Source organism: uncultured Paraglaciecola sp. (assembly GCF_963977085.1).
GTDB lineage: Bacteria > Pseudomonadota > Gammaproteobacteria > Enterobacterales > Alteromonadaceae > Paraglaciecola.
On the sequence record NZ_CAXBNC010000004.1, the window covers coordinates 288,357 to 346,027 of the forward strand.

At 40.8% G+C, this 57,671-nt stretch carries 50 protein-coding genes and 1 other RNA gene (2 of these 51 cut by a window edge); 21 read left to right on the top strand and 30 right to left on the bottom strand.

Going from position 1 to position 57,671, the window contains the following annotated elements:
* The 6 genes from AAC000_RS07090 to AAC000_RS07115 all read right to left on the bottom strand — a co-directional run.
* Window positions 1-1,200 carry the 5' portion of a TonB-dependent receptor gene (locus AAC000_RS07090; RefSeq protein WP_339721334.1) on the bottom strand. The gene continues 1,773 nt to the left of window position 1, outside the view, so only the first 1,200 of its 2,973 coding nucleotides appear in the window; it begins with the start codon at window positions 1,198-1,200; the stop codon falls past the left edge of the window.
* A gap of 740 nt (window positions 1,201-1,940) precedes the next feature.
* On the bottom strand, window positions 1,941-4,190 hold the full coding sequence (locus tag AAC000_RS07095; protein ID WP_339721335.1) for a heparinase II/III family protein: 2,250 nt from the start codon (window positions 4,188-4,190) through the stop codon (window positions 1,941-1,943).
* 207 nt (window positions 4,191-4,397) lie between these two features.
* Complete coding sequence (locus tag AAC000_RS07100; protein ID WP_339721425.1) at window positions 4,398-4,760, bottom strand: cupin domain-containing protein; 363 nt, start codon at window positions 4,758-4,760, stop codon at window positions 4,398-4,400.
* A 208-nt stretch (window positions 4,761-4,968) separates the two neighbouring features.
* Entirely contained in the window at window positions 4,969-5,841 is an 873-nt protein-coding gene (locus AAC000_RS07105) for an NAD(P)-dependent oxidoreductase (protein WP_339721333.1), read from the bottom strand.
* Window positions 5,842-6,213: 372 nt separating this feature from the next.
* Window positions 6,214-9,282: a TonB-dependent receptor gene (locus AAC000_RS07110; RefSeq protein WP_339721337.1), complete on the bottom strand. Its 3,069-nt coding sequence runs from the start codon at window positions 9,280-9,282 to the stop codon at window positions 6,214-6,216.
* Window positions 9,283-9,806: 524 nt separating this feature from the next.
* A complete protein-coding gene (locus AAC000_RS07115) occupies window positions 9,807-10,805 on the bottom strand; it encodes an NADP-dependent oxidoreductase (protein ID WP_339721339.1) in 999 nt (332 codons plus the stop codon).
* A 151-nt stretch (window positions 10,806-10,956) separates the two neighbouring features.
* On the opposite strand from AAC000_RS07115, the gene AAC000_RS07120 reads away from it, so the two are divergent.
* On the top strand, window positions 10,957-11,856 hold the full coding sequence (locus tag AAC000_RS07120; RefSeq protein ID WP_339721340.1) for a LysR substrate-binding domain-containing protein: 900 nt from the start codon (window positions 10,957-10,959) through the stop codon (window positions 11,854-11,856).
* Window positions 11,857-11,866: 10 nt separating this feature from the next.
* Here AAC000_RS07120 and AAC000_RS07125 read toward each other — a convergent pair whose 3' ends face one another.
* Complete coding sequence (locus AAC000_RS07125; RefSeq protein ID WP_339721341.1) at window positions 11,867-12,664, bottom strand: transporter substrate-binding domain-containing protein; 798 nt, start codon at window positions 12,662-12,664, stop codon at window positions 11,867-11,869.
* 289 nt (window positions 12,665-12,953) lie between these two features.
* Between AAC000_RS07125 and AAC000_RS07130 the strand changes: the two genes are divergently transcribed.
* Window positions 12,954-14,129: a dipeptidase gene (locus AAC000_RS07130; protein ID WP_339721342.1), complete on the top strand. Its 1,176-nt coding sequence runs from the start codon at window positions 12,954-12,956 to the stop codon at window positions 14,127-14,129.
* A gap of 58 nt (window positions 14,130-14,187) precedes the next feature.
* Window positions 14,188-15,432 carry an S-methyl-5-thioribose kinase gene (gene mtnK / locus AAC000_RS07135; RefSeq protein ID WP_339721344.1) on the top strand — a complete coding sequence of 415 codons (1,245 nt, stop codon included), beginning with the start codon at window positions 14,188-14,190 and terminating at the stop codon, window positions 15,430-15,432.
* Between the two features lie 65 nt (window positions 15,433-15,497).
* On the opposite strand, the gene AAC000_RS07140 is transcribed toward mtnK, so the two are convergent.
* The 7 genes from AAC000_RS07140 to ssrS form a co-directional block, all read right to left on the bottom strand.
* A complete protein-coding gene (locus tag AAC000_RS07140; protein ID WP_339721345.1) occupies window positions 15,498-16,385 on the bottom strand; it encodes an SDR family NAD(P)-dependent oxidoreductase in 888 nt (295 codons plus the stop codon).
* A gap of 262 nt (window positions 16,386-16,647) precedes the next feature.
* Window positions 16,648-17,304: a ribose-5-phosphate isomerase RpiA gene (gene rpiA, locus AAC000_RS07145; protein WP_339721347.1), complete on the bottom strand. Its 657-nt coding sequence runs from the start codon at window positions 17,302-17,304 to the stop codon at window positions 16,648-16,650.
* Between the two features lie 65 nt (window positions 17,305-17,369).
* Window positions 17,370-17,969, bottom strand: coding sequence for a 5-formyltetrahydrofolate cyclo-ligase (locus tag AAC000_RS07150; RefSeq protein ID WP_339721349.1), 600 nt, complete (start codon window positions 17,967-17,969; stop codon window positions 17,370-17,372).
* 23 nt (window positions 17,970-17,992) lie between these two features.
* Window positions 17,993-18,934, bottom strand: a complete 942-nt coding sequence (locus tag AAC000_RS07155) for a nucleoside hydrolase (RefSeq protein ID WP_339721350.1) — start codon at window positions 18,932-18,934, stop codon at window positions 17,993-17,995.
* Window positions 18,935-18,952: 18 nt separating this feature from the next.
* Complete coding sequence (locus AAC000_RS07160; protein ID WP_339721352.1) at window positions 18,953-19,843, bottom strand: ribokinase; 891 nt, start codon at window positions 19,841-19,843, stop codon at window positions 18,953-18,955.
* A gap of 155 nt (window positions 19,844-19,998) precedes the next feature.
* The gene (locus AAC000_RS07165; protein ID WP_339721354.1) at window positions 19,999-20,409 is read right to left on the bottom strand and encodes a hypothetical protein; all 411 of its coding nucleotides are present in this window, start codon (window positions 20,407-20,409) and stop codon (window positions 19,999-20,001) included.
* 28 nt (window positions 20,410-20,437) lie between these two features.
* Window positions 20,438-20,619: non-coding RNA, 6S RNA (gene ssrS / locus AAC000_RS07170), on the bottom strand.
* A gap of 164 nt (window positions 20,620-20,783) precedes the next feature.
* On the opposite strand from ssrS, the gene AAC000_RS07175 reads away from it, so the two are divergent.
* From AAC000_RS07175 to AAC000_RS07215, 9 genes are all read left to right on the top strand, one after another.
* The gene (locus tag AAC000_RS07175) at window positions 20,784-21,353 is read left to right on the top strand and encodes a UPF0149 family protein (RefSeq protein ID WP_339721356.1); all 570 of its coding nucleotides are present in this window, start codon (window positions 20,784-20,786) and stop codon (window positions 21,351-21,353) included.
* Window positions 21,354-21,404: 51 nt separating this feature from the next.
* Window positions 21,405-22,724, top strand: a complete 1,320-nt coding sequence (gene pepP / locus AAC000_RS07180; protein WP_339721357.1) for a Xaa-Pro aminopeptidase — start codon at window positions 21,405-21,407, stop codon at window positions 22,722-22,724.
* 4 nt (window positions 22,725-22,728) lie between these two features.
* Complete coding sequence (locus AAC000_RS07185; RefSeq protein WP_339721358.1) at window positions 22,729-23,943, top strand: FAD-dependent oxidoreductase; 1,215 nt, start codon at window positions 22,729-22,731, stop codon at window positions 23,941-23,943.
* A gap of 55 nt (window positions 23,944-23,998) precedes the next feature.
* Window positions 23,999-24,289 (top strand): hypothetical protein, encoded by a 291-nt coding sequence (locus AAC000_RS07190; RefSeq protein WP_339721359.1) that lies wholly within the window; start codon window positions 23,999-24,001, stop codon window positions 24,287-24,289.
* Between the two features lie 9 nt (window positions 24,290-24,298).
* Window positions 24,299-24,766: a Cys-tRNA(Pro) deacylase gene (gene ybaK, locus AAC000_RS07195; protein ID WP_339721361.1), complete on the top strand. Its 468-nt coding sequence runs from the start codon at window positions 24,299-24,301 to the stop codon at window positions 24,764-24,766.
* An 18-nt stretch (window positions 24,767-24,784) separates the two neighbouring features.
* Window positions 24,785-25,267: a GNAT family N-acetyltransferase gene (locus AAC000_RS07200; RefSeq protein WP_339721363.1), complete on the top strand. Its 483-nt coding sequence runs from the start codon at window positions 24,785-24,787 to the stop codon at window positions 25,265-25,267.
* A gap of 2 nt (window positions 25,268-25,269) precedes the next feature.
* Window positions 25,270-26,022, top strand: coding sequence for a sulfite exporter TauE/SafE family protein (locus AAC000_RS07205; RefSeq protein WP_339721365.1), 753 nt, complete (start codon window positions 25,270-25,272; stop codon window positions 26,020-26,022).
* 223 nt (window positions 26,023-26,245) lie between these two features.
* Window positions 26,246-27,778: a methyl-accepting chemotaxis protein gene (locus AAC000_RS07210; RefSeq protein ID WP_339721367.1), complete on the top strand. Its 1,533-nt coding sequence runs from the start codon at window positions 26,246-26,248 to the stop codon at window positions 27,776-27,778.
* Window positions 27,779-28,110: 332 nt separating this feature from the next.
* Entirely contained in the window at window positions 28,111-28,902 is a 792-nt protein-coding gene (locus tag AAC000_RS07215) for an ABC transporter substrate-binding protein (protein ID WP_339721369.1), read from the top strand.
* A gap of 12 nt (window positions 28,903-28,914) precedes the next feature.
* Here AAC000_RS07215 and AAC000_RS07220 read toward each other — a convergent pair whose 3' ends face one another.
* The 4 genes from AAC000_RS07220 to AAC000_RS07235 all read right to left on the bottom strand — a co-directional run bounded on the left by AAC000_RS07220 (window position 28,915) and on the right by AAC000_RS07235 (window position 32,929).
* The gene (locus AAC000_RS07220) at window positions 28,915-29,571 is read right to left on the bottom strand and encodes a GDSL-type esterase/lipase family protein (protein WP_339721371.1); all 657 of its coding nucleotides are present in this window, start codon (window positions 29,569-29,571) and stop codon (window positions 28,915-28,917) included.
* A 5-nt stretch (window positions 29,572-29,576) separates the two neighbouring features.
* Window positions 29,577-31,301 (bottom strand): DUF885 domain-containing protein, encoded by a 1,725-nt coding sequence (locus AAC000_RS07225; protein WP_339721373.1) that lies wholly within the window; start codon window positions 31,299-31,301, stop codon window positions 29,577-29,579.
* A gap of 24 nt (window positions 31,302-31,325) precedes the next feature.
* Entirely contained in the window at window positions 31,326-32,618 is a 1,293-nt protein-coding gene (locus tag AAC000_RS07230; RefSeq protein WP_339721375.1) for a Xaa-Pro peptidase family protein, read from the bottom strand.
* A 167-nt stretch (window positions 32,619-32,785) separates the two neighbouring features.
* On the bottom strand, window positions 32,786-32,929 hold the full coding sequence (locus AAC000_RS07235) for a hypothetical protein (RefSeq protein WP_339721377.1): 144 nt from the start codon (window positions 32,927-32,929) through the stop codon (window positions 32,786-32,788).
* 97 nt (window positions 32,930-33,026) lie between these two features.
* Between AAC000_RS07235 and AAC000_RS07240 the strand changes: the two genes are divergently transcribed.
* Window positions 33,027-33,923, top strand: coding sequence for a LysR substrate-binding domain-containing protein (locus tag AAC000_RS07240; protein WP_339721378.1), 897 nt, complete (start codon window positions 33,027-33,029; stop codon window positions 33,921-33,923).
* A gap of 544 nt (window positions 33,924-34,467) precedes the next feature.
* Complete coding sequence (locus AAC000_RS07245) at window positions 34,468-36,117, top strand: DsbA family protein (RefSeq protein ID WP_339721380.1); 1,650 nt, start codon at window positions 34,468-34,470, stop codon at window positions 36,115-36,117.
* A 204-nt stretch (window positions 36,118-36,321) separates the two neighbouring features.
* On the opposite strand, the gene AAC000_RS07250 is transcribed toward AAC000_RS07245, so the two are convergent.
* Window positions 36,322-36,495 (bottom strand): hypothetical protein, encoded by a 174-nt coding sequence (locus tag AAC000_RS07250; RefSeq protein WP_339721382.1) that lies wholly within the window; start codon window positions 36,493-36,495, stop codon window positions 36,322-36,324.
* 103 nt (window positions 36,496-36,598) lie between these two features.
* Window positions 36,599-37,852 (bottom strand): cytochrome C, encoded by a 1,254-nt coding sequence (locus AAC000_RS07255; protein WP_339721383.1) that lies wholly within the window; start codon window positions 37,850-37,852, stop codon window positions 36,599-36,601.
* 223 nt (window positions 37,853-38,075) lie between these two features.
* Here AAC000_RS07255 and AAC000_RS07260 point away from each other — a divergent pair, with 223 nt between their 5' ends.
* Complete coding sequence (locus AAC000_RS07260; protein ID WP_339721384.1) at window positions 38,076-38,549, top strand: DUF6491 family protein; 474 nt, start codon at window positions 38,076-38,078, stop codon at window positions 38,547-38,549.
* A 91-nt stretch (window positions 38,550-38,640) separates the two neighbouring features.
* On the opposite strand, the gene AAC000_RS07265 is transcribed toward AAC000_RS07260, so the two are convergent.
* From AAC000_RS07265 to lptD, 8 genes are all read right to left on the bottom strand, one after another.
* Complete coding sequence (locus tag AAC000_RS07265; RefSeq protein WP_339721385.1) at window positions 38,641-39,486, bottom strand: glycerol kinase; 846 nt, start codon at window positions 39,484-39,486, stop codon at window positions 38,641-38,643.
* A 169-nt stretch (window positions 39,487-39,655) separates the two neighbouring features.
* Window positions 39,656-41,680, bottom strand: a complete 2,025-nt coding sequence (locus tag AAC000_RS07270) for a methyl-accepting chemotaxis protein (RefSeq protein ID WP_339721387.1) — start codon at window positions 41,678-41,680, stop codon at window positions 39,656-39,658.
* A gap of 178 nt (window positions 41,681-41,858) precedes the next feature.
* Complete coding sequence (locus AAC000_RS07275; RefSeq protein ID WP_339721389.1) at window positions 41,859-42,671, bottom strand: symmetrical bis(5'-nucleosyl)-tetraphosphatase; 813 nt, start codon at window positions 42,669-42,671, stop codon at window positions 41,859-41,861.
* Between the two features lie 5 nt (window positions 42,672-42,676).
* Complete coding sequence (apaG, locus tag AAC000_RS07280) at window positions 42,677-43,051, bottom strand: Co2+/Mg2+ efflux protein ApaG (RefSeq protein ID WP_339721390.1); 375 nt, start codon at window positions 43,049-43,051, stop codon at window positions 42,677-42,679.
* Window positions 43,052-43,083: 32 nt separating this feature from the next.
* On the bottom strand, window positions 43,084-43,884 hold the full coding sequence (gene rsmA / locus AAC000_RS07285; RefSeq protein ID WP_339721391.1) for a 16S rRNA (adenine(1518)-N(6)/adenine(1519)-N(6))-dimethyltransferase RsmA: 801 nt from the start codon (window positions 43,882-43,884) through the stop codon (window positions 43,084-43,086).
* Window positions 43,881-44,864, bottom strand: coding sequence for a 4-hydroxythreonine-4-phosphate dehydrogenase PdxA (gene pdxA, locus AAC000_RS07290; RefSeq protein ID WP_339721393.1), 984 nt, complete (start codon window positions 44,862-44,864; stop codon window positions 43,881-43,883). The genes rsmA and pdxA overlap by 4 nt, the downstream gene beginning before the upstream one ends.
* Window positions 44,865-46,157 carry a peptidylprolyl isomerase SurA gene (surA, locus tag AAC000_RS07295; protein WP_339721395.1) on the bottom strand — a complete coding sequence of 431 codons (1,293 nt, stop codon included), beginning with the start codon at window positions 46,155-46,157 and terminating at the stop codon, window positions 44,865-44,867. It lies immediately after the preceding gene.
* A gap of 216 nt (window positions 46,158-46,373) precedes the next feature.
* The gene (lptD, locus tag AAC000_RS07300; RefSeq protein WP_339721397.1) at window positions 46,374-48,563 is read right to left on the bottom strand and encodes an LPS assembly protein LptD; all 2,190 of its coding nucleotides are present in this window, start codon (window positions 48,561-48,563) and stop codon (window positions 46,374-46,376) included.
* A 156-nt stretch (window positions 48,564-48,719) separates the two neighbouring features.
* On the opposite strand from lptD, the gene AAC000_RS07305 reads away from it, so the two are divergent.
* The 4 genes from AAC000_RS07305 (at window position 48,720) to AAC000_RS07320 (ending at window position 52,085) form a co-directional block, all read left to right on the top strand.
* On the top strand, window positions 48,720-49,745 hold the full coding sequence (locus AAC000_RS07305; RefSeq protein WP_339721399.1) for a phosphotransferase: 1,026 nt from the start codon (window positions 48,720-48,722) through the stop codon (window positions 49,743-49,745).
* Window positions 49,735-50,418 (top strand): N-acetylmuramate alpha-1-phosphate uridylyltransferase MurU, encoded by a 684-nt coding sequence (gene murU, locus AAC000_RS07310; protein ID WP_339721401.1) that lies wholly within the window; start codon window positions 49,735-49,737, stop codon window positions 50,416-50,418. The genes AAC000_RS07305 and murU overlap by 11 nt, the downstream gene beginning before the upstream one ends.
* Window positions 50,419-50,427: 9 nt before the next feature.
* Window positions 50,428-51,258: a co-chaperone DjlA gene (gene djlA / locus AAC000_RS07315; RefSeq protein WP_339721403.1), complete on the top strand. Its 831-nt coding sequence runs from the start codon at window positions 50,428-50,430 to the stop codon at window positions 51,256-51,258.
* An 83-nt stretch (window positions 51,259-51,341) separates the two neighbouring features.
* Window positions 51,342-52,085, top strand: a complete 744-nt coding sequence (locus AAC000_RS07320) for a choice-of-anchor H family protein (protein WP_339721405.1) — start codon at window positions 51,342-51,344, stop codon at window positions 52,083-52,085.
* Between the two features lie 66 nt (window positions 52,086-52,151).
* On the opposite strand, the gene AAC000_RS07325 is transcribed toward AAC000_RS07320, so the two are convergent.
* Window positions 52,152-52,352 carry a hypothetical protein gene (locus tag AAC000_RS07325; protein WP_339721406.1) on the bottom strand — a complete coding sequence of 67 codons (201 nt, stop codon included), beginning with the start codon at window positions 52,350-52,352 and terminating at the stop codon, window positions 52,152-52,154.
* Between the two features lie 20 nt (window positions 52,353-52,372).
* Window positions 52,373-53,230 carry an SPFH domain-containing protein gene (locus AAC000_RS07330; RefSeq protein WP_339721407.1) on the bottom strand — a complete coding sequence of 286 codons (858 nt, stop codon included), beginning with the start codon at window positions 53,228-53,230 and terminating at the stop codon, window positions 52,373-52,375.
* Between the two features lie 422 nt (window positions 53,231-53,652).
* Here AAC000_RS07330 and AAC000_RS07335 point away from each other — a divergent pair, with 422 nt between their 5' ends.
* Both AAC000_RS07335 and AAC000_RS07340 read left to right on the top strand, forming a co-directional pair.
* The gene (locus AAC000_RS07335) at window positions 53,653-57,243 is read left to right on the top strand and encodes an ExeM/NucH family extracellular endonuclease (protein WP_339721409.1); all 3,591 of its coding nucleotides are present in this window, start codon (window positions 53,653-53,655) and stop codon (window positions 57,241-57,243) included.
* Window positions 57,244-57,311: 68 nt separating this feature from the next.
* Window positions 57,312-57,671, top strand: the 5' portion of a protein-coding gene (locus tag AAC000_RS07340) for a hypothetical protein (protein WP_339721411.1). Its footprint extends 141 nt past the window's final position; 360 of the gene's 501 nt are visible here — the first part of the coding sequence; its start codon is at window positions 57,312-57,314; its stop codon lies beyond the right edge, outside the window.

Here is a 57,671-nt window from a genome sequence, read left to right on the forward strand (position 1 = left end):
TGACGATGACGCTTCTACTTTTACTTTAAGGTTATTACCTTGCCACTCGCCACCAATTCTGAATATTTCGCTTTTTGTTAGGCGTGAATTTGTATCACCTGAAAAACGTAGGTTTGGATCGGCATCACCATCTTCAACTGGAATAACCCCCCTTACCGCTGCTTGGATACTGCCGAGATCTTGACCATCTATAGTACCAAAATTAACGGTTTCAAATTCAGTTGGAATCGAAACATTTATCAAATCACTTACGCCCGATGCTTGAATCCTTGAACTTTCTTCTCGGCGTTCCTGATCGTTGATGATGGCATCAAAATAGAACTTAGTATTGTCGTTCGGAGCCCACTCAAATGAAGAGGCTATATTGATGGTTTCAGATTCATAGTTATCGTAATCTTGGACAAAAAATTGTATAGGTAAAAAATGGAATGATTGGGCACTGGCTGCTCCGCTATCTGATGCAACGGAGTTATCTCGATCCGTTCTAGGGCGAAATGCCGTCGCTTCCTGCTCAGCGTAACTGGCACTTATTACTACCCCAAATCTACCTGAATCGGTATCCCAGTTATCGCCATAGGTACCCGATAATCTAGGCTGTAAACCTCCGTCAGTCGAAAGGCTACTATTTTCGCCTTGTACTCTCAGTGTGGCTAAGGTTTCGCCTAGTTGCAGGGGACGAATCGTTCTTAAATTGATGGTTCCACCCACTGAACCTTCAATGGTTTTTGCTTCAGGTGCCTTAATGACTTCTACTGCAGCGATAATACCAGCCGACACATCTTCAAAATTAATTCCGCTGCGACCAGTACCAGAACCTACAGTAGAAACTCCATTAATTTCTGTTCGGTTTGCGTTAGTACCACGGATTTGTACCCCGGTGCCTACACCGGCCGTTCTAGTAATTTGGATCCCAGTTACATTCTCAAGTACTTCAGCTAGGTTTTGGTCTGGTAGCTTACCAATATCTGTAGCTTGTATGACTTCGATAAGGTTAGTTGATTCGCGTTTTTCAAAAAGTGCACTAGAAAGTGCACTACGTATGCCACTTACTTGGATAACCTCGAGCTCTTCATTGGCTGGATTTTCTTGTGCCGAAATTGTTGGGGCTGACAATATCGCAACTATAGCCGCACTGGAAATTGTTGTATTTGATCTACAACTTTTTAATACAGAGCTTATTTTATTCAATTTAGTTTTCATGGGGTCTCCATTTACTTTGTAGTGTTGTGTTTATGTTTTGGCACCTTGTTAAAAAATTGCATCAAGGGGTACGGTAAACAAACCAATTTGTAATATTTATGAGCAACGCTCACTCGGTATTCAGAATTCGACATTGCCAAACTGTTTTGCCTCATATTCGGTTACTAAAGTAATTGAAAAAGCATGAAAACAAAATCGATTTACTAAATCGGTTTATTAAATTAAAATTAACATAATATTACAAAATGTCAACATTCATCTGTTTAGGGATTTTGACGGGATATTACTAAGGTTTTTGGAAGGTTTATTTTCTAGAATAGATCTCAAACTGGCTCAAAGTTGTCTTCTGGAGCAACGCTGCTCTAAGCCCAGTCGTATTGGGCAAACTTACGAAGGCAAAAAATGAAGGTGCAAGCACTATTATTCAAACTCCCCAGCCTATAAAGATATTTACTAAGGTCTATATAGCCAGAAATACTTAGGTAAAACGATTCAATATTTAATCAAGGGGAGGCTAGGTAAAATTTGTTTTAGAAACACTTAGGTTATAGGCTCGAGAGTCGAACAATAATAGTCATAATTGATTTATGGGAAGGGGCTTAAGGGGCATCTTTAAGGGATGTTTACAAACTGTTTAATATCTAGCGCTAGAATAAATTAACAGGCTTTTCACTCTTGATAGCAGGGTACGAGAAGTTGCCACTAAAAGGCAACCTCTCAATAATCAAATAAAGCAGATATTATTTGCTATCAGTATAGTGATAGGGTCCTGTCCAGCTATATAACTTGCCGTTTATTTTAACCTGATGTTGTTGCTTAGCAGATGCATTTACATTGGACAAAATGAACAGGCTGGAGTCACCATTTACATCTGTAATTACAACAGCAGTGTAGTTAGTTTCGTCAAGCACAACCTTCACCTCTGCAATGTTACTGTTAGAATTCACAGACAACTCTGAAACCGGGCTATAACTGCCGTGTGGCTCAATGACAGAGGCAAAAGTGGTGTTGTCGCTGTCTTTTCTGCGGATCATCAAAGCAGCATCTCTACGTAAGTTAAATTCAGGATCATTGGCTCCTAAACGTGTCAGTAACAATTCGTCTGATTTCTCTGTAGCTGACGTCAAAGTGTAGTATTTACCGTTACCCAACCAAGAGAATTGTGTAGAGCCGGTGGAAGGTTTGCCTTTACCTTCTAAGTATAAATGCTGATAGCCGTTCTTTTTACCCAAAGGATGTAAAGAAGTAGGGGAGTCATAGGCAAAATTATTACTCAGTACTTGCCCCATATAATAGAAGGGTAAGTCATACTGATTTTTAGTAGCTGAGTCTATTTTGATAATATCTAGTAGAAAGGGTTTCTCAAAACCAGCGCTTTTTATCACCGCCATAGTTCGGTGCATTTGTGTTCCTGGATAGGCATTGGTTTCTGTTGCACTTACCACTTGTACTTCACTATTGCTGTCATCGTAAAAATACAAATCTGAGTGATGTTGACTGGCAGTTTCGTATTTTCCGTCAAAATGCATGCTTTCGTTCTGCGAGATTGTGTTGTGTGCAATGGTGGTTTTTGCCCAAGTTTTATTCTCTTTTAGATAGTTGCCTCCACCTTTTTGGCCAATGTTTACGAATCGCGCTAGCCCATAATCCTGCAGCACTTCATCGCCTTTTTCATACAGAGAAAAAGAAAGTTTGTCATAGTGACCATGACTTAAACCTTGAGCCGCATATTTAAACACTAATGTTAAGTCTTCATTGCCATAACGAAGTACCCCAACACCACCTTGTTTACCATTAGGGCCATCGGATAAATTAATAGAGTGTTTAACAAAAGGTTGCGTTTTACCATCACGAATGCCAATGGCGACCGCAAGACCTGACTGGTCTAACAGCACCTCATTCTGTTTTTCAGCAATACTTAACAATTGAGGATTTTGAGCGCCGTATTGATAGGCAATATCAACTGCTGTCACTAAGGATGCTGTATAATAGGACATGCCTTTTTGACCATCATTTAAGGGGAAAAACTCACCGTCTGCATCTGATAAATTAAGCAATGCATCCACGCCTTTAAGTAATACATTGTCTTTGTGTTCAAATACTTGCATTTCAGGTTTTGCGTTTTGCATAGCTAATCCAAAAATCAAAAATGGATACATAGCGTAACGTTGGTAATAGGGACCTTCAGTGTAATAACCATCGGGTGAGAAAGGGTCTTCTAAATTGGCCAAGAACCCAGCCTTTTGTCCTGCAACTTTGATAAAGCCACCATCATTGTCCTTTCCGCCAATTTCAAGTCCATCGTCTTCGATACCGTATAGGGCACGTTGCAATAACTCTTCGTCATTCATCACAAGGGCGATCATGCCAACGGCTGCGTTACCCCATGTACTATGATTATGTACGCGGTTATAAAATTGTGGATTGTCGATGGAGATAAAGTCGGCAAAAGGTCGAAACAGGTTATTTTCTAATTTGTCACGCTCTTGTTTACTCAGGGTATCGTAAATTGCGTCATAAGCTTGGCTCATATAAACCAACCAGTTGCTGTCATTTAGGCATTGCCAGAATAATTTACCACGAGCATAAGAGCGCTCTTGGGGGTGAACGGGCAAGTCTTGATACATGGCTTCATACTGAAACAGCATATCTCGTATATATTTTGCATATTTGTCATCTTGCAAAATTTGATATAGCGCGCCAGCTTTTTGCGCGGTAAGGAAATTTATCTTGTGTCTTTGGTGGGTATAACCACCTGAAAAATCTTTTGGAATCGGAGTATCAATTCCAAATGCAATTTCAGCGTCAACTTGCTGCTTTACACTTTGTACTGTGGCATCGAATAAAGGCACTTTGCCTAAGTTTTTCCTAACTTTTTCTATCCCAGCCTTGGTCATAATCAAGTTTGGGTGTGGTTGCGCTTGTAATAATTGCGGAGTGGCAACTGTGACTACAAGCAATAAGAGTGTAGTGATTTTTCTTAGGTGCATTTTAGTGTGTCCTTAATCTAACAATTTCGTAGCTCGGCAGCCTCGAAATTATGATTTTTAGTCAGTGCATGTGCCCGTTGCCACCCATTCAGTATTTGTGTGGTAATAATTATCTTAAGGGCTTAGCCAAATAGAGAATACTTGCATACTCAATCATATGTTTTTGCCGCATATGGTGTTCAAGTATGCAATTATTCGTCACTGTAATTAGGGGGCAGGTGCTGATAACCCTTCAACAAAGTCTTCTCTTGCTGGGCTAAAGGTATCAATTAGAATTCCACCTGTAGGGCAAGTTGCACCATGATCAGCAAATGGCGGCATAAAGCAGCTATCACCGGCTTTTAATATTTTAGTGACACCATCAATATTAAAATGGAATTCTCCTTCTACAACATAAGTGACTTGTGAATGTCTATGCGCATGATTGTAGCCAACCGCACCTTTTTCAAACCAAATTTTCACTGCCATTAATTCTTGGTTATAACCCAACATTTGGCGTTTTAAACCACCGCCAATATCTTCAATTTCAGTCTCGTTACCAAATAAAAAGTGTTCACTTTGGCTCATAATTAACTCCTAGCTTTTAGCAATCAGTGGCCGGTCAATAATGGGATTTAATCTGCCCAATAAAAGTTACACCAGCTTGTAAACAGAACTAAAAAGCCTCTAATTAAGAGGCTTAATAATCGATACAATCATTTATAAATAATGTCTATCTTTGTTACCGGAAAAACCTCAAGTCTTGTGTCTAAGCATCGCAACGGTAACAATTCAAAAATTATAATTTAAGAAAATAATCGTAGATTTCTGGCACATTACCGTTCCCCATGCCTGCATCAACAGCTGCCTGAAGGTGAGCCGAGGTGCCCTCGGCGATTTTAGCTGTAGTGCCTAAATCTTTGACCATCTCAAGGAAATAACCTAAATCTTTGTTGGCATTATTGATAGAGAAGCCCAAGTCACTCACACCATCAACCGCGTAGTTTTTACAGAAACCCATAAATGGTGAATTAGACGGGCCAGTCGACATAATATCGAAAAGTTGTTGGCGATCTACACCAGCGCGTTCTGCAACTGCAAAAGCCTGAGACATAGCAGTCACAGTGGTCATGCCGATGAAGTTGTTGATGAGTTTAGTTGTATGTCCCGCACCTAACGCGCCAAGATAGAAGACATTTTCACCTTGCATATCAAGAATAGGTTTAACTTTATCGAAGGTAGTTTGGTCGCCAGAAGCCATGATGTTAAGAAGACCATCTTTAGCATGAGCTGGGGTGCGTCCAAGGGCAGCATCGATCATACCAGCACCTTTGTTAGCCAAGTCAGCACCAATTTTACGCGTTGACGCTGGTATTGATGTACCAAAATCAATCAATACTGCACCTTCTTTGATGCCGGCTAATATGCCATCGTCAGCATAAACTAACTTTTCAACCACATTAGAAGTTGTTAAGCAAAGCATAACAATGTCACATGCAGCTGCTAGTTCGGCAGGAGAGGTTGCCTCAGTAGCACCGCGAGCAACTACAGCCGCAACTGCATCCTTATTAAGGTCCATTACAATGGGTTCAAAGCCCTTCTTTTGAAGGTTTTCAACCATGTTACTGCCCATAAGGCCAAGGCCAATGAAGCCAATGGTAGGTTTTGTCATAAATAATTCCTATTTATAGTGATTTTAGTTTGCTATGTGCTTTTGGTATATCACATGCTCAACGAGTTAATTTCCAGTCGTATTTAGACTAATGCGTATGCATCTGTTTAATTTACACTATTGGCAACATTATTGGTAATACTATTGGTAATAATATATGTAGTGTTATTGGTAATGTCACTGGTAATAATTTCGGTAAATCTGTAACGTTTTAAAAAATAGTGTGGATTTGTTTAGATTACAATTTGGCTCGAAATCAATTTTGAACCTAACTTCATAGTAGTTATTAGCTACCCCCAGCATAAAGATGGGGGTAGCGTGGCGCCAGGACTGGCGTCTTAGTTTGGAGTTGTCGCTATTGTTATCTAGGTTTTAGAAACGGTAGCTAGCACCAAACGTAATACGACGGTCAGCTAAACCTTGGAAACAAAGGATTGCGCCTTCGTTAACACAAGATTGAGTAACGCCTGATTTATTTAAGTTAATCGCTTCTATACCTAAGTTTAGTTGCTCGTTCACATCATAACTAACACTTGCATTAAGCTGGCCACGGTCATGAGTATAAACTGGGAAACCTAAAGTAGAGTTACGTGATGCACCACCGGCAGTATCGTCGGTACGGAACGCTTCACGCCATGTGTAACGAAGACGTGCTGATAAACCAAACTTTTCATAGTATGCAGTAACGTTATAAGCATTTTCAGAGAAGTCTAGAAGACCTTGTACAGCAGTCACTGTTACAAAATCAGCATCATCATAAATGCCGTTAATGGCATTGAAGATATCAGTACCACGACCCGCAGAAGAGTTGACCACTGATCCACCTTTATATTCTTGGATAGTGTAGTTGGCCATAAAACCAAAACCAGATGCCCAACCTAAATCATCTTCAAAGCTAGATAAATCATACTGAACGGCCATCTCGATACCGGTTTGAGTTGTTTTAGCTGAATCGTTGACTTGCGTCGCTTTATCAACACATGCTCCGACAACGCCTATAGGGGCTAAGAAATCATCGCCTACTGCAATTGGGTTATATATACCACCACCAGAACATGAAGGGTCATTGGTAGCAAAGAAACCATCACCGTCTCTTGATGCAGAATCTAAAGTAGAAACGAATAAGTTACCGATTTCTTTATCAAAGTAACCAATGCTTATAACCGCCGCTTCAGCAAAATACCATTCAGCAGCAATATCTAAAGTAGTGATTTCTTGTGGCTCTAAACCTGGATTACCAATGGACACTGATTGGTTGATATTCGGATCATAAGAAACAGAGGTATTTAAATCTGAGAAATCTGGACGACGAATATCTTGCCCCCAACCTAAACGCAACACAACATCATCATGGGGCGTATAAACAAGGTTGATTTTTGGTAATGTGAAGCTGTAATCACCAGAAATAGTCGTTAACGATGAACCATCAGCTGTGACAGTATTACCTGTTGAATCAACCGTTGTTTTTATGTGTCTTACACCAAAATTACCTACTAGATTTTCAAATTCGAAGTTAGCTTGTGCGTATATCGCCTGTGTTTCCTCTGAAATACTAAAGAAAGCTGAAGATGAAGGCGTTAAATTTGATAAATCAGGTGTTGGATCATGTTCAATCAGTGCTGCTTCTAATGTACTTAATACATAATCTGGGTTGTTAAATGCTAAATCTGGATCGATGATAATAAAGTTACGGACTGCCAACTCACGACCATCAGCGTCACCAAAGTTATCAGGGCCCTGCACTAACAACTCAGAGAATAATGAACCGCTTGGGCTATCAACCATCTTGCTGAAACCACCGATATTATCGCTTATATCGTTAAAAGTACTTTCACGTTTGCTCACACGGAAACCAAAATCAACAGAAGTAATAGGCGAGTCTTCTAAGTAATAAGTGAAATCTGCGCGTACTGCATCTAATGAGTTGTTGGTTTCATTACGACCTATTTGAACTTGGTCTAATACAACGTTTGCAGGATCCAGTAATTCAGCAACAGTTGGAGCGAAGGGTGAATCAAAGTTGATACCAAAGGTTAATGCGCCACCAGTTAGGTCATATATAAATGGGACAGAGTTATCATTACTGGTATCTGAAGTAACATTGCCGTCTTCATCTAAACCATCTAAAGGAGCGTGGGGGTTAATGAAGTTTAAAGTAGAGCTTAGATTTGGGTTAGTTGTATCAGAACTCGCTGATGATATTTCAAAGCTAGCGAACAAGTTATCGCCTTGCCATTCACCACCTAAACGGAAAAGTTGTGTATCAGTTAGGCGGGCTCCGTTATCACTACTAAAACGTAAGTTAGGATCATCGTCATCAACACCAAGCATAGGCTCGATTGTTCCGCGAACGGCTGCTTGGATGCTTCCCAATGACACACCGTCCAAGGATCCATAGTTGACTGTTTCAAATTCTGTCGGTACGGTATAGTCAAGTACTGAGGTTAGACCAGAACCTTGCACACGGGTACTATCTTGACGACGTTCTTGGTCAGTCAAAACAACATCTAAGAAAAACTTCATGTTGTCATTTGGCGCGAATTCAAAAGTCGTTGAAATGTTCGTTGTTTCATATTCGAAGTTTTCGTATTCTTGGTTTAAGAATCCAATACCTAAAAAATCAAAATCTTGACAAGCAGGACGATCAGCTACGTCTTGAGGATCACCACCAGCTCGCACTACAGAGGCATCACAGTTTTCAACTAAACCACCATCACGGTCAACACGTGGACGGAAAGAAGAAGATTCTTGCTTGGTTAAACTGCCACTCATTACAAAACCGAACTTACCGTTATCAGTATCCCAGTTGTCGCCATAAACTGCAGAGAAACGTGGCTGAATACCATCAGTGGTTAAGCTGCTGTCTTCACCTTGCACACGCACATTGATTAATTGTTCACTAAGCTCTAAAGGACGAATAGTTCGCAAGTTAACTGTACCACCTACTGAGCCTTCGATTGTTTTAGCTTCAGACGCTTTAGTCACTTCTACAGCAGCAATGATTGAAGCTGAAATATCTTCAAAGCTAATACCGCCTCGACCTGTACCTGCACCAACAGTTTCAACACCGTTAATTAATACATTGTTTGAGTTTGAACCACGAATTTGCACACCAGTACCCACACCAGCGGTTCTAGTGATTTGTACACCGGTTACGTTTTCTAGTACTTCTGCAAGGTTTTGATCTGGTAACTTACCAATATCTTCAGCCTGAATGACTTCAATTAAGTTAGTTGATTCGCGTTTTTCAAAAAGTGCACTGCTAAGGGCTGAGCGTATTCCGCTAACCTCAATAACTTCTAGATTTTGTTCTTCTGGTTGAGCCTGTTGCGCTGAAACTGTGGGAGCTGCCAACATTGCGACTACAGCGGCGCTGTATATCGCAGAATGTGCTCTGGTACTTTTAAGTACAGAGCTTATTTTATTTAGTTTAGTTTTCATGCGTTCTCCATTCACTATGTAATGAGTTTTAATTGTTCTCTGACATACAACTTGTTTACGTTTTGTTTGGGTTGTAAACAAAATGTTTCAAGCATGTGCCTAAACTAACCAATTAGTGCATGGCATGTCAACGTTTTGTTATGCCAATATAGTCAAAAGTTACATATTTTGTCATACCAATATTTGCTTTGTGTGTTGGTATTGGTAATGTCATCTGGTTGTTTTGAATGCTGGTGTTTTAGTTGTATAAAACTTGGAAGTCTTTGTAAATGCTGCCTAAGCAGCTTTGATAGCCACGTATTGACTATGCTTAGGTGAAAAATTGGTTAGGTAGGATTGGAATAATATAGATAAAAACACTTTATATTATTTGGCCTAGTTTTTTTGGGTGATACTTAGAAAAGTTGCTATTTTGCTAATGCTGTAGCCAGTGTTACATCTAATTAAAAGGCAAAATCATCCCAAAATTAGAATTTTAAGGTGATTTTGCTAAACAATTTAAGTTTGTATTTTGTTAATTGGTTTTACAATTTAACGATTAATTTACCTTTGTTCGCACCTGTTAATAACATATTGAGACCTTCTATCGCTGACTCCAATCCATTTAATACATGAGCGCGGTGTTTTATTTTACCTTGCATGACATAGGGGGTAAGTTTATCAATTAACTCTGGTAATTGACCAAAATGGTCAGGCATAGCAAAACCTTGGATAGTAATACGTTTTTTGATAATGGGGATCCAGTTAGGGCCTGCACTAGGTGTTTCCGCAGTGTAGTCAGATATCATGCCGCACACTACTGCTCTGCCATGTGCATTCATATGCTCAATTACGTGATGTTGAATCGGGCCACCGGTATTTTCAAAGTATATGTCAACTCCCTTAGGTGCTAACTCAGTTAGTTTTGTATCAATATCGTCTGTTTTGTAATTGATTGCGCCGTCAAAACCCAAGTCACTGACTATCCAGTCACACTTTTCGTCGGAGCCGGCGACGCCAATTACGTTTAATCCTTCGGCTTTAGCGAGCTGTCCTACTATTGAGCCAACCGAACCTGCAGCACCACTGACCACTATGGTTTCACCGGCTTTAGGGTGACCAAAGCCAAATAAACCTTGGGTTGCAGTTAAGCCTGGAAGTGCAAAGACCGATAACACCATTTCTGGATCTAATCCAGCTTGGACTTTTCTAAGACCTTCACCAGTGCTAACTAAATACTCTGTCCATCCAGTCATACCCATAACACGCTCACCAACAGCAAAGTCAGGGTGGTTACTTGCTATTACTTCACCTATGCCTGAAGAACGCATGACTTCGCCTAAACCTACAGGTGGAATATAACTTTCTGGATCCGGGCTCATCCAACCCACCATAGCAGGGTCTAGAGACATATGAGTTTGTTTCACCAATATTTGCCCAGGACCAGCACTGGGCATTGGCTTTTGTACAACTTCAAAGAGCTCCGCACCAATAGGGCCAGGGGCAGGGCGGGCAACAAGATTTATAGCGGTAAATGTACTCATATTTAGAACTCCAATGTGTGATTACTAATAGGTAACTCTGTAAGTAAAGCTAGTATTGCTAAATAAAATGGCTAGATATATAGCTGAAAAGCACTATCTTTATTGTTATAAAGACAATAATGAGTCATTAGGTTAAAAATTTGAGAGTGTTATGGATCAATTTCGCGCATTAAGGTATTTCAGTAAAGTTGCTGAAACAGGCAGTTTTACTAAAGCCGCGGCTGTTTTTGGTGTGCCACCTTCTTCCCTATCAAGACGAGTGGCAGATTTAGAAAGCAGTTTAGGTGCAACTCTGTTAAAACGTTCGACTCGTGATGTGAAATTAACTGAAGTTGGCCAGCGTTATAATAGTCAGGTGTTAGATATTCTTAATCAACTTGAACAAAGTAATGAAGCGGTTCGCAGCTACCAAGCAAAACCTATGGGGCATTTACACATTAGTTCGATGGTAGGCTTTGGTGAAAGGATCTTGTTACCACTACTTGATGAATTTAGTCAGCTTTATCCCGAGATAGTATTAGATGTTAGTTTAAGTGATGAGTTATCTGCTTTGAGTCGTGATGATGTGGATGTAGCAATACGCGGTGGGTACGCACCCAATGAAAGAGTATTAGCCATTAAACTTATGGGTAATCAATTTATTCCCGTAGCCGCACCAAGTTATTTAGCTGATATGGGAAACCCGGCACACGCCATTGAACTGAAACAACACAAAGGGCTGTATTTTCGTACGCCTAATGGTCCAACACCTTGGTTAACCTATATCAATAACCAGTGGCACGATGTTTCTGCGCCGCAAGTAGCTGTTTCAAATAGTGGGAAATGGTTAGGTGAATTGGCTGCTCAAGGCAAGGGCATATTGATGGCACCACGCTGGGCAACGGCTCATTACTTAGCAAGTGGTGAGTTGCTAGAGTTAAGGGTAGAGCCACAAGTGCAAATTAACCAAAATAACGATATGGCCGTGTATTTGTTATACCAAAAACAAAGATACTTAGTACCTAAAGTCAAAGCAGTGGTGGATTTTTTGGTGGCAAGGGTGAAGAAATAGTCATTGACAGTTATTTTTTTGCCATATCCTCAAGTCGTTGAATGATTGATTCGGAATATACCGATTGGTAGAGTTGCCGCATGGTGCCATCGAGATAACTTTGTTCTAACGCTTGTTGCCAGCGGGTTGTACGCTTAGTGTCAACATCAAGTGAAAAAGCGAGATAACGTTGGCGTTGGGTTAAAAAAGCAACGGGCACCAATTTGTCTCCCATCTGTTTAGCCTTGGTAATAAAGTCATCTACTCTTAGTTCGCTAACCGGTGTTACATCGGCGCGTCCTAACAATAACATTTGTTGGCAGTCTCCTACTTTATTGGTGAGGATCAAGTTTTTACCTATGTGAAAACCTAATATTTCTATTTCAGCGATAATCGCTGAGTTGCGATAGGCACAGGCGATATATTTTTGGGGAGAGGTCTTAATGTCGGGTTTATTCTGTATCTGCTTTTTTAAACCATACAGTGAAATATGATAACTTTGTAGCGGTCCTACCCATTTAAACCACTTCTCTCGTTCTTCAGTCCGCACTGTTTCAAATAAGGCGAGTCCTGCTTCTTGCCTAGCTATTTTCATTGCTCTTCCCCAAGGCAATATGTTTATCTCACCCGGTTCGTCGAGACGCTGTTGTAATATACGGATCAGCTCGACTGTTACGCCCGAAACCACACCCTCTTCATTTAAATATTCACCTGGTGGGCTATGTTCAGTTAAAAATCTAAGGCTGGACTTGGTTTGAGCAAATGAAACATTTGATGACACTATACTAAGGAGACTCAATAGCCATAACGCGCTAAATGGGTTCTTCATGCCATACCTATTTATCAAACTATGAATTGGGGAAAGTGAATATTAGATACTATTAGGCAGGTTTGATAAACCCTATTATTGATTTTCTTTTTGATAATCAAAAAGTAAGCCTGCTGTTTGTAGTATGGGGGAAGATGAATATCACTATTAAGTGTCGCCATGTTAAATATTTAGGGTGAAGGCTCAACTTTGTCGGAATTCGGAATTCGCAATTCGGAATTTAATTTGACATTTATTCTACGAACGAAGATCGTACATCATCATTTTCTCCACACTTAGCGTACTATTTATGCCCTCAAAAAAAGCTATCTTTAAAATTGTCGCCTTTATAATCATTCTTGTAGTTGTTGGCTTTTTTGTGTTTTTCCCTGCGCAATTAGATAAACAAACCAACCGTTTGCATGATTCGACTTTACCTGTGATATCCGAGCAAGCCAGAACCCTACATGGGCAGTTATTTATAGGTGACTGGCATAGTGATTCTTTAATGTGGAAAAGGGATTTGATCGACAAGCATGATTATGGCCATGTGGATATTCCGAGATTGCAGCAGGGGAATGTGGCATTACAAATGTTTACGACAGTCACTAAGTCACCCGATGGCATCAATTATGAGGAAAATAGCACTGATGCCAGTGACAATATTACCAAACTGGCGTTAGTTAACCTCTGGCCTACAAATACATGGAATAGTCTGGCTGAACGCGCACTGTTTCAGGGGAGTAAAGCTCAAGAGTTAGCTAATGAATTTCCCGAGCAAGTGTCCCTTATTAGGTCAAAATCAGAACTCGCACAATTTTTAGAGCAGCGAGAAGCTCATCCCAAATTATTAGGTATGTTGTTAGGCACCGAAGGTTCCCATGCACTAGATGGGGAGTTAAGCAATATACAGCGCTTATTTGAAAGTGGTTTTCGGATGATGAGTTTACAGCACTTTTTTGATAACAAGTTAGGTGGGTCATTGCACGGGGTAAGTGGAGAGGGATTGACGGAGTTTGGAAAACAAGCACTACAAAAAATGCGGTCTTTAGGGATTATGGTGGATGTTTCCCATTCATCAGAACAAGTGGTCAAAGATGTCTTAGCGTTGAGCGATCAGCCTGTATTAATTAGTCATACGGGGTTTTACGGACATTGCCCATCAGCAAGAAATATCTCTGATGAATTGATGCAACAGATTGCCGCTAACGACGGTCTCATAGCAGTGGGTTATTGGGATGGTGCAGTGTGCGAGTCAAACGTCATTGAGATTGCTAAAGCGATTCAATATGGCATTGAATTAGTCGGTAGTGAGCATATCGCCCTTGGGTCAGATTACGACGGCGCCACTAGTGTGCCTTTTGATACTTCAGAGCTGATTTATTTAACCCAAGCATTGTTAGATTTGGGGCTTAGCGAGAGACAGATTAAGCAAGTAATGGGGGCTAATATGCTTCGCTACTTGCAAGTGCATTTACCGGATTAAACACGCCCACACACTTTATTAACGCAATTACAATGTAATTAAAGGTAAATCTCCCTAAATGGAATACTATCAACTTAACCACAGCAACCTTATTGATTATTTGCAGTCTTTGCCCGAAGTTCTGTTGAGGTTTTCGTCATTCGATGACCTTGAGGTGCAAGAAATAAAAGATGGCAATATGAATTTCGCGTTTGTGGTAACTAACAAGCAAGATTCAAATCAGTCGGTATTTGTTAAACAAGCGCCGCCCTATATTAAAGTGATGGGGGAGCAATGGCCATTGACACGTCAAAGGATGACCGCAGAAATTCATGCCTTAAATTATCAATCTAGTGTATGCCCTGAAATGCTGCCAGAAATTTATTATCAATCTGAAGTTTTGTCTGTGGTCATTATGCAAAACCTCAGTAAACATGGCATTTTACGCAGTGAATTAATACAAGGGCGATATTTACCCAGATTGGCAGAAGACTTATCGACTTTTCTGGCAGAGACCTTGTTTTACTCTTCTAGTTTGGCGTTGTCCTCAATCGATAAAAAAAACATGGTCAGCAACAGTCATAATCATGATATGTGTAATATAACCGAGGATTTTGTGTTTACTTACCCATTTGAACATCATGAAATGAATGCCTACAATCCAGCTCTATCCCAGGCTATTATCGATTCTATTCAAAAAGATCCTGATGTTCGCAAGCATGTTGCAGAAATGAAATATATGTTTATGAATAAGCCAGAAGCACTGTTACACGGTGACTTACACACTGGTTCTGTGATGGTAAACCAGTTAGAAACCTTTGTAATTGATCCCGAGTTTTCATTTGCGGGTCCCATGGGCTTCGATCTTGGCGCCTTAATTGGAAATTTATATTTGAGCTACTTTTCACATGCACATAACACATCGGTAGAGTCGCTGAATTATAGCCAATGGCTATTGCAGACCATTGACGACCTTTGGTACAAATTTGAAGCTAAGTTTTTGTCTTTATGGTCAGAGCATGAGCAGTCGGCACAAAGTACCTTTATGGGCAAAGACCTTACAGGAGATAGCCATCAAATCTTCAGGCAGGCATTTTTGCAACAAGTATTGAAGGATAGCTTAGGTTTTGCAGCCTGTAAGATGATACGCAGAATCTTAGGGGTGGCAAAAGTAGCAGACTTAATGCAATTTGAAGATCTAAAACTTAGAGCTAAGTTAGAAACTCAGGCACTTAAAATGGCAACAAAGATGTTGCTGAACCGCCAGTCTTATAAGAGCATTGCCGATGTAAATAAACTGGCAGAGGATCTTGTTGCAGCATAGCGGGTCATTACCCGGCACATGTAAGCCACCAAGCACTTTTGGCGTTCTTGGTGGATTCGATACTGCTACAACATTTTAATTTCATCATCTTTTAGATGACTAACAATAGGGCTGTTCTCAGCATCAGCAAATGCCGCATCTAAAAGGGCCGATCTATAGGCTATGGGTCCTCGGAAGTTGGGGTGAGTAAAAATGTATGACTGCCCTGATAGCAACGCTTCTACTACACGTTTTGCAAGGACCGAAGTAGGAATGCCAGACTCCACTAGTTCTTTTGCCTTGTTGTTGCCTTTTGCAGCTTGTGTTTTATGGGCGCCCTGATTTTTCACTTCTTTGTATTCAGATTGAAGATTGCGTAATGACTCATGGATACGAGTTTTAACAAAAGCAGGGCACAGCGCCGATACCGCAATATTATGCTTTTTCAATTCACCGGCCCAACTTTCTGACATAGAAACTACCGCGGCTTTTGAAGCAGCATAAGCACCGGAATAAGGCACGCCATTCATACCTGCCATAGAGGCGACGTTAATGATCCAACCACCTTGACCATGGTCTTTCATGCTTGGGGCGACGGCTTGTGTACCGTTCACTACACCCATTACATTTACATCCATAACCCATTTCCAAGTGTCCAGTTTGGTTTCTTCAATTGAGCCTTGCACGCCACCGACACCAGCGTTATTCACCAACATGTGGATATTACCAAATTTAGCGTGTGCAGCGGCAACAGTGTCTTGCCACTGTTGATAATTAGTTACGTCTAGTGGACAAGCTAACACTGGCACATTAGCAGCCTGTAATTTTTGTTGCGCCTCTGCAAGTTGGATTTGGTCTATATCAGCAATGACAATGTTCATACCCAATTGTCCAAATTCTTCAGCAAGAGCAAAACCAATGCCTCCTGCTCCGCCAGATATAATGGCTGTTTTACCTGCAAATTTGTTCGACATAATGATATCCCTCAATAGTTAAGAATGCTGACTTTCTAAGTATTCAGTGGATATTAGGTGCTGGTTTGTTGCAAAAGTACTTTATTTCGCGAATTGGTAAGGCTTCATGGGATGAATATATGGGGAAAAGACAGCTGCAAGTGGCAAGCTTCGAGAGACTAGCTTGAAGCAAAGCACAAAAAAGGGGTATTTGAAAAATAACTCTTGATCTGTTCTCTTGTATCTACAAAATAAGCTGGTATCGCGCGGCGACCGGCTCGAGCTATTCTATCGTTTCAACGCCGCTATCAGTACCAACTAGCACCACATCTGCACCACGATCAGCAAATAAACCATTGGTAACCACGCCCACTATGGCGTTAAGTTGTCTTTCTAATTCAACAGGATTGAGAATTTTTAAATTATGTACGTCCAAAATCACATTACCATTATCGGTGATTACACCTTGGCGATATGCTGGATCACCACCTAGTTTAACTATTTCTCGGGCGACATAAGAACGTGCCATAGGAATGACTTCAACGGGCAAAGGAAACTGCCCTAACAGAGGGACTTGTTTAGTATCATCAATAATACAAACAAACTTATCAGCCACAGCAGCGACAATTTTTTCTCTAGTCAGGGCCGCACCACCACCTTTAATCATGTGTTTGTGTTTGGTGATTTCGTCAGCACCGTCCACATAAATATCAAATTTGTCCACTGAGTTAAGGTCGAACACCTCAATACCCAAAGCTTCTAAACGTTTGGTCGAAGCATCAGAACTCGACACCGCTCCTTGAATATCATGTTTTACAGCGGCCAGTGCATCGATAAAATAATTGACTGTTGAACCTGTGCCCACACCTACAATAGTGTCATTTTTTACATATTTTAACGCTGCTTGGGCTGCGGCTTGCTTTTTTTGATCTTGTGTCATGAGTTTTTAGAGCCTGTTGATCTTAATAAACGCTAGGTTGTTTAAAGTGTAACCTAAGCACAGTGTTAACTTATATCAAAAAATTGATCTGGGGTGGCAATACCATCTAATGGAATATCCCAGCTATCGGTGAGTAAGTTATCAGTTTGTTGGCAAGTATGGGCCAATCCTATGAGTTTGGTGGCGAGGGAGTCACGTCTAATAGGTGCTAAGGTTCGGTCATAATATCCCCCACCCATGCCTAATCTATTGCCTTTAGCATCAAAGGCTACGAGTGGCGTAAAAATTAATTCAATATTCTCTAGGGTGTGAATGTTTGTGCTGGTGACAATAGGCTCATCAATGCCATAGATATTTTTACGGGTAGCCGAACGAGGATGATGCTCCACAAACAGCAGATGCCCTTTACAAAAAGGATGTAGCACTGGCAGTAACACACATTTACCTTGTTGCCAGCAATATTCGATAATCTTTTGAGGGTTAATTTCAGCATCGTTGGCTAGGTAGCAGGCAATGGTTTTCGCTTCAGAGAGAGGCGTCGATTCTAAACAAGTTGAGAGTATTTGGGTTGCAGCCTCTGCTTGGAGCAGAGGCGATAACAATTGACGTTCTGAGCGAAATTTTTGACGGATTTGTTGCCTATCTAGTACATCTGAATGAGACATGCTTAAGGTATCCGTAAGCCAAGTTACAGGCTGTAAGTATCAAGATACAACTGAGTCAAACGTGCATTGTCAACTTTAGTCGCTACATTAATTTGCTGAGCGTTGAGCCAATCTGGGCTCGCAGTAGTATTAGGTAGTGCAACGGACGTTTGACCAATATTTAAAGGATCAGTTGAAACTCTTGCATGGCCAGTTTGTAACTCGAACAAACTAGGGTCAATTAAATGTGCGATGGGCATAGCGTCGTGGAAAAAACACACATCTTCATCTCTGTTTTGTGAGTAAAATTTCACATAAAACTGTGCTGCGTCGTGAACAAAACCTCCTAATTTTGGATTGTTTTGTTTCAGTTGTGTCAAAAAGTCAGGAGTAAAAGGACAAGAGTTAGTGACATCTAGACCAAACATGTTGAGTTCCCATGACGCGCCAAACACAATCTCGGCGGCGAAAGCGTCGTTCCAAATATTGGCTTCTGCTACAGGGGTAACATTGCCTCGCACAAAAGCTGCTCCACCCATAATCGACACTGCTTTTAGCAATTTAGGAAGTTCGGGCTCTAGACGTAATGCCAAGGCTAAATTACCTAATGGGCCAATGGCCACTACTGTGATTTCACCTGGAAATTCACGTGCTTTATCAACAATAAACTGTGCTGAGCTACGTGGGTCTAATTCGCCCTTAGCAGCAGGGAAATTGATATTTCCAAAACCATCATCACCGTGCACAAAATGGGCGTAGCCAGACTCTTTACCGACCCAAGGCATACCTACACCTTTGCATACGGGGATATTTTTATCGGCCAAAGCACACAAGGTAATCGCATTTTTAGCTGCCATCTCTACTGGTACATTACCATAAACGGTAGTCAGCCCTAATACATCGATTTCGGGGTGTTGAAAGGCAAAGAAAATTGCCATTGCATCATCAATACCCGGATCAGTATCTAGTATAATTTTGTGGCTCATTAATTGTCTCCCGTAATATTATTGTTTAGCAAGAAAACGATTTACGTCTTCTTCGTTAGGTATAGATTGAGCAGCACCCACTTGCATAACAGCCAAAGCTGATGCTGCGCAGGCGCGTTTTAACGCAACAGTTGAATCGGTATGGTTACTGTAAGCAGATAAAAAGTAGCCGATAAAAGTATCGCCTGCGGCAGTGGTATCTACCGCTTCTACTTCAAAAGCGGGAACGTTAATTGTTTTGTCTTTCTTTAACATACGTACCCCCGCTTTACCTAAAGTAATCAGGACTTCGGCATGGGGCCAGTCTTGGCGAAAATATTCTTCAATTTTGTCTAAATCTTGACGACCCGAGATTTCTTCAGCCTCTACTTCATTAACAATTAATAAATCAATACATTCATGAGGAAGATGCTTAACTGACTCAGTCATAGGTGCGGGATTAAAGGCTACGCGTAAGCCCTTCTCTTTTGCCTGAAGTAGCACTTGGTCGATGCTGCTGGTTTCATTTTGTGTCAAAACCCAATCGGCAGAGGTAACTGAATCCAACGCATACATAATGTCTTTAGATGTCATTTCTTGATTAGCGCCGCCAAACAACACTATGGCGTTTTCTGCCGAAGGAGTAACTTGTATTATCGCATGTCCAGAGGCTGTTTCAGTGCAAGATACATGTTTACAATCAATACCATCGCGGATCATGGTTTGCTTGAATGAGACATCAGCTTCGTTAATCTTACCCACATGTCGTACTTCTGAACCTGCTCTGGCTAGGGCAATAGACTGATTAGCTCCTTTTCCACCCAATAAACATTGGTAATGACTTGAAGCAATAGTTTCACCAGGTTGAACAAAGTGATCTACCTGGTAGACATGATCGATATTGATTGAACCAAAATTGATAACGGCCATAATGCGTTACTGTGCCTCTTGTTTTAAAGTTCTAGTTTGGAATTTATTCTAGCCGAATAAAAACATAAATTAACCATTAATTAAAAAGTTGACCATTTGGTCTAGGCGTTAGTATATTGATTTTTTCTCTGGCAGCAAATTTATCTAAAGGGTGCCTAGGCAAAAAGGCGTGACAGCTTATGAATGATCCCTGTTTTTGCGACATAAGGGGAAGTGTCGGTTAAAAACAATCTTACTGAAACCGTAGCCCCATGACCCCATGGCCACCAAGCTGCCATCACTTTGGGTTGGCGCTCAATATTGCTACTAAAGAGTTTTTGTTGTTTCACCAGTTTCGAAAATTCACCGGCATAATGTTTCACTTGGTCTGGTGCTTTTTTAATGGTTTTTCTATCCCAACATACAGGTAATGACTGTTGTAAGGTAAATAATACTTGGTCTTGTTTATCTACAGAGAACTCTGCGAGCATCACTTTGTGAAAATCATCATATTTCCACTTCACTATAGAAGACAAGGCTTCTAACACGTCTTTTCCGTAAGTTTGAATTTTTTCTTCTTGATTCATGATCTCAATCCGTTATAGATAGTTTTGGACGCCTCCCAAAATGCCGCTGTTCGGTGTAAGCCCGTGAACCGAAAGTTCAGGGCGGAAAAGTCATCGCTACCTTAGGCTTCTCGATACGAGCCGAGCTTGCGCAATAGTAGTGGAATCATCTCCCTTGGTAAAAAGCATCGGCCAGGGACATAACTAAACTGGCAAACACCCCAGGAGGCATAGAAAACCGCTTGTTATTCTGCTAATAAACAACTAGCTGTCCAACAAACACTGCCATTATAATCTGTTACTAGCCTGATATACTAGTGCTATTGCTCCCTCTATCGTGTATTTGCTTTCTCGAGAGTGTTAGCATTGTTTTGTCCAATAATTGAGAGTGCACTTTGAATACGTCAACTAATCTTTTCGATACCATAACAGCGTTACTTGAACGCAACGATATTTTAACCTCAGCCGCTGAAGTACAAGGTATGTTTTGTGGCATGTTAGGAGGGGGGATGCCATTAGAATGCCAAGACTGGTTAGAGCCACTCGCTGATTTTATTCATCAAGGTGAGTCATTTTCTAAAGAAGTCGTCGAAGCCTTTAAAAACCTTTATGACAATACCTGTCAGCAATTGGTTGAAAGTGACTTTGCTCTGGTACTTTGTTTGCCGGAAGATTCGTCACCTATTAATGAGCGGGGGCAAGCGTTGTTGAGTTGGGTGCAGGGATTTATGCTGGGGTTTGGTTTGCATCAGGATGATTTAACAGGGTGTTCTGCGGATGTCAAAGAAGGACTCGAAGACTTTGCTGAAATTGCGCGAATGGACGATGAAATGAATGAAGATGAAGAATCGGAGCAGGCATTGTTTGAAGTGATGGAATATGTGCGTGTTACCGCTATGTTGTGTTTTAACGAGCTAGGTAAGTCTCCAGAACAACAGCAAAGTGAGCCTAAAACAGTTCATTAACCTGTTGAGTTTTTCCTTTTTAAAACAAAGAAGTGAGTCACCGCATTAGCCATGGATAATAGTGAATTTTTAAGCCGTCAAACGCATTTGTTACATAAAATGCAGCCTAACAGTATTTGTTTGCTGCCAGCGTCTGGCTTAGTGACTCGTAGTCGTGATACTGAATTCCCCTTTCGCCAAGACAGTTATTTTCACTATTTGTGTGGTTTTCCAGAGCCCGACGCTTGGCTAGTGTTATCTAACCATCAAGAGTATTCAAAGGGGATGAGTGTACTTTTCTGCTTAGACAAAGACCCTACAATGGAAATTTGGCACGGGCGCCGAGTGGGTCCCAAGCAAGCCAAACAGCAATACCCAGTTAATATGGCTTTTGCTGAAGACGAATTAGGTGAAAGGTTACTCGATTTAATTGACGGTCACCAAAATTTGTATTTTGCACAAGGCCATAATCCAAACGCAGATGAGCTGGTTTTTTCACTATTACAAGCATTGCGAGATGCTCCAAAACAAAGTAGACAAGCGCCTGCTAGTTTGATTGATAGTCGCATTATCCTTGATGAGATGCGTTTATTTAAATCAACAACTGAAATTGAGCTGATGCGCAAAGCTGCGGCTATCGCTACCCAAGCCCATATGCGAGCAATGCGATTTGTTGCGGCCGATAAAAATGAATATCACCTTGAAGCAGAAATTCATCATGAATTTGCCATGCAAGGTGCTAAGTATCCAGCCTACGGCACTATAGTTGGCGCGGGGGATAATGCGTGTATCTTACATTACACCGAAAATAATCAAGTCCTAAAAGACGGTGATTTGGTGCTAATTGATGCGGGGTGCGAATGGCAAGGGTATGCAGCGGATATTACTCGTACTTTTCCGGTTTCGGGGCAGTTTTCAGAGCAGCAAAAACAACTATACGAATTGGTTTTGAGGGCACAACTTGCTGCCTTTGAGCAGATAAAACCTAACAATACTATTAAACAAGCCAGTGATGTGGCAGTGGCAGTGATTACCCAAGGGTTACTTGATTTAGATATTTTAAAGGGCGACTTAACAGACAATATTAAACAACAAAATTATCGTGAATTTTACATGCATGGACTTAGTCATTGGCTTGGTTTAGATGTACACGATGTTGGAAATTATAAAATTGATGGCCAAGACCGACCGCTGAAACCCGGCATGGTATTAACGGTAGAACCCGGTATTTACATCGCTCCTGATGCAAAAGTTGATAATAAATGGCGAGGCATAGGTATTCGTATTGAAGATAATTTATTAATCACCACAAGTGGTTACGAAAACCTCACCTTAGCGGCACCTAAAACCATTAACGACATAGAAGCACTAATGCTTACAAAGAGCGGTTAACAGAATGCGTGGATTCGATATTGTTGTTGTTGGCGGCGGCATAGTAGGCCTGACCCAAGCCTTAGCGCTAAAAAATGCTGGACTTTCGGTGGCAGTTGTAGACAGTCATGTAAGCCAGGGCTTACCAAGGGGTGAGCCAGAAATACGAGTCAGTGCGCTGACGTTAGCATCAGAGAATATTTTGCATAATTTAGGTGTTTGGCAACATTTAGACCCTAAAAGATTATGCAGTTATATGGATATGCAGGTTTGGGATCATGACAGTTTTGGTAAAATTAACTTTTCTGCAGATCAAGTGCAAAAGCCGCAGTTAGGTCATATAGTGGAAAACCAAGCCATTCGGCATAGCTTATGGATTCAAGCCCAAAACAGCGACCATATTGAGTTATTAGCGCCTAGACAAATCGTACAATTGGTTTTTGGTCAACAAGAGTGTTTCATTACCTTAGATGATAGTAGTCAGTTAACCGCCAAATTAGTCATAGGGGCTGATGGGGCCAACTCAGTGGTAAAAAAACACGCAAATTTAGTACAAACATTTTGGGATTATGATCAACACGCCATAGTCGCGACGGTTAAAACCGCAATGCCACACCAAAACACCGCTAGGCAAATTTTCAGCGCCACTGGGCCGCTGGCATTTTTGCCTTTATGGGATGCCCATTATTGTTCAATTGTATGGTCACAAGATGAACCTAAAGCAGCTGAGTTACTTGAACTTTCAAATGACAAATTTAATCAAGCCTTGACTGCCGCCTTTGATTGCACTTTAGGCTTATGTGAACTTGTGAGTGATAGACAAAGTTATCCCCTTAAAATGCGCTATTCGCGCCAATGGGTGGCTAACAGAGTCGCTATTATTGGTGATGCCGCGCATACTATTCATCCCTTGGCAGGTCAGGGGGCTAATTTAGGCATACTTGATGGAGCAGCGTTGGCTGAACAGATCATTAAGTTAGTCGCACAAAATAAGGATTTTGGCTTAGCTAAAAATTTACGACCTTTTGAGCGCTGGCGAAAAACTGAAGCGGTTAAAATGGTCGCAGCTATGGAAGGTTTTAAGCGTTTGTTTGCTGGAGATCAACCCGTTAAAAAATTAATCAGGGATACTGGGTTAAGTTTGGTGAATCATTCGTCCTTTGCGAAACAACAAATTATTCAGCATGCTATGGGCCTTAAAGGCGAACTGCCCGAACTAGCAAAAGTACATTTAGATTAAGAAATAGTACTTTAAAGTGTCAACAGCCGTGATTTATATTTAAAAGGAATATTCTGTGAATAAAATTTTAATGGTTAGTGTATTCACCCTAACACTTGTTGCGTGTAGCTCTCATCAAGCGCCACCTTATGATAAAGATAAGCGTCCAGAAGATCGTGAGCAGTATTCTGGTATAGAAGGTGTTATGCAAAAACAAAAAGACCAAATTTATTTAAACAATCAAGCAAGATTAGCTAAGTGCCAAGATGCGCGGTTAGATTTGGTGGATGCCGAGGCTGAAGGGGATATCAATATGATCCGTCAAGTCAAAGCTCGGGTACAAAAAAATTGCGTCATTGAAAAATAGGTTTATGTTTTGACCCCAGCAGTCAATAGCGCTAAGAAAGCGAAAATCGAATTTAAGGTTCACCAGTACGACCATGATAATGGCCATACTTCCTTTGGATTGGAAGCGGCCGAAAAGCTGTTAGTAGAAGCCGAACGTGTATTTAAAACCTTAGTGGTTAAATTGGATGGCCAACAACTTGTTGTGGCCATTTTGCCCGTTAGCACTTTGTTGAGTATGAAAGCTGTTGCTAAGGCGTGTGGTGGAAGAAAGGCTGAAATGGCTGATAAACTCGAAGTACAACGCAGTACAGGTTATGTTTTAGGCGGAGTGAGCCCTCTGGGGCAAAAAAAATCTTTAAAAACAGTCATCGATCAGTCTGCTCAGGACTATGCCACTATCTATGTGAGTGGTGGTCGTAGAGGGTTAGAAATTGAGTTAAATGCCCTAGACTTACAAAACCTAACATTGGCAACATTTGCGCCACTCACACAGTAACTTTTCTTACAGGTCAAAATGAAAATAGATGTTTTTATCCTGAATTATCAGGACACACAACATGCCCAAGATATGTTGTTTTTACTCGAAAATTACGCATTAGATCCTATGGGTGGGGCAAACGCCTTGATTCAAACGGTAAAGGAAAATCTAGCAATAGAATTAAGCAAACTTCCCCATGCTTTTAGTGTTATCTGTTACGTTGATGGTCAACCGGCTGGGTTGGCAAATTGTTTTGAGGCTTTTTCAACGTTTAAATGCCAACCCTTGATTAATATACATGATTTAGTTGTTTTAAGTGAATTCAGAGGTTTAGGGGTTAGCCAAAAAATATTACAACATATTGAACATATCGCCGAGCAAAAAGGCTGCTGTAAAGTGACCTTGGAAGTATTGGAAGGTAACCACATTGCTAAAAATGCTTATTTGAAATTTGGCTTTTCTGGTTACGAACTGGATCCGCAAATGGGCAAAGCGTTATTTTGGGAAAAACCTCTGTAATTATGTTGGAGCTATTTGGATATTCCCTTAGTTATTCAAGTTTGGCGCTGCTGTTTTTAGTGGCGTTTTTTATTGGTATGGCCAAAACAGGTGTGCATGGTATTTCCATGTTTGCGGTGCCCTTATTAGCGATTTTGTTTGGCGGCAAAGCCTCTTCTGGTCTGATGTTACCTATGTTGGTTATGGCGGATCTTTTTGCTGTTAAGTATTATCACCGACACGCCAACTGGGGATATTTAATCAAACTATTTCCGTCTGCTGCAATAGGTGTCTTAGTGGGGACTTGGCTTGGTAGTGTGATTGATGACCAAGTTTTTAGATTGGTCATGAGCCTTATTATATTTGTGAGTTTAGCCATAATGGTGTGGATGGAAAAAGGTAATAAGGGGGAGATTCCTGATTACCTTTGGTTTGCATTATTAATGGGCCTTCTGGGTGGTATCACAACTATGATTGGCAATCTAGCGGGCTCGGTTATGGCACTGTATTTATTGAGTATGCGTTTACCTAAAAATGAATATATTGGTACCGCCGCCTGGTTCTTTCTGGCTATTAATCTGTTTAAAGTGCCTTTTCATATATTCAGTTGGCAGAGTATTGATATGAATTCATTTCTGCTCAATCTTATCTGTTTACCCTTTATAGCATTAGGCGCTTGGGGTGGCATTTGGCTTGTAAAACGCATTCCAGAACAACATTATCGCTGGCTGGTGATTGCCATGACAGGTGCTGCGGCAATTTTGATGTTGCTTTAAAAGATATGGTTCTTTGTTGTATTTGAGTATTGAACGGTGGATTTCTAAAAGTCATGCTTGCCAACTGCTAACATTTTCTATTTACTTAAAATTTTAAGGGGTAATTTTTTTATTCAGTTCATTAACACCAAGCAACAAAGATAATGCCAATTTGATAAAGCTTTGTATCATGAGGTCGATTAATACTTAAGAAAATTTGCAGTAAAACCGAGGGAGAGTTGAAGTGGCAAGCGTACAAAAAAATATAATCAATGAAGAAGTCAAATTTAGTACTGATGAAGAGCTTGTTTCTGTTACAGATACTCAGGGCGTAGTGCAATATGCCAACGACAGTTTTTGTCGAGTTGCAGGGTTCGAATTTGAAGAGTTGGTAGGGCAACACCATAATATTGTTAGGCATCCAGACATGCCTAAACAAGCCTTTGCTGATATGTGGAGTAAGTTAAAATCTAAACAGCCTTGGCGTGGAGCGGTAAAAAATCGCTGTAAAGATGGCCGCTATTACTGGGTCGATGCCTTTGTTACCCCTAGATTCGAAGGTGGGGAATTAACTGGTTATCAATCGGTACGTACAGTACTAAAACCTGAATACAGGGCTAGAGCAGAATCCTTATATGCAGAATTAAACAATGGAAAAAGTGTCGGTTCATCGTTTTTTTCAGGTCGAAAAAAGGATGTGTATTTTGTCTTGTTAGGACTCATTTTAGCTGCAACTGCGCTGGTCTATCCCTTTCTCGCATTCTTGCTGGTTCTGTTACCTTTTTTGGTTTTTAGAGATGAACTTTTTGGTGTGCGTTCTTATATCATTGCACAAAACGAAGAGTACGATAGCGTATCTCGTTTTGTCTTTTCCGGTCGCGGGAATCGTAGCATTGTCGATTTTTCTAAAAAAATGCAAGAAGGCAAAATCAAAACGATTATTGGCCGAGTGATCGACAGTACACACTCGTTAACTGAAGGAGGGGAAATACTCAAAGAATCTTCTTATCAAGCTAAGCGAGGGGTGGAGCGTCAAACTAGTGAGTTACATCAAATCTCTGTTGCAATAGAGGAGATGGTTGCAACCAACGCTGAAGTGGCAAGTAATACGGCATTAACGTCTACAAAAGTTGACTCAGTGCATCAAGATTGCAAACTCGCCACTAATTCAATGAGCACTACCATGGATAAAGTCTCTAACCTAGCGACTGAAGTAGCAGAGTCTGCAAAGACGGCAGGGGAGTTAGCGCAAGAGGCAAATAAAATAAGTAGTATCATGCAAGAAATTCAAGGAATTGCCGATCAAACTAATCTTTTGGCACTGAATGCTGCTATTGAAGCCGCAAGGGCTGGAGAATACGGGCGTGGTTTTGCCGTGGTGGCTGATGAAGTGCGCACTCTTTCTAGTCGCACCCATGCTGCAACAGAACAAATACAATCATCCGTTGGAGACATTCAAACTACCTTACTTGCATGGTCAAAAACTATGTCTAAAGGTAAAGAGTCTGCGGAAGAATGTGTTGAAGATACAAAAAGCACCCAAGATATAGTCTTTAAGGTATATGAGCAGGTCTCTGAGATATCAGATTTAGCTAACCAAATATCCGTCGCCTCGGAGGAACAAAGTGTGGTCTCGAAAGAGATAAGTAGCAATATTGTCAATTTGAGTGATGCATCTACTAATAACTTACAACAAGCCGATATTGTGGCGCAGGAATCAAGCAATATCGAAATTCGAGCAAAGGCCCTTAACGCTTTAGGTACCACTTTTGGTTAGTTAAAAGAGTGGTGGGTTTGGTCTAGCCATTAATAATTTCACTAAACGTCGCTATTACCTCAATAGCCGTTTAGTGAATCTTTACTTATCTTGATTGACCTTGCTATTTAAGGTTGAAGTAGCAATTGAACGGCTCAGTGCTAAAGTATTTCCCGCAAAATCATTGCTTATCCAAAGCTCTACATTAACCAAAAGTCTAATTGTAAACAAGGTTTGCCCGTGTGAGCATTACCATTAACATTGCTGATAAGTCAGTAATGTTAATGGTGTATTGGCTGAAGGGTATAGTCGTTACATGTTTTGATTGCTGTGCAAAACTTTAGGGGATGAGTTTGTTTGAATTCACTACTTTTCGTTATTTGCAGATACAAATATTCACGCTGACTATGTTGTTTTGTTCCTCGGGGACGTTAGCAAATGAAACTTGTTTAGAAATGCATGTCATTCAGAGTGTTCCTCAAGGTTTTCTGGACGAAAAACGAAATATTGTAGGTATAGATTTTGAGGTATTGCAACAGTTAGAAACGTACTCTGGTGTTTGTATGGCTAAACGCTTAATGCCTATTGCAAGAATTTGGAAAAGCATTGAACAAGGCCAACATGATGGTGGATTAGTGTTTAGATCCGCTAACCGCGATCCTTTAGTGGTCTATGCCGCCTTTATTAGACATGCTGAAATTATTGCACTTCCCAGAAAAGGTCTAAAAATAGACAGTTATGAGCAACTCCATAAATTTTCTATAGCAAAAACAAGGGGCACTCCCCTTAACAAACGTTTTGATATAGAGAACAAGGTAAATGTCGTAGAAGTCACTAACTATGGCCAGTTACTGAATATGCTAAGGCTTGGTCATATTGATGTGGTTGCTGGTAGCGCAGAGCCTATTTTTTATAATCTAGCCAAACTTAAAAAAAACAAAAAAGATATCGAAGTTGGTGAAAAGTTTGTTCTTGGCAGCCGTGAAAAATGGTTACAATTTTCTAGATTATCAGCCAATTTAGAGCATATTCCTAAGCTACAAAAAGCGGTGGATTTAATGAAAGAAAAGGGTGATTACAACCGTATCATGATGAAATATTATGGTAGGGGGGCTGACTCAAATGAACTCCTAAAGTTGCTGTAAATTCCATAACCCTTATTGATGGGATTTCTGGTCGATGTAGTGCAAAACAGCCTGCGCCCATTTTTCATATTGAGCAGCGTTGATATGTAACAAGTCTGGCATCACAGATTCCAGTAATACACCATCTTGTGTTAAAAATTGATTATTTATATCCAACCAATGTACTTGTTTGCCATCTGCAAATTCTTTAATCAAGGTATTAGTTGCAACTATACGCTGGCGCATCGGTTTATTGGTATTTCTACTGCGAGGGAAGATGGCCATCAGTAATACTTTGCTGGTAGGTAGTCGATGCTGCAACTCCTCTAAAATAGCTTGAACACCTATAGCAATATCTTCTGGAGGATCTAGCCTATGTCCGGCGTTATTTGTGCCAATTAACAAAACCATCCATTGCGGCAACAGTTGCTCTAACTCACCGTTTTGTATCCGCCACAACAAGTGCTCGGTTCTGTCTCCAGCGAATCCAAGATTGAATGCATTGCGAGGAGCAAAGTGTTGTTGCCAAAATTGTTCTCCCTCTACTTCCCACTCGTGAGTGATAGAGTCGCCCAGAAATAACAGTTCGATGGGATCCTTTCTTCCTTGGATCTCAGCAAGTTTTTGCTGGTGGCGTTGCTGCCACCAGTCTTCCTGGCGCTCTGATGGAATAACAGATAATGGCGGCATCACGTTTATCTGGCTTTTTGAGCAACAATCCAATCATTAATCACATTTTCCAAAACCGCCATGGGCAAAGAACCTTGCCCAATGACAGTGTCGTGAAAGCTGCGAATATCGAATTTGGCACCGAGTTGTTTTTCGGCCTTGGCCCGCAACTCTCGAATTTTGATCTCGCCCATTTTATAAGACAAGGCCTGACCCGGCCATGAGATATAACGGTCGATTTGGTCTTCAACGGATTTTTTCGTAAGTGCTGTGTGTCCAGCTAAATAATCGATTGCTTGTTGGCGACTCCAACCAAAAGCGTGTATGCCCGTATCTACAACTAATCGCACCGCGCGCCACATTTCGTAACCTAAGCGCCCAAAATCGCTATAAGGGTCTTGGTAGAACCCCGCTTCTTTCCCTAAACGCTCGGAATACAATCCCCAGCCTTCGCCAAAGGCTGAATGGCTAAGTGTGCGCCTAAATTTAGGCACATCTAACTCCATTGCAACAGCGTTTTGTAGATGATGTCCAGGTACGGCTTCATGCAGACTGAGGGCCTCTAGATTGTAAAGGGGTTGTTGTGAGGGCTCAGAGGTTAAAAAGTAAGTTCCAGGTGTGCGACTATCGGGAGGTGGCATATAAAACGCACCTCTAGTCGCTGAGCCTTTTATGGTAAAGGTATTGCGAGGCAGGTGACCAAAAAATGTGGGTAACTTGCCATACATTTTCATAGTGATAAAAGCCGTTTTTTCGAGGACATCTTGTCTGTCTGCGGCATAAAACTGAGGGTCAGTGGCCAGAAAGTCTAAAAATTCTCCATAACTGCCTGTAAAGCCTACTTGGTCAATTATGGCCTGCATTTCAACACGAATTCGCTTCACTTCGCTTAAACCTAAATCATGTATTTGTTGAGGTGTAGCATCTGTAGTGGTGTAGTAATTAGCAGTGTAGGCATAATAATCTAAGCCCCCTTTTACGCTGGCGATCCCTGGCTCTTTACGGCAATTAGGCATGTACTCGTTAACAAAAAAATCGTAGAAGTTTTGGTAAGCTGGGACAACCGAACTTTGAATTAATTTCACCGCTTGGGCGCGGTAGTCAGTTGTTTGTTGCTGATTAAAAGTATTAGGAAAGCGGGTAAATGGCTCATATAAAGCACTTTTGGTGGCATCTGTCACTATATGTTGGCTGATGCTTTTATGGTAATGCTTGAAACTCTCACAATGATGTACATAACCAGCGGCTAACCCCGCTTTCATTAGATTGATATTTTCTTGGTTAAAGCGGGGATAGTCTGCCAAGCTTATTAGGAAATTGTCGTAGTCTTTGCTTGTTAAAAATGCCATGTTGGCGGGCGCTTCAGCAAAATAAGTATGCCAGCCACTTAAAAAATTAACGGGGAAATACTTATCTTGGAATTGGTAACTTTGGGCTTCAGTTTCCCGCTCATATTTAAATAAACGGTAATTCATTAATTGCTCTGGGCTTAAGGTTTTGATATCCAGCGTTTCAAGCATGTCTAATACCTGACGGTTGTATTTTTCTCGCCTAGATAATGCTTTTGGCGTCAATTCGGCTAATTTTCCATTGGGTTTCCACCCATCAGGATCAGTACGAAAAAATACCTTTTCCTGCTGAGAATTTTGCCAATGTTGCTCGATGATTTGGGTAAGATCCGTATTTGAGTCAGCTAATGTGTTCCAGCTAAGGGTAGAAAAAGTGACTAAGGCTAGGAGTTTATTAAACATAATGTTCTCTTGTTTTTTTATATATTAAATAGCAAGGGTAGCCAGTTTACCAATAGGTTCGGCTAACGAGTCTGGTGGCACTGTGAACCACTGAATACCTTTGTTTGTCATGTAGACACAATCTTCTAAACGCACACCAAACTCTCCTGGTAAGTAAATGCCTGGCTCGTTCGAAAAACACATGCCGGCTTTTAAAGTTTCGGTTTCGCCATGGACAAAGTTAACAGGCTCATGGCCTTGCATACCTATGCCGTGGCCTGTTCTATGAGAAAGCCCCGGTAGTCTGTAATCAGGTCCTAATCCTTGTTGCACGTAATAAGCGCGAACTGCATCATCAACTTTGCCAGCAGGTGTACCAAGAGTGGCCGTTTCAAAAGCGATTCGTTGGCCTTCTCGTACGGTATGCCAAATTTTTTGTTGTTTTTTACTCGGCTCACCAAACACAAAAGTACGGCTAATATCAGACTGATAACCCTCAACACTGCAGCCACAATCCATCAACACTATTGAACCCTCGCGAATAGTTTGCTGTTGCTTGGTGCCATGAGGGTAGGCGCTGGCTTCGTTAAACAAGGCCATATTCCAAATGTTGCTGCCGCCTAATGCAGATTGAGCTGAGGACATCAAACCTTTGACTTCTGACTGGCTCATGCCTAACTCTAGTTTTGACCAAACATGGGCATAAGCGGTGAGTGTGATTTCGTTGGCTTTATGCATCAATTGTAATTCGTGAGTGTCTTTGAACATGCGGCAACCTAAGGTGATAGGCGCAGCACTAGTGTTTTGCATTGTGGGTATAAGCGACATGATCCCACGTTGCACAAAATAGCGAACTGAATCTTCAAAAGCGAGTGTGCCTTGGGTAATTTTTCTGTCGTTAAGTATTTGTTTGACTCGTTCAAAAGGACTTTCATGTTCTTGCCAAACGCGTACGTCCTCACCGACTGCTAGGCTTTCGCGAATACTAGGCTCTTCGAAAAATGGACAGACAACGGCTATTTCGCCTTCTTTGGGAATAACTACTGCTGTAAGGCGTTCACTACGCCACCATTGTATGCCGCTGAAATAGTCCATAGCGGCGCCGGGTTCCAGTATCATGGCGGCGATATTGTACTTACGCATTAACCGTTGCGCTTTTGTTATACGGGTTTTACGTTCTTGAACCGAGATAGGTACAACGCCATTGAGCAAGCTTTTTAACTCACTCGTCGCCACACTCTTGGCGATTGTTGTGGATGCATTTGCCGTACTACTTAGGGGTAATGCTGCAAGAGCGGTGGCACTGGCGACTAAAAATTGCCGTTTGGTTAATTCCATATTTAAGCCCTGTGGAAATGAGTCGTACTAACTTGAATAGACAGACTATTACAAATGCATGGTATTTTGTAGGGGCGGATTAATCTGTGATAACAGAAAATGCTTTATTTTGTAGCGGTTCCCTTACATCTTGGTCTGTCCTTAATTTACACAAAATGAATAAAGTACTACTTATAGTTTGATAGGTGTGATGTATGTAATGTTTGACCGATTCTGTCTAGCCAAAGGTTAAGCCAATCTGACGCCTTTTGTTTTAAATGTTTTTTATCAGCGTCTTTATTTATGTCTACCTTGTTGATAACGTGTTGCATAGTGAACTTCCAATAATTTGTTGTGGTGGGCATATAATGGCTTCTGTACATATAGAAATCGAACAATCAATAGTTGTTAGTAATATAAGTTTAACTAATGGATAGGCGTCTGAGGCATCTGGCTTTATTACGCTGCTTTGATGCCGCGGCTAGGAATCAGAGTTACAGCATAGCGGCACAGGAGTTATCTATTACTCAGGCTGCGGTGAGTCAACAAATCAGAAGTCTTGAAGAAAATTTACAGGTAAAACTTTTTGTTCGAGAAGGCCGTGTTATGCGTTTGACTAAGCAGGGAATAACGCTTTCAAGTTCAGTTGCAAAGGCCTTTGGTGAATTATCCTTGGGCTTTGACCGAATTCAAGTTGAACCTCAAGAGGGAGTGTTGACGGTAACAGCGTCTCCTTCTTTTTGTTCGCGGTGGTTGGTACCTAGACTCTGGAAGTTATCGGCTTTATTTCCTGATGTTCACGTTAGAGCCTTAGCGTCTGCCCAATATGAAGATGTGCGCCACTCGGATATTGATGTGGCAATTCGTCAAGGTGAAATGCAGGTGGATAATGTGCATCAAGAAACTCTGTTACTGGATCCAGTGTTTCCTATTTGTTCTCCTAGAGTGTTTCAAGATGAACAGCTAACCAGTCCTGAAAAGATCAATCAATGCTGGTTAGTAGAGGCAATTGGTGCAGGGCGGTGGGGGTTTAGCTGGAAAGACTGGTTTAAGCTTGCAGGTGTGCCTCTCGATTCACAATGTAACAATTGGATGGAGGTGACCACTTGGGAAATGGGCATTAATGCCGTATTGAGTGGGCATGGCGTCTTTTTAACCTCAGGTTGTATGGCCAAAGATTTGATCGAGTCTGGGGCCTTGGTGAAACCTTTTGATATTCAAATTGAACCCGGTTTGAAGTTTTCATTGTTGTATGACCAAGAGTCGCCGAGGATAGCGCGGATCAAAGTTTTTACCGATTGGTTGAAAGCAGAGTTACAAGTTTAAGTCCTTGTGGGTGAATTTATTAACTGCACTTTTCAAATAAATCCTTAGATTCACACTTTTGTGGATGTCGTGAAAAGCTGGCCATAGAAAATAATCGTTAAGCTTTGAACCGAGCAAAGGTTACTAAAATAACCTTAGTAAACTCACAATATAACTGGGGTAGGCGCGACAATTATTTCGGGCGTTGTTGGCTTAGTTGGGGTAAAAAAAAAGCCTGATATATAATCAGGCTTAAAAGAGAACACACACAAAAACTATATAGTCAGAGGGGGCGTCGCCCGATAAGTTCAATTTTTTTTAAAATATTTTTTATAAATTTTTGTTTAGACTGAAATTATCCTTGCGAGTGCTTTTTTATCCTAGGATTGTCATAAAAAGGCCCTAGACAAGTGTTAAAAACGTATATAAATTGAACAGTAAGATCTATAGATTTGTGAAACAGTTTTAGAAACAACAAATATCAACTTTTCTTTTATTTATTTGCTTAAAAAGTGTGTTGTTATTTAAAAGAATGGAATGTTAACTATATCAAAAGGAGAACAATATGAATATCCGCGTTGTATTTACCCTGCCCCTCTTTTATTTGATGGTTGCCTGTGGCGGTGGTGGCTCGTCAAATAATAATGAAACAAAAGAGCCTACAAACAATGTTGTGACCGCTGAGGGGGTATTCATAGATAGTCCGGTAGAGGGGTTAAGTTTTAAATCAGGGAGTGTCGAAGGTGTCACCGATGTAAATGGCACTTTTACTTATGAAGTGGGCACTGAGGTAACCTTTAGTTTAGGGGGTATAGTTATTGGCAGTGCTACAGGTGCCGCGATCTTATCACCTTTGTCTTTAGTCGCAGACGCTGCGGATGAAACAGATCCTACAGTAGTCAATATAGCCGCTTTCTTGCAAACACTTGACGATGATGGAGATCCTGAAAATGGTATTACCATTACTTCAACGCAACAAGCTGAGGCGTCTGATTTAAGCATTAATTTTCAACAAAGTGTTTTTGATTTTGAATTCGATGCTGACGTACAAAATGTAGTGAGTATTTTAACATCGATAACCCTAGCTGGCCCCCGAGCCTTAACCTCTGCCGAAGACGCTTTAGTGCATCTGCGTGCTAGTTTGGGCATAGTGGTAGAAGAGCCTGTTGATGAAGAAGAGGGAGAAGAAGGAAATGAAGGTGGAGAAAATGAAGAAGAAAGTTACGGAATAATAACAATGTCAGGAGAGGACACTCAAAATTATGGTGTGTCTCTTGATGTAGAATCTGCTGTTTATGGGCGCGATGATCTTACGGGGTTAGTTACCTCCGTCGTTTTAACTGGAAGAGGGATCACTATTAACAGTCGCGATGACATCGAACCTTTTGAAGTTGTAGACGCGAACGCAGGTTTTGTCATTGTGATTGGTGATACGACACTTTTTGATCATGTCATTTCTATGACAATTGTTGACTCAAGTGGAGAGTACAAATATGTTTGTGATGAATTTTGTAGTGTTGTTATCAATACTGAAAATCAAATAGTTACTTTTAGTAATGCTGTTGCCCTTAACGTTGATACAGGTGAATCATTGACTATGAATGGCACAGTAAGCTGGAAATTTGAAGAAGAAGTAGATGAGACAATCGCTCAAGAAAAGTGGCTTGAAAACACGCACTATAAAGTCATTTCAGATAAAGCCAATGAAATAAAAGAAGTGATGGAGTTCTTTTCATTTTGGTGCCCCCATTGCTTTAATTTTGAACCCATAATTGAAGACCTAAAAAGTAAATTGCCAGCTGACGTTGAATTCAAAAAAATACATGTAAACTTTATGGGATTTACCAGTGCTACTATTCAAGACGATACTACAAAAGCAATGATGGTCGCTAGAGAGTTAGAAAAAGAAAATGAGCTCAATCAAGCTATATTTAGTTATATACACGAATCCCGTTCGTCCATAACAGGAATGAATGACTTAAAGGATCTTTTTGTGGTAAATGGCGTTGAATCAGCAGTGTTTGACGAAATGATAACTAGCATTGGCGTGAATAGCCGACTAGAAATGAATAACAATATTGTTGAACAATACCGGGAATTTGTTAGTGGTGTGCCCAACTTTATTGTTAACGGCAAGTATCAAGCTACCTTTACCAGTGATATGGACCAAGATGATATGATTGATTTACTCATATTCTTATCGAACGAAAAGTAAACTCAGATTTGAGATTCGCACAAATGATATGTTTAAAAGCCAGTTAAATATCAACTGGCTTTTTTGTTTTTAATGATTAAAGGAAAAAAATTTAGCTCAAATCCAAACCGACAACACCCTTTGAAAAATGGGTAGCTGGCAGATCAGGTCTGAGCTATTACAACTCAGTTAAAATTTTGATGACTAAAAATGCCACAACACTAGTCACAGGCTCTTTTTTAATGATGCCATTGAGCTTATATCTTGGTATGTTTGAAGCCTATTGTCCGGTTCGCGTTTAGCCTCTTGCTCTGCAGTTCGTTTAGCGACTTCTTGCACCATTTTCTCCAGTTTGTCGGTTAACATGACTAAGCGTTTATTTTGTTCTTGGGTTTTCATTATATTGTGACTTTTGATAGCAATTTGAGTACCAAGAGCAAAAATTGCCTCAACTAGGAATTAAATTGGCAGGGCCATTATTCGAGTAAAAAACCTCTTAGGGTTAGTTGACCTTTGCTTTATCAGCATCAATGGTAACCAGAATGATCCTATTAGTACTGCTTTGGTGGATTAGTAGGTTTCCTTCAGCTGTTGCGCGCATGTGTCTAATAATACCTGCATAGACATTACCAGAAGGAATTGCCCAACTCTGGAAGCTTTCATCTTTAGGATCAAAACGTACCAGTGCATCTGGGCGCATACCTGATTCGTTGTACCACACAACGTCATTTACAACCGCAATGGCATAGGGGTGAGATTTTGGCCCGCTAGGTGAAGGCCACTCTTTGGCGTCGCCGCTTTTAGGGTCAAATCTGCCTAAGCGCCCTTGAGAAGAATTCACATACCAAAGTTTTCCATCGCTAGCAAAGTCAAGACGCCGCACCTTGGTTTTGGGATCAGGAAGTTTGTACTCACTAAGGGTAAAGGTTGCTGGATCTACTTTGACTAAACAGTTACTACCATTGCAGGCTACCCAAGGATGACCCTGTGCATCTAACTTGATCCCGTAAGGGCGAGAGTTAGGGGTGGGCATAGTGACTAACTTGATTTCGCCGGTCGCCGGAATCAGTCTACCGAGCATATTACTGTGTTGTAAGGTAAACCACATGGTGCCATTTTTATCGAATATTGCGGTGTGAGGATCTTTCGCTTTTGGATCCGGCATTTTGTAAAAGGTCATTTCTTCAGTTTGCGGGTTAAGCTTGCCTAAAGTGGCATTTTTGTTTCCTGTGTACCAAATATTACCCTTTTGATCTAAGGTTACTGAGTGGGGCATTGACCCTGTTGGTAACGGATATTCTTTCATCTCGCCTGTTTTAGGATTGATCTTTCCAATTAAATTACCCCACTGTCCAGCCCACCAAATGGTCCCATCTGAAGCTTGGATAGGATCCCTTGAACGTTGACCCAGAGTAGGCACCACCCACTCTTTGAAACTTATAGATGTTTTGCCAGAGAGTAACTTGGGGCTGTGTTTCAAGTTCGGTGGAAACTTCGCGGCAAGATAGGCTGTGAGTTGTTCTCGTTTTGGATGACTAGACAAATCCGTCATACTACTAATTAATTCTTTCCACTGTTCATTAGTATAGCCAGAGCTGCCAGTAATTTTGTTTAGTTGATGGCACAAGGTACATTGTTGGTGTAACAGCTGATTACCTTGTTCTTCAAATGCAGAGGTTGACTCGCTCTGAGCAAAGACTGAGCTACAAAAGCAGAAAAAAATTAGTAATATCAAAATTTTTGACAGGGTATTCACTTTTTTATCTCCCAGATAGAAGTCATTAATTCGGTTTTAAGAATACAAGAAAAGAGAGTAGTCTTCTTTTAAAGAAGACACTGAACTTTTGTTAGATTTCCAATATTCATGTTGACTAAGAGGTGAATCATAATCTGTTGTGAGCAAATTTTTCCTATGATAGTTTGTGCATTATAGTTTTTTTGATTACTTAGTATACATATTCAAGCATCAAGGAAAACAAATGAAAAATTATATAAGCACTATCATATTGTCTATTGCGGCAATTTTTTTAGTCGGTTGCAGTAGTAATATCAATAATTATGAAAATTTTGTGAATACCTTCATTGAAGATGAAGATTTATCTCCCTTAGACAGTATTGATTCATTAAAAGCGGTGAATCTTTTTGTATTAAATGACCAACATATCGGGCTTATAACCCAGAATAATAAATCCTATTTGCTCACCACGCCTGATAATTGCAAAAACATGTATTCTGCAAAAAAGATTATTCTTTTAAGTGAGGATAAAGCTATGGTTAAAGTCAATAATGGTAAAGTTGCCAGAGTAGGTGACAAATATACTGAGTGCACTATTACCGGTATGTACAAGTTGCACTCTGTACAATTAGATTTACTGTATAGCGCTTATCAGTCTAGCTTTAGAAATCCGCAGGGCGCCGTAAACGGATCTTCTAGCTATCCTAGAGGAATTTAAGCAGTGCCGTACCGGCCAATAATTTTCTTAGGCTGGCGGTGTTTGTAGTGCATGGGGGCGTTTACACGGGATGCGACAACGGTCCTCATCTTCAATAAGCTTGCACCCCAAACTTCAATAATAACCTTGGTAAAATATCATCCAAATTTTGCACATCTGTTTTCTCTAGCTGAATAAGTTTAAAGGCATATTTTTGGTAGACAGCTAACTTCTTTTCTTTGTGAGCTAAATACTTAGGATCGCTATTGTCATCCCAGAATTCGATATAGACTTTGCAGGTTGGGAGGTAGAAGTCGCAATATACTTTTTCTTCAATAGGCAATTTACGCTCATAGGCGTGGACTATTTCAGCCATATATAACCAGTTATCAATCATCATTTCAGCTTTCGAGCGAACAAAGTGCCCGTCTGTGGCTCTATGTTTAGTGTCAGTAGGATCTTTAACGTCTATTTGAGGTGATAAACTAGAGGTATCAATGCAAGTAGCAGTGACTGGGATACTTGATCCCGTAATATCCTTTATGGAACTGAGCAATAGTTTGGATTGGATTATCGTCTCTGGCCATCTCACATAAGGCACGCCCGATCGGCTATCCTCACTCTGAAGCGCACCTTGTTTAAGCCCTTGGACAGTCACAACCCAGCCCTTCAAACTTTTATCTATCCAGCCGAGCTCTGAAAACAAATGGTTTAATTTATTAGCTGAAATGTCAAATTGTTTACCTATTTTAGTCGAGCTGACCAGTTCAATTGGGATGTCAGGACTTTGATGTACAGGTAATTGAACCACATCAAAACTTTCGGGCCATTCGATGTAATCCCCCAATTTTATTGACGTTTTAATTCTGCCGCCAGCCAATTTACCCTTTGCAGTTAATGTCCATTTTTCAGACTCTCGAACTATATAATTCACTTCTTGTAGCTTGGCAAAAAGCACTTTAGCTTCCAGGCCAAGGCGTTTGGCAGTAGCTGTAGTAGAAAAATATTTGATGATTCACTCCCTAAGCTAATTGTCGGGCAAATAGTGTATATGAATTCTCTAAAAAGCGGCGATAAAAAAACCGGCTTTCGCCGGTTCTTGAATACTCCTTAAAAAAGTTCGTAGTCTACACCCTAAACTGCTGCACCGAGTTTTGTAATTCCTCAGCAAGCTTAGCGACCTCGTGACTTGATTCAGATGTTTGACTAGCGCCAACAGTGGTTTCTTCAGCAATATTGACAATATTCTCAAGTTTTTCACTTATCTCTTGTGACACTATGTTTTGTTCCCGCGCAGATTGCTCAATTTGGCTACTTACGTCATGGGCTTTATGTACGGCATCGGTAATTAACTCAAGGGCAATAGTGGCATTTTCGGCCTGCGCTACGCAGACTGTGGTTTGCTCTTTGCCTTGATTCATTACGGCTACTGCTTTTTCAGCTCCTGCCTGCAAAACTTCAATCATTGAGTTGATTTCTTGAGTGGACTGTTGAGTGCGGCTGGCTAATGTTCTAACTTCATCTGCTACTACAGCAAAACCACGACCATGTTCTCCAGCACGAGCTGCTTCTATCGCAGCGTTTAATGCAAGCAGGTTGGTTTGGTCAGCAACACCCCTAATAACTTCTAATATGCCGCCTATGCTAGCACTGTCTTGATGCAACTTATTAATAACCATAGCCGCTTCATCTACATCTTTAGCTAGGATCAGAATGGTATTTTTGTTTTCGTCTGAAATCGCCTTAACTTTTTCTGCTTCAGAATCAGCATGTTTAATCTGACTCAAAGTATCCTCTGCACTCTTAGTGACGAGTTGCGAGGTGCTGTGCATTTCGGTTGTTGCAGCTGCAACTTGTGCAACTTGTGATTTTTGATTTTGGATAGACTTAGTGGTTTGTGCAGTAACCGCAGATGTTTGCTCAGCGGCTGCGGCTAATTGAGCGGCGCGGGAACTGATCCCTGATATCAAGGTTTTCAAACTGTCTATCAAATTGTTGCAGTTTTTGGCTAAGTCACCAAATTCGTCTTGGGCAGAATCATCAAGCTTGCGAGTGAGATCCCCTGTAGAAACAACATGCAGCATTTCATTGACTTTATGTAATGGTTTAATAATAGCGAGTACGGTTCTGTATGCGATACCTGCAGCGATCAGTACCGAGATCAAACCAATCACTATGGTAATAGTTTTACCTGTACTGACAGAGTCGGCAACATCTTCTTTAGCGAATTTGGCTTTGGCGTCGGCAAGTTTTAATAAGTCATTTAGCTTTTGAATCGCATTTTTAATATTTTGTTCAGAGGCAGTGTATGCCGCGATAGCCTCTTGGCGACTGTTTAAGCGTTTGATTTGGGATTGTATCAAACCGTTAGGTGAAGAAATGGAATCGGTGACTCCTTCAATTAATTCATACAATTCACTCAAGGTGCCACTGTTGTCTCTGTCTCCAGCTGTGGCTTGAATTTGGCTTGATTTATCTTTGATTTGGTCAACAACTAATTTAACTTCATTACCAATAGTATCGGCTCTCACCAAGGTTTGTGTCTTAACGTATTCAGCACCTACTGTAAGAAGAGAGGTAAGACTAGATTCAAGGCCATTGGCAATATCAGCAGCTTGGCTTAATTGACGATTATTTTGCACCTCATCCATATCAGCGAAGTCTACAATTAAGGTTGAACCGTCATCAGCGTTATCTTCGATATTGCTAAGAACATCCAATACTTTATTACCGTATTCTAGATCGGCTTTTTTATTGTCAAAAATAGCGTTGACATTTTCAATGTACAAACGATAAATATTTTCGGTTTCAATCAAAGATTCTCGCAAATCTTGTTCTGCACTCACTACACTTGTCAGGATGCGTAATTCATTATCAAAATTGGCTTGGCTATCTTCGAAGGCCGTCTTTTTATCAGCCAAGGCACCTAGTGTTGTTTCATAATAAGCACCAGTGGTGAGACGGCCCATGTTTAGAAAAGATACTTTTAATTGACTACTACCACTTACAGTTGGCAAGGCTAAGGTATTAACCTCTTCAGTGGCACTATCTATACTTGATAAACTGGATACTGCAACACCGCCCAATATAACTAATAAGAGTGTAATTATCGCAAATCCACCGACGACACGAGTAGCTACTGTTATTTTCATTGAATTGCCCTAAATCAAGTTGGCAGTGTCCATACTGGCTTTAACTAATTTTCATAATGATTGCTTGATGCAACCTATTCTTATTCAAATACGACTATACCCGACTGAGTAAAAATTTATAGTGCTAGTGCTATTTTTCATTGACGTCAGCCTGATATTAAGTATCGGCTGAGTTCAATTAATCTTGATATTGTACCGAAAATAATTCGCCACTCGATAGTTTTAGCATTGTCATATTCTGCCCCCAAACGTAACCGGTGTCTAAGCCTAAAAATTGTGTTAGTTGGGTGTTACCATTCAGCGCAGCCCAATGCCCAAAGACCACTTTTTGGTGAGGTTTTAGCTTTTTATTGGGTACGTTAAACCAAGGTGTAAATTCAATAGGTGCAGTTTCTGGTGACATTTTGCAATTGAAATCAAGCTCGTCTTTATTTTTAATAAAACGCATTCGGGTCATGGCATTAACAATAAAGCGGAATCGTTCTGTGCCTTGTAACGACTTTTGCCATATCGAAGGTTGATTGCCGTACATTTCAGCTAGAAACCCCTTCCAATTTTTACTTTGTAATTGCTCACTCACTTCGCTGCTAAGTTTAAGTGCTTTTTTTACAGACCAGTTGGGGTAGAGTCCTGCATGACTAACCAAGGTATCTGGGTCAGCCATAAGTGCCAGTGGTTTGCGCCTTAGCCAATTAATATGGGTTTTCAATGTTGGACTGGTAAGCAAAGTATCTAAGTTATCATTAGGCTTGGCCTTGCGAATGCCTGAGTAAATGGCCAACAAATGTAAATCATGATTGCCTAAAACTGTATCAAAACTTTCTTCAAGGGAGTGAAGATAATTTAGGGTTTCAAGTGGGTGAGAACCGCGACCAATTAAATCTCCAACTGCAATCAAGTGGTCATTTGCAGGTGAAAAATCAACTTGTTTAAGCAGTCTCTGTAAGCCCTCAAAACAACCTTGAATATCGCCGACAATATAAGTGGCCATAATATTTAGTTGACTGCGTTAGGAACAGCTAAGCTAAAAACATTGATTGCTGCTTTGAAGCGCTCGCCATCTTCTCGTTGCATTTCATAGTAACCTTGCATTGTGCCAACTGGCGTATCTAATACTGCACCACTAGTATATTGAAATGAATCGCCAATTTGAATGTGTGGCTGTTTCCCAATAACCCCTTCACCTTGAACCTCGGTTTTTTCACCATTGCCATCGGTGATAAGCCAATAACGATTGATAAGTTGTACCGGTTGTTGGCCATTATTTTGAATAGAAATTTTATATGCAAAAACATATTTATCTTTATCGGGGATCTGATTTTTTAGATACTGAGTTTCAACTTTAATATCAATTTCATTAACTTGTTTCATTTGTTTTTTGACACTGCCATACACTTTGCTTGTTATGCTAACGAGTCTACCGCATTGGCAATTTTTGCATACTGCTCAAGCGATAAATTTTCTGCACGTAATTCTGGATTAATATCTAAATCGATAAGTTGTTGTTCGCTAAGACTCTCTTTCAAGCTATTACGAATAGTTTTGCGTCTTTGGTTAAATGCTTGAGCGCAGACTTTATGCAAGGTTTCTTCATTGATTAAAGACACTGGTTTTTGCTGATGGGGTATCAGTCTGACTACTGCAGAGTCGACTTTAGGTGGGGGATTAAAGGCTCCTGGTGGTACCTGTAACACAGGTATTATCTGGCAATGATATTGGGCCATAACGGATAGACGCCCATAACTTTTATTACCTGGTGAGGCAGCTAAACGATTCACTACCTCCTTTTGCAGCATAAAGTGCATGTCTTGTACTTTATTTGCAAAAGAGAACAAGTGGAACATCAAGGGTGTTGAAATATTGTAAGGTAAGTTACCAAAAATACGTAAAGGTTTGTCATCTGATAATAGTTGCGAGAAATCGTATTTTAGTGCGTCAGCTTCAACTATGTTTAGCTTGCTGGCTATAAAAGGATGGGTTCTTAACCTAGCTGCAAGATCTCTATCCAGCTCAATTACAGTGAGAGCATCGATTAATTCACAAACTGGCTCGGTGAGTGCCCCTAGTCCAGGACCAATTTCAACCATATGTTGATCTTTTTTCGGCCCTATAGCTGTGACTATTTGGTCAATTACGTAGTTGTCATGTAAAAAATTCTGACCAAAACGTTTTCTGGCTGTATGTCCTAAATGTTGTTTGCTCATTCTGTTTGCGCTGCTATTGATATGGCTTGTTCGATGGCAAGGTTGAAACTGCCTGCGTCTGCTTGACCGGTACCTGCTAAATCCAATGCGGTTCCATGATCGACAGAGGTACGGATAAAGGGCAAGCCCAAAGTGATATTAACTGAAGCCCCAAAACCTTTGTATTTTAGTACTGGCAGGCCTTGATCATGATACATGGCTAACACAGCGTCAGCTTGTTCTAAATATTTAGGATTAAAGATAGTATCGGCTGGCAGCGGCCCTGTGATATTCAACCCCTCTGCACGCAAAACATCTAAGGCTGGTGTAATCACCAATATTTCTTCTTTGCCCAGATGCCCGTTTTCTCCAGCATGGGGATTTAAACCACAAACAAAAATATGCGGTTTTTTAATACCAAATTTCAACATTAGGTCGGTATTGACTATATGCAGCACTTTATGCAATCGCTCAAAGGTAATCGCTTTAGATACGTAAGCTAGAGGAATATGCGTAGTAGCAAGTACCACTCTAAGACCCTCTGTGGCTAACATCATAACTACGTCATTAGTGTTAGACTCGTGAGCAAAAAATTCAGTGTGGCCACTAAAAGAGATCCCAGCGTCATTTATAATGCCTTTGTGAACTGGGCCTGTTACCACGGCATCAAATTCACCATCTAGATTCTTTTTGCATGCCTGTCGCAAGGTTTCCACTACATAATGGCCGTTTTCGCTATCAAGCTTTCCGCTTTGCACTGCGACCTTAGTTTTGATGTCTACAAAAAATAACTGCCCAGCAGGTAAGGTATGCTCAGCTCTTGCATCATAGGGTACTAAGGTAATAGCTAAGTTGAGTTGTTGAGCACGCTGCCTAAGCATATCGCCGTCAGCGAAAGCCACCAATTGTACTGGCCATTCTTTTTGTGCAATACCCAAGAGTAAATCTGGACCAATACCCGCAGGTTCGCCTGGGGTAATGGCTAATTTTAGTGGTTTCAATTATTCGCCTTGCTGCGGTAATACTTCAATATAAGCACTGGCGCGTATTTCACGTAACCAAACATCTGATTCTTCAGCAAATTTACGTTGAAATAACAACTGATAAGCTTTGTCTTCTTTACGTTTTTCAGTTGCATCGCCTACACGTTTTTCTAATAATTGCATAATATGCCAGCCAAATTGAGTTTTAACCGGTTGGCTGATTTCATTAATTTCTAAATTTGCTAACGCGTCGCGAAAATCAGCGACATACTTGCTGGGTTCAGCCCAGCCTAATTCCCCACCCTTTAGCGCAGACCCTGGATCTGCAGAATGTTCCTTAGCAAGTTCAGAAAATTCGGCTTCGCCCGCTAATATTTGTTCGCGAAACTCTTTAAGTAATTTTACGGCTTTCTCGTCACTTAAAATAATGGAGGGAGTGATCAGTATATGACGAGCATTTATTTCTTCTATTTCTACTTTTTCAATACCACGAAGATCTTTGACTTTCAAAATATGAAAACCGGCGCCACTGCGGATAGGGCCGATTAAGTCGTCTTTATCCTTTTTTTGTACTGCTTCGGCAAACAAGGTTGGCATGGAGTTAATATTCATCCATCCCAAATCTCCCCCTTCCAGTGCGCGAGAGCCACCTGAAGACGCCGTGGCAATTTTAGCAAAATCAGAGCCCTTGTTAAGTAGTTCAAGCACTTTGTCTGCTCGTACTTTAGCTGCCTCTATGTCAGCATCAGTTGGTTCTGGTGGAAACTCTATTAGGATATGCCCCAAGTTGTATTCTGCTTGTTGATCACCTTGTTCATCTATCAATTTCACCAAGTTATCGATTTCTTGTTGAGTTATGTAAACACGGCGGCGAACGTTGGCACGACGCACTTCCCCTAGAATGAGTTCTTTACGAACTTCTTCCCGGTATGTGTCGTAAGTCACTCCCTCTTGAGCGACTTTCTCACGAAACTGGGCAATACTCATTTTTTCACCTTGGGCTATATTGGTGATCGTTTGCTCTAGCTGTGGGTCACTGATTTGGATACCCATACGTTCTGCCAACTGCATTTGTAAGTTATCTAAAATGAGTTTTTCAATCGCTTGAGTACGTAAAACGCGATCTGATGGCAAGGTCTGGTCGTTAGCTGCGGCATTACGTTTTACCACTGTAATTAATTCAGATATTTGACTCTCTAACACTACACCTTGATCAACAATGACAGATACGCTGTCTAAGAGTTCTGGTGCGGCTTCAGTTCTAAGTGATAAGAAAGAGCTAATTAAAAGGGCGACTACTATTACTTTCATGGTTATCTTTACTTTTTTAGTTAAAGGCGTTGTTTGATGACGCGCGTTGGGTATGTCAAAAGGTTAGCTACAATTAGTGAGTTTAAACCCCAATTAGTTCAATACAAGAGCATCAATTCAAACCGCTCCTTAATTCAGTTCAATACAAGAGCGTCAATTCAAACCGCTCCTTAATTCAGTTCAATACAAGAGCGTCAATTCAATCCGCGCTGCTATTTAGTTCAATAGATAAGGGCGTCTATATCCAAACAAGCCCTCTCTTAATAAATTTCGAGTGGTGAAGTATACATTAAAGCCTGATTCAAATTCATCGGTACTTTGTGCTCCATCATCATCAAATCGGTTACTTAGGTTACGTTGAGCAACAAAACTGACGGTCCAGCAACATGATTCATATTGCAACCCAGCATAACTTTCTACGGTTCTGCTAAGTTTTAAGTCGTGATACCAGCGACCAACCCACTGCCAATTTTTAGCTAAAGGCCAACTTGCGGTAATCCCAACTTGATTAATTTCTTCAGAAGATAAGTCTCGTACGTAACGATGGTTGATTTGCATTATTTTATTTTCAGCTAGCTGATACTCCAAGGATACACTACTACGTTCTACCTTATCGGTAATAGTTGAAACCTGAGCTTGAGTATGCACATACCATTTACTGCCTATTTGCCAATCGAGTTCAGCTGCTAATGCGGATCTATCATCTTCTTTGGATGCATCGTCCACTTGGTTATCTTGTAAATAGAAAATTTGTCCTAGGCTGAGTTTAAATCGCTCTTGGTTATTATTGTCTACAAACCTTGATGTCATACCCAATGTAATTTGATTGTTGTCGCTGATACGGTCAAGGCCTGTAAATTCTTGCCCTCTGAATAATCCAGCTGAGTCATTAAAAAGTCGGGTGGTGTCATATAATCCAATATTTTGTTGATCTTCGAAGCTGGTATACAAATATTGCACTTTAGGTTCAAATGTTTGGGTTGCCTCTGAGCCAAACCAACTTGCAGGCCTTTCAAACGCTAAAGAACCAAACACTTTCACTTGACCTAAAGTACGAGAAATATTTTCATCGAGAGTTGAATTTTCGATGTTTTCCTGAATATACCTAGTATGTAAAACCGTTGCTTCCGCTACAAATTCGCTCCATTGATTTTTAAATGGATAGCGCACTGTAGGTGCAATATGGAAACGTGTTGCTGTTGGGTCGTCAATTTCGCCGTTTTCGAAGTAGGCTAACTCTGAGTTGATTTGAAATTCGGCGCCTAATCCCATTGGTGTTAAGTAGTTGAGTCTGATTTCCGGTAAGGCACGATAACTATTAGGATGGTTCCCTAATACTTCGAAGTCTCTAAATTGCGCTGTGAGCTCTAAGTCTTGAGAAAAGTAACTCACTCCTAGAGTTTTATATAAGTGGGTATCCGCTCGATTATAATAATCAGAACCTAAGTCAACAATATAGTTGTCGTCGCTTAAACCATTAATGTCGGCATTGACTCGCCAATTTTTGTTAATTTGGCCGCTGTGAACTAATCGATAAAAATAACGCTCTGAGTCATCGTCAAGATCTTGGTCGTTAGGTAAATATTCGATATTTGCCTGACCAGTATGTTTTTCAGTTAAATATCTAAACTCGGTTTTAAGCTGCAATCCACGTTCTGACATTAACCTTGGACTAAAGGTTAGGTCGTAGTTGGGGGCAATGTTCCAATAAACAGGTTGTTCAATACTGACCCCAGTAGAGCTATTACTGGCAATGTTTGGATACAAAATACCAGATTGCCTTTCATCGTTTATTGGGAAAGAAAAATACGGTAAATACAGTACTGGCACATCTTTAATATAAAATCGAGCGTGCTTAATTACACCTCTAGATTGATTAGGGGTGATTTTTATATTGCTGGCTTGAATACGCCACACTTCATCATCCACAGGGCAAGTGGTAAAACTGGACTCAATAAGATTAATACCCGTTTTTTCTCCAAGGCCTATTTTTTCTGCTTTACCGTGGCCTTGTACCTTATTTAGCTGATACAAAGAATCCTCAATGAGCAATTCATTTGAAATTCTATTTAGCTGTACATTTTCACTGGATACAGTGATGTTACTATCTTGAAAACTGACGTTGCCTGTCGCCTTGAGGGTTTGGGTCTGGCGATTGAGGATCGCTTCGTCAGCTTTGATTTTAACTTGGGAACTATCGATTTCAACTTTGCCTTTGAATTGCGCAAAAGTATCTTGATTGATTTCACTATCTTCAGACTTAACTTGAATTTGACCATCAAGTAACGAATTTTCGAGATTAGGTCCGGCCAAAGGAATAAAACAGACTTCTTCAGCGTCAGCTAGCCCAATCGACATCAATAGCAGACTGAAAAATAAGAATTGTTTGTTTTGTATACTAGACAAGTACAAAGTGACCTAAAGTTGCATTTAAAACAGCGAGTTAATGCGTAATTTTAAAGGTTTCAATGGGATTTACCAGTAAACTTGCAAAAAAAGCTATATTTCGCCATTCTTGGCCCTCATCCAGCAGCCAACTTTGCGCCACGATAAGAGAAACCATTGAAATCACCGTTATCTTTCAAGCAACTTCGAAAACAACAATTACACTCTTGGATCAATCACAACACTGAGTTTGAGTGTGAATCCTTGGATATCGTATCTGGTGATGCAGGTTTTCGTCGGTACTATCGATTTGTTCAAGGGGGAAAATCGATCATTGCTGTAGATGCGCCACCAAAAAGTGAGGACACCAGCCAATATATTGCCGTGGGACAAAGTTATAGGGAAAAAGGCTTAAAGGTGCCAGAAATATACGCCTACGATCTTGAACAGGGATTTTACCTACAGCAAGATTTCGGAAATCGACTTTTTAGTGAATGTTTGACTGTGGACTCCTGTGACGAACTTTATCCTAAAGCACTCGCTAATATTCCGGTCATCCAAAATTGTTTATCTACTGCAAAAGGTCCATTGCCGGCGCATGATGAAGCATTCATCGATAGAGAGTTGGGGCTTTTTAATGATTGGTTATTAGATAAATATCTTCAGTTTAGTGTCACTGAAACCGAAGCAAAAATGCTTGCTAAAGTCTTTGGTGATGTGAAAAAGGTGTGTTTGATGCAGCCTTCTGTAGGTATGCATAGAGACTATCACTCTCGTAACTTGATGTTGCTTGAGGATGATGAAATTGGTGTGATTGATTTTCAAGATGCGGTAGTGGGACCTATTACTTATGATGCGGTTTCCTTGCTAAGAGATAGTTATCAAGACTGGCCAAAAGTAAAAGTTCAGCAATGGTTAAAAAATTGGCATGCAGAATACTATTCGCAGTATCCATGGGCTGAATTTAAAATGTGGTTCGATTGTGCGGGTATGCAAAGGCAAATTAAAATTGCAGGGATCTTTGCACGTTTGTGTATACGGGATAATAAACCAAGTTTCTTAGCTGATATTCCGCACACTTTGAATTATTTGATTGATGTTGCCAGTCAGTATCCAGATTATTTAGAGTTTGCTTGTTTTGTTCGTGAGCGAGTATTGCCGAATGTGTTACAAAACCTAAAGTTAAAGAAACATGAAGCTTAAAACTGCGATGATTTTAGCGGCAGGAAGAGGGGAGCGAATGCGCCCGCTGACGGATAAAGTGCCAAAACCTTTGCTGAAAGTACAAGGCAAAGCGTTGATTGAATATCATCTTGAAGCGCTAAAGTGCTGCGGATATCAGCGAGTTGTTATTAATCATGCATGGTTAGGTGAACAGATAGAAAGGTTTTTAGGTTCAGGTGAACGTTTTGGTTTAGAGATACTCTATTCTGCCGAGGTGCAAGCATTAGAAACAGCTGGTGGGATCTTTAATGCTTTGCCATTGCTTTGTCCCGATAGTCAGGATGAACTTTTTACGGTGGTAAACGGCGATATTTTCACTGATTTTGACTTTGATACTTTACCTAGCCATTTACCGGAAGGGGTTGAAGCCCATTTAGTGATGGTCGATAATCCAGACCACAATCCCCAAGGGGATTTTTGTTTTAGTGGCGATAAATTACACTCAAAACAAGGAAAGAAACTGACCTGCAGTGGCATAGCCGTTTATTCTAAGTTCTTTTTTGAACAGGGTAGTTCGGGCGTTAACCGTTTGGCTCCTATGTGGCGTAAAGGCATTGACGAGGGGGCAATAGGTGCGCAATATTTTACAGGGCAATGGACAGATGTGGGAACCCCTCAGCGTTTAATCGAATTGAATAATACAAACAGTTAGCGGAATCAGATGATAGGCAAAATATTAGGTACCATATTTGGATTTATGTTTGGGCGTATCCCAGGCGCGGTTTTAGGTTTTTTTGTTGGGCATATGTTCGACAAAGGATACAGCAAAAATTTTAATCAAAGTGGTGGTTTTAACCGCTTTTTTGCCAGTCAGGATGACTTCAAAAGTCAGGCTGTTTTTTTCCATTGTTTGTTTTCAGTCATGGGACATGTTGCCAAAGCTGATGGTAAGGTCAGTGATATTGAAATACGCATGGCGAGTGCCCTGATGGATCAGATGAATCTTGAAGGCGATATGCGCAAAGAGGCGCAACAAGCTTTTAGGGATGGCAAAGCCGCAGATTTTGCTCTGAAACAAACCGTGCAAGAATTCAAAGAGTCTTGTCATGGTCGCCGAGATATTTTGCAGGTGTATTTAGAAATCCTCATTCAAGCGGCCTATGTAGACGGAAAACTGGATAAATCTGAACAAGTTATTTTAGAGACAGTGTCCCAATACTTAGGCTTTAGCCAGCACGATTTACTTTATTTAATGTCAGCATTTGAAGCAGAAATGCGCTTTAGACAAGGTGCAGGTGGTAAACAAAATGCGAATGGGCAAAAATATTCTTCGCAACAATCGTTAGATGACGCTTATAAAATTCTAGGTGTGAAAACATCCGACGACGATAAAAGCATCAAAAAAGCCTACCGCAAATTGATGAGCGAACATCACCCCGACAAATTAGTGTCTAAAGGCTTACCCAAACAAGCGCTAGAGCTGGCAAAGAATAAAACCCAAGATATTCAGTCTGCTTATGAATTGATTAAGGAGAAACGCGGCTTTAGGTAAACTCAGAGCTGATTAAGTTATTCTTCAGTTTTTGTTCATGCTTTTCATTCCACACTAACAGCAGGTTTGAAAAGGAAAGTGAAATGAAAAATTCAAGTTTACTAATTTTAAGCAGTTTACTATTGTCGAGTTCAGTTTTGGGCGCACAAAGCGATAGCTGGAGTGCCCAGTCTACTGAAAAGCAGTTCGATAAAACTAGTCAGGTGATAGTAAAATCATCTGAAGGTGAGCATAAAAATGCTTTGGTATTGACACCCGATGCTCAATCAAAAATAGCCTCAAGCAATGCGAAAAAAACTCAGGCACAAGCCAAAATATTAACAGCGAGACCTGATGTTAAGGCAATATATCAAGAATTTTGGATATATGATGCTTGGGTCGAATTTTACAGTGATGATGATAGAGATGGGTATTTTAACCATTTTTCCGTTGAGTTTGATGCTGATACAGATTTTAACTCCGCAACTGTTTACGCCAGATTATATTTAGGTAAGGATGAGGTGTTCAAGGAGTATCATGCCACTTCTAACTTCAATATCTATTCTGACACGAACACCGACAGTTTTGTTGTTGAAAGCGAATTATTAAATGGTTTTGCTTCTGCTGATTATGAAGTATTAATTGAGTTGTACGACGCTTACAGCGACGAGTTAGTGGCGGTTTACGATGGTTATAATGATGCGGATTTGTATTTATTACCTCTAGAAAGCAACGAATTCGAAACTGTTCAAGTTGTAGTGGTGCGTGAACACGGTGGAAGTTTGAGTTTATTGGGATTGTTTCTTATACCCTTGATATGGGTGAGACGTTTTAAAAAGACAGCATAATAATCACTCGAAAATAATCAATCAAAAACTTGCTTTGAAAAAAGGCTGGCTTTTATTGAAGTCAGCCTATGTGTCTTCTGGTTCGTTGGTATCGACCACTTCGGTGGTCACCTTCTGAACCAATTTTACCCTGCCGTGTTTAACCAGAGTGTCTCTAAGCACATATTCGATTTGGGCATTAACGCTGCGTAAATCATCATCTGCCCAGCGCTGCATGGCGGCCAATACGTCAGCATTTATTCTCAGAGGAAATGCTTTTTTAGACATGGTATTCCTTGTGCTTAATCCTAATATAAACTGCCGCTATTAATAATGGGTTGGGCGTTTTTGTCGCCGCACAACACCACTAACAAATTGCTTACCATCATGGCTTTGCGCTCTTCATCAAGTTCAACCACATGTTGTGCCTTTAATCTGTCTAATGCCATTTCAACCATACCCACCGCGCCTTCCACAATTTTGCTACGAGCGGCAATGATAGCGGTTGCTTGTTGACGTTGCAGCATGGCGCTGGCTATTTCTGCTGAGTAGGCCAAATGACTGATTTTAGACTCATGCACAGTTAATCCGGCTTTACCTAAACGCTCTTGAATTTCTTGCTTTAAAATTTCAGAAATATGTTGAGGGTGACTACGCAGGGCAATATCGGCACTGTCATCATCTTGGGGATCATAGCAGTAACTACTGGCCATATTTCGCAGCGCTGATTCAGTTTGAATAGTCACGTAACTTTCATAGTCATCTACTTCAAACGAGGCTTCTGCCGAGTCTGTAACAGACCATACCACTATGGTCGCGATTTCTATGGGGTTACCTAAGTTATCGTTAACCTTTATTTTAGCCGATTCGAAGTTGCGGATCCGTAGTGAGACCGTTTTGCGTATAAAAAATGGAATAGTCCAGCGAAGGCCATTGCGTTTTTCGGTACCCACATAACTGCCAAATAAGGTCATGACTTTAGCTTGGTTGGGTTGCACCATAAAGAAGCCAGCCCAACAAATAAGTACAATAATGGAGCAAAGGATACTCACTGGAAGTAAAATTTCGTTTACTACCATGATGCCGAAGCTAACTTGTAGTAAGGGTAAAGCCACAAAAAAAGCCAAGTACCCGTTAATAGAAAAGCCTTTTTTCTCTGTAATCATTGCGAACTCCTAAGTGATATCATTATGATATTGTTATGAGGTTAATTCTATTTGATTAAAAAAGCAAATGGATTTATAAGACACTAATTTAACTTCAATTTTCGGATAAAAAAGTATTCTCGTGAATGCCTAATTCTAGGCATATGTGCTTATCCACTTGAAATTATTAGGAATTTGTCAGGTTTTTTAACACATTGTCTAAAATGTTTTTTTTGCAATTTTCTAATTAATTGTTTTTTATTAAGAAATTTTTTTGGTGCAGAACTTGCTTAGTGTATGACCAATAGGTCAAGTTTGCCTGTTGAAGTAGCATTATCCCGCTCTCTGTCATACGGATGTCACAGAAGTATTAGAACATCGCTCGCAACAAAAATAATTTATTAAAAGTCGGTAAACCGACATTAAAAAATCCAGGAGAAAACATGAAATTAAAATACCCAGCCCTGCTGGCGGCTCTCTGTGCTTCGACGGCTCAGGCCACAGAAGTCTTCATAAATGAAATTCACTACGATAATGCGGGTGCAGACTCTAGCGAATTTGTTGAAGTGGTGGCGCCAGAAAATATCGATTTAACGGGTTATCAAGTCGAACTTTATAACGGCAGTAATGGCACTGTGTACGCGACCCTGACCATTAGCGCACAAACTGTGAGTGATGGTTATCGCTATGCTACTTTGGCTCACTCTGGAATCCAAAATGGGGCCCCTGATGGTATGGCATTGTCTAAGCCTGATGGTACGGTTATTCAATTTTTAAGTTATGAAGGTAGCATGACAGCAACGGCTGGTAATGCTACAGGCTTGACTAGTGAAGACATCGGTGTGGTTGAAACTAGCTCTACAGAAGTAGGTTATTCTTTGCAACTAGCCGGTACTTTGGGTAGTCAATATTCAGACTTTACTTGGCAAGTACCTGCAATTGCAACTGCAGGTGCGCTTAATAATGGCCAAACTTTTGTTGATAATGGAACGGGTGGTGAAACAGACCCGGGCGACACTGATCCTGGCGATGGCGGTGAGGAAGGCGATACAGGTACTACGGGACAAGCATTTGTTATTATAAATGAAATACATTATGACAATGCTGGGGCCGATGTTGGTGAGGCGATTGAAGTTGCCGGTATTGCGGGTACTGATTTATCTGGTATGAGCCTAGTTTTGTACAACGGTTCGAACGGAACGAGTTATAACACTATTGCCTTGTCTGGCGTGTTGACAGACCAAGCAAATGGTTTTGGTACCCTGTCTTTTGCTATTAGTGGTATTCAAAATGGTTCACCAGACGGAATTGCATTAATAGATTCTGAGGGTGGGGTATTACAATTCTTAAGTTATGAAGGGACTCTGACAGCCACCGATGGACCAGCAGATACCCTAGAAAGCACTGATATTGGTGTTGAGCAAACCTCATCTACATCAATTGGACATTCGTTACAATTGACTGGTACAGGCTTCAACTACGAGGATTTCACTTGGGCTGAAGCAAGTAGTGAAACTTTTGATGAGATTAATGCCGAACAAGTTTTTGTACTACCAGTGCCATTCATAAACGAAATTCATTATGACAATGCTGGTACAGATGTTGATGAAGGTATCGAATTAGCTGGTTTAGCGGGTATTGATTTATCTGGAATGACCCTAGCTTTGTACAATGGTTCGAACGGAACGGTCTATAACACGGTTGCTTTGTCTGGTGTGTTCGCAGACCAAGAAAATGGGTTTGGTACCCTGTCTTTTGCCATTAGTGGTATTCAAAATGGTGCCCCAGACGCTATTGCGTTAGTAGATGCACAAGGTGTGGTCTTACAATTCTTAAGCTATGAAGGGACGCTGACGGGCACAGACGGTCCGGCAGTTGGCTTACAAAGTACTGATATTGGTGTAGCAGAAACTTCTTCAACATCTGTTGGTTCTTCGTTGCAATTAACTGGCACCGGTGTGCAATATAGTGATTTTGTTTGGAACGACCCAGCCACCAGTACTTTTGATGCAATCAATAATGACCAAACATTTGGTACTGTTGACGGAGACGGTGACGGTGGCGGTGACGGTGGCGGTGACGGTGGCGGTGAAGAGCCTGAACCAATTGATATTGGTGCTTGTTTAGATACAGCAACGTTTATCCATGAAGTTCAAGGTAGTGGCGCTGCAAGCCCTATGCTTGGTAACACGGTTGTCATTGAAGGTGTTGTGACTGCTGTTTTCCAAGGCTCTGGACAGCTTGGTGGATTCTTCATTCAAGAAGAAGATAATCAAGTTGATGCAGACCCAACTACTTCAGAAGGTGTTTTTGTATACGACACTTCTAACCTTGTTGAAATCAACGATTTGGTTCGATTGCAAGGTAGTGTTGCTGAATATTATGAAATGACACAAGTGCAAGATGTCACCGCTTTACTAAATTGTGGTCCTGCTGGTTCAAGTGTAAGTGCGTCAATTTTAACTTTGCCACTTAATTCTCTTGATGAGTATGAGCAAGTGGAAGGGATGTCAGTTGCCTTTTCACAACCTCTAACGGTTACAGAGTATTTTAACCTTGATCGTTATGGTCAAATAATGCTTTCGGATGAAAGAACCTTTCAGTTTACTCACAACAGCCTGCCGGATGCGACTGGGTATGCTCAACACCTTGCAAATAAACCTTTGAATCAAATCCTACTTGATGATGGAAGTACTTTGCAAAACCCTGAAACAATTAGTTATTTTGCCCCTACTTCAAGTGCTAGTAATACCCTTCGTGGAGGCAGTATTGCCAACATTACAGGTGTGATGAGTTATTCGTTTGGTGCGTACGCTATACAGCCGGTTGACGAAATAGTGTTTACCGATGTATCGCCACGCACTGAAGCACCAGCTGAATTAGACGGTAACTTCAAAGTAGCAGGTATTAACGTACTGAATTACTTTACTACCTTAGATGCAGGTTCAAATAAATGTGGACCTAGCAACCTTGATTGTCGTGGTGCAGAAAATGCTGAAGAGTTTACTCGTCAAAGAGATAAAACAATTGCTGCTATCAGTATTATGGATGCAGACGTACTTGGGTTAGTTGAGATTGAGAACAATGCAACAGAATCTCTAAGTGATCTTGTTAGTGGCTTAAACGATGTGGTTGGTGCAGGAACTTACGCTTATGTTAATACCGGCACAATTGGTACTGACGCCATAAAAGTAGGGGTGATTTATAAACCAGCCTCAGCTACGCCAAAAGGTGCATTTGCCATACTTGATAGCTCGGTTGATCCACTATTCTTAGATAATAAGAATCGCCCAGTATTAGCGCAATCATTTACTACCACCAGTGGTGAAGTATTTACTGTTGCGGTTAATCACTTAAAATCGAAAGGTTCTGCTTGTGATTCCGACGGAGACTATGATGCTAATGACGGTCAAGGTAATTGTGCTGGCATCCGTGCTAATGCAGCTACAGCCTTGGTTAATTGGTTAGCAACCGATCCAACCTCAAGCGGTGACGACGATTTTCTAATCTTAGGTGATTTAAATGCCTATGCCATGGAAGACGCTATTACTAATCTTACTGACGCTGGCTATACCAATCTAATCTCTGCATTTGGTGGGCCTGAAGCATACTCTTATGTATTTGATGGTGAACTTGGGTATTTAGATCACGCGTTAGCGAGTGCTTCGCTAACTGAACAAGTGACTGGGGTAACAGAATGGCATATTAATTCTGATGAACCTGATGCGTTCGATTACAACACCGACTATAGATCAGCAGATCAGATTGCCACATGGTATTCGCCTGATGCGTATCGTATGTCAGACCATGATCCGGTGATTATTGGTTTTGACTTCGAAGCCGCTGTAGTGGTTGTCGAAGGTGACGTAAACGGTGATGGTAACCTTGATATGAATGACTATTACGGCTTTATTGGTGCCTACGGCAGTTCTGAAGGTGATGCGGCATATAACGCTGCGGCCGACATGAACAGTAATGGCATTATCGATATGACTGATTTCCAACTTTGGTACCAAGCTTTTTTAGCACAATAATTTAAATTAACCCATGCCTACTCAAGGTTTTGAGTAGGCTCAATATATGAGATAAAGAAATGAAATTAATGAATATAATTAAAACAACCTTTGCTGCACTCATGCTAACTGCGTCTGCAGCACATGCTAATATTGTTGTGACCTTCGACCCATCGACTACGGATATTTCTGTAGGTGATACTTTTACGGTTGATGTTTTAGCGACGGCCGACTTAGCCGATGCATTTGTAGCATTTGATATTGGTTTTAATTTGGACGCAGATAGTATTGCATTAGGTAGCGATTTTTCCGCTCCACCTTCATTTTTCAATGATGTTGCTGGTTTTGCTAATAGCTTCCCTGTCGCCTTATATGGTACAAATATTTTATTAGCCACCTTAACTTTTACTGCAGCTACAGCTGGTGATTTAGTACTTGATCTAAATGCA

Excerpts from the sequence above, each read along its gene's own strand:
- AAC000_RS07095 (WP_339721335.1), bottom strand. The coding sequence starts at position 4,190 with ATGCACCTAAGAAAAATCACTACACTCTTATTGCTTGTAGTCACAGTT.
- AAC000_RS07105 (WP_339721333.1), bottom strand. The coding sequence starts at position 5,841 with ATGACAAAACCTACCATTGGCTTCATTGGCCTTGGCCTTATGGGCAGT.
- AAC000_RS07110 (WP_339721337.1), bottom strand. The coding sequence starts at position 9,282 with ATGAAAACTAAACTAAATAAAATAAGCTCTGTACTTAAAAGTACCAGA.
- AAC000_RS07115 (WP_339721339.1), bottom strand. The coding sequence starts at position 10,805 with ATGAGTACATTTACCGCTATAAATCTTGTTGCCCGCCCTGCCCCTGGC.
- AAC000_RS07120 (WP_339721340.1), top strand. The coding sequence starts at position 10,957 with ATGGATCAATTTCGCGCATTAAGGTATTTCAGTAAAGTTGCTGAAACA.
- AAC000_RS07125 (WP_339721341.1), bottom strand. The coding sequence starts at position 12,664 with ATGAAGAACCCATTTAGCGCGTTATGGCTATTGAGTCTCCTTAGTATA.
- AAC000_RS07130 (WP_339721342.1), top strand. The coding sequence starts at position 12,954 with ATGCCCTCAAAAAAAGCTATCTTTAAAATTGTCGCCTTTATAATCATT.
- mtnK (WP_339721344.1), top strand. The coding sequence starts at position 14,188 with ATGGAATACTATCAACTTAACCACAGCAACCTTATTGATTATTTGCAG.
- AAC000_RS07140 (WP_339721345.1), bottom strand. The coding sequence starts at position 16,385 with ATGTCGAACAAATTTGCAGGTAAAACAGCCATTATATCTGGCGGAGCA.
- rpiA (WP_339721347.1), bottom strand. The coding sequence starts at position 17,304 with ATGACACAAGATCAAAAAAAGCAAGCCGCAGCCCAAGCAGCGTTAAAA.
- AAC000_RS07150 (WP_339721349.1), bottom strand. The coding sequence starts at position 17,969 with ATGTCTCATTCAGATGTACTAGATAGGCAACAAATCCGTCAAAAATTT.
- AAC000_RS07155 (WP_339721350.1), bottom strand. The coding sequence starts at position 18,934 with ATGAGCCACAAAATTATACTAGATACTGATCCGGGTATTGATGATGCA.
- AAC000_RS07160 (WP_339721352.1), bottom strand. The coding sequence starts at position 19,843 with ATGGCCGTTATCAATTTTGGTTCAATCAATATCGATCATGTCTACCAG.
- AAC000_RS07165 (WP_339721354.1), bottom strand. The coding sequence starts at position 20,409 with ATGAATCAAGAAGAAAAAATTCAAACTTACGGAAAAGACGTGTTAGAA.
- pepP (WP_339721357.1), top strand. The coding sequence starts at position 21,405 with ATGGATAATAGTGAATTTTTAAGCCGTCAAACGCATTTGTTACATAAA.
- AAC000_RS07185 (WP_339721358.1), top strand. The coding sequence starts at position 22,729 with ATGCGTGGATTCGATATTGTTGTTGTTGGCGGCGGCATAGTAGGCCTG.
- AAC000_RS07200 (WP_339721363.1), top strand. The coding sequence starts at position 24,785 with ATGAAAATAGATGTTTTTATCCTGAATTATCAGGACACACAACATGCC.
- AAC000_RS07205 (WP_339721365.1), top strand. The coding sequence starts at position 25,270 with ATGTTGGAGCTATTTGGATATTCCCTTAGTTATTCAAGTTTGGCGCTG.
- AAC000_RS07220 (WP_339721371.1), bottom strand. The coding sequence starts at position 29,571 with ATGCCGCCATTATCTGTTATTCCATCAGAGCGCCAGGAAGACTGGTGG.
- AAC000_RS07225 (WP_339721373.1), bottom strand. The coding sequence starts at position 31,301 with ATGTTTAATAAACTCCTAGCCTTAGTCACTTTTTCTACCCTTAGCTGG.
- AAC000_RS07230 (WP_339721375.1), bottom strand. The coding sequence starts at position 32,618 with ATGGAATTAACCAAACGGCAATTTTTAGTCGCCAGTGCCACCGCTCTT.
- AAC000_RS07235 (WP_339721377.1), bottom strand. The coding sequence starts at position 32,929 with ATGCAACACGTTATCAACAAGGTAGACATAAATAAAGACGCTGATAAA.
- AAC000_RS07240 (WP_339721378.1), top strand. The coding sequence starts at position 33,027 with ATGGATAGGCGTCTGAGGCATCTGGCTTTATTACGCTGCTTTGATGCC.
- AAC000_RS07245 (WP_339721380.1), top strand. The coding sequence starts at position 34,468 with ATGAATATCCGCGTTGTATTTACCCTGCCCCTCTTTTATTTGATGGTT.
- AAC000_RS07250 (WP_339721382.1), bottom strand. The coding sequence starts at position 36,495 with ATGAAAACCCAAGAACAAAATAAACGCTTAGTCATGTTAACCGACAAA.
- AAC000_RS07260 (WP_339721384.1), top strand. The coding sequence starts at position 38,076 with ATGAAAAATTATATAAGCACTATCATATTGTCTATTGCGGCAATTTTT.
- AAC000_RS07270 (WP_339721387.1), bottom strand. The coding sequence starts at position 41,680 with ATGAAAATAACAGTAGCTACTCGTGTCGTCGGTGGATTTGCGATAATT.
- AAC000_RS07275 (WP_339721389.1), bottom strand. The coding sequence starts at position 42,671 with ATGGCCACTTATATTGTCGGCGATATTCAAGGTTGTTTTGAGGGCTTA.
- apaG (WP_339721390.1), bottom strand. The coding sequence starts at position 43,051 with ATGAAACAAGTTAATGAAATTGATATTAAAGTTGAAACTCAGTATCTA.
- rsmA (WP_339721391.1), bottom strand. The coding sequence starts at position 43,884 with ATGAGCAAACAACATTTAGGACATACAGCCAGAAAACGTTTTGGTCAG.
- surA (WP_339721395.1), bottom strand. The coding sequence starts at position 46,157 with ATGAAAGTAATAGTAGTCGCCCTTTTAATTAGCTCTTTCTTATCACTT.
- murU (WP_339721401.1), top strand. The coding sequence starts at position 49,735 with ATGAAGCTTAAAACTGCGATGATTTTAGCGGCAGGAAGAGGGGAGCGA.
- djlA (WP_339721403.1), top strand. The coding sequence starts at position 50,428 with ATGATAGGCAAAATATTAGGTACCATATTTGGATTTATGTTTGGGCGT.
- AAC000_RS07320 (WP_339721405.1), top strand. The coding sequence starts at position 51,342 with ATGAAAAATTCAAGTTTACTAATTTTAAGCAGTTTACTATTGTCGAGT.
- AAC000_RS07325 (WP_339721406.1), bottom strand. The coding sequence starts at position 52,352 with ATGTCTAAAAAAGCATTTCCTCTGAGAATAAATGCTGACGTATTGGCC.
- AAC000_RS07330 (WP_339721407.1), bottom strand. The coding sequence starts at position 53,230 with ATGATTACAGAGAAAAAAGGCTTTTCTATTAACGGGTACTTGGCTTTT.
- AAC000_RS07335 (WP_339721409.1), top strand. The coding sequence starts at position 53,653 with ATGAAATTAAAATACCCAGCCCTGCTGGCGGCTCTCTGTGCTTCGACG.